Consider the following 56433-nt stretch of genomic DNA (forward strand, 5'->3'; position numbering starts at 1 on the left):
ATGCTGGAGGAGGCCAGTCGCGACGCCGCCCTCCGCCATATCCGGACCCTGTGGGGCTATGAGGTCAGCCTGGCGGCGATCGATGCGCAAACGGGCGGGACGCTCAACGAACGTTCGACCAGCCAAATCGGGGAATGACCAGAACCTGGGATGGCCGGCGACGGCGTCGTTCTACAGCCGGGTTTCAACTCTTGGGCCCGATGCTCTGGCCGTCGGACCCGGGAAGGTCGGTTTCGTCGGAATCTCGGATGGTGTCTCGGGAGGAATTTCGACGGGCTGCCTTTGCGGGCTGGGAACGGGATCGGGCGAAGGCGGAGGAACGCCCGGAGGCTCATCCGGCGGAGTTTCCGGCGGAGCAGGCGGCCGGACAGGCTCAGGATTCGGATTATCCGGCATCGGCACGGGATTGTTCGGATCAGGATCAGGATCGGTCATGGGATATTCTCCGAAGCTTGCTTCACATCTCCTGCGCGCCGCGACAATCATAAAATGCGCGCACCTCCCTGACCCGTGCCTCGTAACACGCAGCGACGCTACTTGTTCGTCCGCATCCTTTGCCTTGGATTGATCCCGCCAAGGGCGTTGGTGTCGTTCTCGACATCGCCTTCGATCGTGTTTTCGCCTTCGAGTAAGAGTTCGTCGCCTTCCTTGATCGTGCCCTTGGAGGTCCCGATACCGGGATTGCTCCTCAGATCGGCATCGCTCGGCTTTTTCCACTTTGGATGTTTGGTTCCGCTCATGGCACAACTCCTTCGAAAAGGGTCCTGTTGTAGAAAACAGCAGGGCGCGATGAATGTTCCGCCGAAACTCACTTTGATGCGGCGTTGTCCGAGAGGCGGCTAAAGCCCGAACGGATAGGTGTCGGGAACGCCCGTTCCCATATGCTCCGGCCCAAGCGGCGTCACCGCGACGGTTTCGTCAAACCAGGCGAAGGCGTCAAACTGCTGGGCAAGAGACGCATCCGCGTAATGGCTGCGCAGTTCGGTTTCCGGCCGATAAATCACGCCGATGAAGCGCTCCAGCCGGCGCTCCAGAAGCCGCTCGCGAAGATCGTCGTCGCGTTTGATGTCGAGCAGGAAACGCGAGACGCCGCAATCATGGCAAAGCCGCTCGTAGCTATCGTTGTGGGAAGGCCGCACCTGCTTTATTTCCATCTCGCTGTCCCAGTCGGAGGCCGCGGCCACTGTCCCGGAATGCGTACTGAGCCCGATCAAGGCCGCCTCGTCGCCGAAACGCTGGCGGCAGAGCTGGCCGATGTTTACTTCGTCCCTGACAATTCCCATTTCGGTATAGCGTGCATCTCCGATGTGGGAATTATGCGCCCACACGACCGCCTTGGCGTTCGGCCCGCGGGCTTCCAGCAGATGCTCGAGTGTCTCGAACATATGGGTGTCGCGCAGGTTCCAAGACTGCGCGCCGCCATAGTACATAATCCGATAGTAGCGTTCCGCGGAAGCGATCAGCCGGGCATTCTGGGTGGCATCCAGAAAATCAACGCCGTCCTGCTGCGCATAGTCGAGCTGCTTGGCAAGCAGTTCGCGGCATTGTTCAAGCACGGCCTGCTCGCATTTCTCGTAGCCCGATGTGAGCGCGACACGGCCGTAGGTGGATGGTTCATGTTGCCAAGGCGTCAGGCAGCCATAGCGTTCACGCGCGATCTTTGCTGCCTGCGGATCGACCCGATCGAGATATTGCAGAACCGCGCCGATCGATCCGCTCATATTGTAGATGTCGAGGCCATAGAAGCCCGCCAGCCGGGACGATATCCTGATCCGCTCATTGTGTTGTCGCATCCAGTCGACAAACGCGGCAACGTCGGTGTTGCGCCACATCCAGGTGGGAAACCGCTGGAACGGCGGACCGGCGTTGGCCCGCGGCGGCCGATGGCGGACGTAGCGGTCGATCGCCGCTGCGTCAGGCCAGTCGGCTTCGACCGCGACGATGGTGAAGCCGTGCTTCTCGATAAGCCTGCGGGTGATCGCCGCACGGGCCCGGTAGAACTCCGACGTACCGTGGCTCGCTTCACCGAGCAGGACGACGCGCCGGTCGCCAAACCGGTCGAACAATTCGCCGAACGCCGGATCGTCGAAATCCGGCAGCGGTTCGGCCGCTGCCGCGATCATTTCCGGCAGGCTGCGCGTGCGTGCGCGTCCGGACCGACGATCAGCAATACGGCTGCCGCTCTCGGGCCAGCCCTGTTCGCCGATGAGCGGGACAAACCGCACGCCGCCGAAATCCTCCTCGCTGTAAGTTGCAGCGCCGGTTCGGGTGACCTTGAGAAGGCGCTGATCATCCGGTTCGTCGCCGACCGGGATCACGAGCCTGCCGCCGACGTCGAGCTGTTGCTGAAGGGCAAGCGGCGCACCGGGTCCGCCGGCGGCGACCAGAATGGCGTCGAAGGGCGCTGCGTCGGGCCAGCCTTTAGTGCCATCGCCGGTGCGGACTTCGATATTGTCATAGCCAAGCTCTTCGAACCGCTGTCTCGCCGTTTCGGCCAACCCGGCGTGGCGTTCGATCGTGTAGACGCGTTCGACGATCCGGCTCATCACGGCAGCCGCGTACCCTGAGCCGGTGCCAACTTCCAGGACATGGTCGCCCGGTCCGATCTCTGCCATCTCGATCATCAAGGCGACGATGTAGGGCTGCGATATCGTCTGACCTTCGGCGATCGGCAGCGGCCCATCCTCGTAGGCGAATTCTTCAAAGCCAGGTGCGACGAAAGCCTCGCGTGGAACCTCACGCATCGCTTCCAGCACCTCGCGGTCATGGATGCCTCGGCGGCTGAGCTGGACTTCGACCATTCGGTCGCGTGCATCGGGAAGATCGAGCATCTTTTGCTCCTCTTTCGGGCTGGCGGTGCTCCGCACTGATTGTCCCCCAATCGTGCCTAACGGCTCCCCGGCGACAATCCCTCGATCGGCGTGCACTCTGCTCGCGCTTGATCTCATTTCGGCGGCTCGTCTCCTTAACCGTTGGCGAGCTTCCAGGTTCCTGCAAAAGAGCGATTGGCAGGCGCGGATGGCGGCTCCAGCCGAACTTATTTCCGTGAAAATCCTTTCTCCGAGGCAATCTCACTCCAGATATCGACGGGCGAACGCATTCTGGAGACGTTTCGATGAACGACGAGGCTCGGACCACTGCGCAGACAACAGGCCTTGATCAGGTCAATCTCATGGATCGCTATTGGCGCGCCGCGAACTACATTTCGGTCGGCCAGATCTACCTGCTCGACAATCCGCTGCTGCGCGAGCCCCTGAAAGCCGAGCACGTCAAGCCGCGGCTGCTCGGCCATTGGGGCACGACACCTGGCCTCAACTTCATCTACGCCCACCTGAACCGCGTTATCCGGGAACGCGGTCTCGACGTCCTGTTTATCTGCGGCCCAGGTCATGGCGGCCCGGCGATGGTGGCGAACACGTGGCTTGAGGGCACCTACAGCGAGATCTATCCTGAGATCGGCCAGGGCGAAGACGGCCTGAGGAGACTCTTCAGGCAATTCTCCTTCCCCGGTGGAGTGCCGAGCCACGCTGCTCCGGAAACGCCCGGCTCGATCCATGAAGGCGGAGAACTGGGATATGCGCTGGTCCATGCCTTCGGCGCAGCCTTCGACAATCCTGATCTGGTGGTCGCCTGCGTCGTCGGCGACGGTGAAGCGGAGACCGGTCCGCTCGCGGCGGCATGGCACTCCAACAAGTTCCTCAACCCGGCATCCGACGGCGCCGTGCTGCCGATCCTGCATCTCAACGGCTACAAGATCGCCAACCCGACGATCCTTGCCCGCATGGATGACGTGGAATTGCGGGGCCTGTTCGCCGGCTATGGCTACGAGCCACTTTTCGTCGAAGGACACGAGCCGATTCCCATGCATCGGTTGATGGCCACGAAGCTGGACACTGCGCTGGACAGAATCCGCTCCATCCAGAAGCGCGCCCGAGCGTCGGGCTGGCAGGGAGAGCGTCCGCTGTGGCCGATGATCGTGCTGCGCAGCCCGAAGGGGTGGACCGGACCGAAGGAGGTCGACGGCAAGAAGGTCGAGGATTTCTGGCGCTCGCATCAAGTTCCGGTGTCGAACGCGCGCGGCAACGAGGCGCACCGCAAGATCCTCGAAGACTGGATGCGGAGCTATGAGCCGGAAAAGCTGTTCGACAACAGTGGGCATCTGCGTCCAGAGTTGGCGGCGCTTGCGCCAACGGGGTCAAAGCGCATGGGCGCAACCCCCTATGCCAATGGCGGATTGCTGAAGCGCGACCTCGTGCTTCCCGATTGGAAAAGCCTGGCGCTCGACGTGGCGCGTCCGGGAGGTGCCACAGCCGAGGCGACGCGGATTCTCGGAAGCTATCTCCGCGACGTCATACGCCTGAATGCGGAGGCCAGGAATTTCCGGCTGATGGGGCCGGATGAGACGTCCTCCAACCGCCTTGACGACGTCTTCGAGGTTACGGACCGGGTCTGGATGCAGCGGATCGAGCCCTACGACGTCCAGCTCTCCCGTGACGGCCGTGTCATGGAAGTGCTCAGCGAGCATCTCTGCCAGGGTTGGCTGGAGGGCTATCTGCTGACCGGCCGGCATGGCATGTTTTCCTGTTACGAGGCGTTCATTCACATCGTCGATTCCATGGTCAACCAGCATGCGAAATGGCTGAAGACATCCCGCGAGCTTGCCTGGCGCAAGCCGATCGCTTCACTCAATTATCTGCTGACCTCTCATGTCTGGCGGCAGGATCACAACGGCTTCAGCCACCAGGATCCGGGCTTTGCCGATCTCGTCGCCAACAAGAAGGCCGATACCGTCAGGCTCTATTTCCCGCCGGATGCCAACACGCTGCTCTGGATCACCGACCATTGCATGAGAACCTACAACCGCATCAACGTTATCACCGCCGGCAAGCAGCCGGCGCCGCAATGGCTGTCTGTTGAAGATGCAGAAACGCACTGCAGCGCGGGGGCGGGGATCTGGGAATGGGCCGGAACGGTTGCGAAGGGCGAGGATCCGGATGTGGTGATGGCCTGCGCCGGCGACGTGCCGACACTGGAGACGCTCGCTGCCACCGACATTTTGCGTTCGGCGCTTCCGGACCTGAAGATTCGCGTCGTCAATGTGGTCGACCTGATGACGCTGCAGTCGAATTCAAAGCATCCGCATGGCCTTGCCGGTGAGGATTTCGACGCGCTGTTCACGAAAACCAGGCCGGTCATCTTCGCCTATCACGGCTATCCCTACCTTATCCACCGGCTGACCTACCGACGCGCCAACCATGACAACATGCATGTGCACGGTTTTCGCGAGGAAGGTACAACCACCACGCCGTTCGACATGGTTGTGCTCAATGAACTTGACCGTTTCAACCTGGCGCTCGCCGCGATCAAACACGTGCCAGGTCTCGCCGAACAGGCGAAAAATCTTGCCGCCGAACTTCACGGGAAGCTCGCGGAACACAAGGCTTACGTCCGCGAGTACGGCGAAGACATGCCCGAAATTCAGAAGTGGAACTGGCCTGATAACAGTGCGACGAAGGTTGCCGAGTGATGCGACACGCCATTCTTGCACTGAACGCCGGCTCCTCCAGCATCAAATTCGGACTATACGATGTTGAACCCTCCGCAGAACTGCAACTCGTCTCGCGTGGTACGCTGGACCTGGGCGATGCGCCGAGGCTCAGCGTGAAAGCGGCCGATGGAACAGTGCAGTGTGATCGGCCGCTTGCCGGAGACGCGTACGAGGCCAGCATCGGCGCATTGCTCGACTGGATCGAGAGCGAACTTGGCGGCAGAAAACTGGTCTCCGCCGGACACCGCATCGTGCATGGCGGGCGCGAGTTCGTCGAACCCGTCCGTCTGACGCCGGACGTAATCGAGGCCTTGGACAGGCTGACGCCGCTTGCTCCGCTGCATCAGCCTCGCAGTCTCGCGCCGATCCGCACACTTGCGGCGCTGCGGCCGGATCTGCCGCAGGTCGGATGTTTCGACACAGCCTTCCATCAGACGATCGATCCGATCGTGAGCCGCTTCGCGCTACCGCGTAGATTTGATGAGGACGGAATTCGCCGCTACGGGTTTCATGGTCTCTCCTACGAATACATCGCCGGGCGGCTCAAGGAGATAGCGCCCGCTCTTGCGGCGAAGCGGACAATCGTCGCCCATCTCGGCAACGGAGCGAGCCTGTGCGCCATGCGCGACGGAAGAAGCGTCGATACGACGATGGGCTTTTCCGCGCTCGACGGCCTGGTTATGGGCACGCGTTGCGGCGCCATCGATCCGGGCGTGCTTTTGTACTTCATCCTGGAGAGAGGTATTGCGGGGGAGGCTCTGCAGCACATGCTGTATGAGGAATCCGGGCTGCTCGGAATATCCCGCATCTCGGGCGACATGCGCACGCTGGAAGCGAGCGACGATCCCCACGCCCGCGAAGCGGTAGAACTTTTTGCTTTCCGGGCCGCAAGGGAAGTTGCCGCACTCGCCAACACGTTGGGCGGCCTCGAATGCCTCGTGTTCACCGCCGGCATTGGCGAGCGCTCAGCGCCGGTCCGCAAGGCAATATGCGAAAGGCTTCATTGGCTTGGCGTGGCGATCGACGAGCCATCCAATGGCTCTCATGCCGAGATCATAAGCCGACCGGACAGCAAGGTCGAAATACGCGTCGTCGCGACCGACGAGGAGAGGATCATCGCTCGCCACACGCGCGTGCAGGGGAATGCTTGATAACGCAATCAACGGCGCTGTTTTCCAAGACAAGGAACCCTGCGCGCCTGCGACCGTTCCCCTGTTTGATACCAAAGGGAGAGATCCAATGGCCGAAACCGCTAACAACGCAGGCGCCTCAAAGGCGGCAAACGAAGCCCAGGAGGCGATGAAGAAGCAGATCGCTGAGCTTCGCCGCGAGATCACGAAAATAAATCGGACCCTTTCCGACCGCGCCGAGGAGGCACAGGGCTGGTACGACGGCGCCGCCGAACGGGCCTCGCGCGCAGCCCGGCAATTGCGTAGCCAGGCGCACACCATGACTGAAACTGTCCAGCAGAACCCAGGCACAATATCTTCGGCGATGATGCTTGGCGGCGTGCTCGGTGTTGTCTTGGGAATTGTGATTGCAAAGAGTTCCGAACCTGAGCGGCGGTGGTTCTAAGGCAGATCACCACCCTTGCAGTGCCGAGCCTATCGGCATCAAGCATGGCTTTTGCGCTGTTGGTATCGGTTGCCATGAGCGTCGCCAACCTGCCTGCGCCACGCAGCTAGAAGAATGCGGCAATCCACTGAACCGTGCTACCGCGGCGTTGGGGCTGTGCTGCGCAAACTGCCAAACTCAAACCCGTGACGACTAATTTCGTACAGCTCTTGTTTCATCGATCATCTTGCTGACAGTCTTCATGCACCAACTGACGGAGAAGAATATGCGGCAAGCGCTGATCGTATGGGGCGGCTGGGATGGACACGAGCCGGAAGAAGGTGCGCGCGTCGTCAAGGCGATGCTCGAAGAGGAAGGGTTTGGCGTGCGCGTCGAAACCACGACCGAGATATTCGCCGACCCTTCGATCGCCGATCTGAGCCTGATCGTCCCGATCTACACGATGGCCAAGCTTGCGAAGAACGAGGAGCTCAACCTGACAAAGGCAGTCGAGGGCGGTGTCGGCCTTGGCGGCTATCACGGCGGCATGTGCGATGCCTTTCGTGAGGCCACGGAATACCAGTTCATGTGCGGCGGTCAGTGGGTGGCCCACCCAGGCAACATCATCGACTACCGGGTCGACATCACCAGGCGCGACGATCCGATCATGAACGGTATCGATGATTTCTCGTACCGTTCTGAGCAGTACTACATGCATGTGGATCCATCGAATGAGGTGCTGGCGACCACCACCTTCTCCGGCGAGCACGCGTCCTGGATTGAAGGCGTGGTCATGCCGGTCGTCTGGAAGCGCCGGCACGGCAAGGGAAGAGTGTTCTATTCCGCGCTCGGACATGCCGCCAAGGAGTTCGCGGTGCCGCAGATGCGAACGATATTTCGTCGCGGCCTGGTATGGGCGGCGCGTTGAGAGCGCCGACGATCGGCGGAAGGCCTGCGCAGATATAGACCGCGCCGGTGAGCAGCAACGCCGCCAGAGCAAATGCCGAGCGCGCCGCCATATCATCGGGCAATGCGGCGCAGGGCCAAGGCAGCGACAGTGGTGGCCGCTGCCAGAAGCGGCAGCCAGGCTTGCGGATCGCCCATGGCATGGAGCGTCAGGCCGCTGAGCAGAAGCCACAGCAGCGGGATCGCAAACAGCAGCGGCACAGGCCCGCCGCTCGCTGCAAGCAGCACGCCGAGCGTCGTGATCGCAGTCGGGTCCGGCGCGATGCCGAAGACCTCGGCGCTCGCCCATGGGCCCCCGAAGAGCAGCGGGAGGAGGGGATAGACGACGATGCCAGCGGCCAGGATCAGCAGCCCGAGCCTTGCTGCGATGTCACGGCGGTCGAAGGCGAGGCCGCCGCGCGCGGCTCCGCCGAACGCCATCAGCAGCGCCTGCAGGCCGAAGGCCGGCGCGACATAGGCGATCGCCCAGTTGATCACTGCATAGCGGCTCCACAGGAAGGACCAGCCGACGAAGGCAAAGAGCGCGGCGAGGACGAGCGCAATCCAGAGGCCGTGGCGACGCGGCCGCCGCAGCACGAGCAGGACAATGGCGAGGCCGGCGGCGAGCGTCAGGAGATGCAGCGGCCAGAAGGCGGCATTGGCCAACTCGAACATGCGCCAGTAGACGCGCGGCGAGAAGAGCAGGAAATCTTCCAGCCGGTAGGTCCACCATTCCGACATCTAGAGATCCCGGACGTAGGCCGCCATCTGATCGCGCATGGCCGCGTCGGGGAGGGGACCGGTCGCCGCCAGCAGATTCTCGCGCACGTGTTCGACGCTGGTGGTGGCGGGGATGGCAACGGTGACGGAGGGATGCGAAAGGATGAACTTCAAAATGAACTGCGCCCAGGTCCCGGCACCGATCTCGGCCGCCCAGTCCGGCAGCGTCTCGCCTTCGAGCTGGCGCGTCAGCGCGCCTTGGCGAAACGGCCGGTTGACGATGACGGCCATCCCGCGCTCGGCCGCCAGCGGCAGGAGCCGCTCCTCCGCCTCGCGGTCGACGATGTTATAGGTGAGCTGCACGAAATCGAGCGGATGCGCGTGCATGATTTGTTCGAACAGGTCGTGCCGTCGTCCTTCGGACGTCGTGATGCCGACATAACGGATCCGCCCGTCCGCCTTCTTGGCGAATAAGGTTTCGAGATGCGTTTCCCAGGCGACGAGATTGTGGACCTGCACGAGATCGAAGCGCGGCACACCCCACAAGCGGCGCGACTGCTCGATCTGCGCGGGTCCGTCGGCGGCGGAGGAGGTCCAGACCTTCTCGGCGGAAAACAGCGCTTCGCGCCGGCCGAGCTTCTCGAGGCCATAGCCGATCACAGGCTGCGAGGAGCCGTACATGGGCGAGGAATCGATCATGCGGCCGCCCGCCGCGAAGAAGGCCGCCATCACCTCGGCGCACTCGTCGCGCAGCACCGGATCGTCGCCGACATTGAAGGTGATCCAGGTGCCCAGGCCCACAGCGGGAAGCATCTCTCCCGAGGAGGGCACGGCCCGCACCATCGGCGCAGGCGGCGCGCCGGGCGCGGTTCCCGGCAACACCAGAGCCGCTCCGGAAGTGGCGGCAGCCTTCACGAATGTCCTGCGGGTGATGATCATCGTCTGCCGTCCCTGTACTCCCGACTCCCTGTGCTCCCGACTACTTGTACTCCCGACCACAAGAATGGTTCCGGGCGATCGGCCTTCGCAAGGCTGATCGGCGGGGAGGTCGGTCTCTGGCGGCTGTTCGGAATATAGAACGCCTGCCTGAAATAGGAACGAACGGTGCAGGGCCTGGGGTGCGCCAGCCGGCCCGATTACCTGGAAACGGCTCCTGTCCTGACCTGATGGCGCCGGCGGGCATATGCCACGCAGCCGTCTACCGTGCTGACGCAGAGCGCATCGCGGTGGTTCGGCGTGTTGTTGTCGCCGGCGTAGGCGACCTCGGCAACATGGCCATCGATCATTCGAATTTGCGTGTTGCAATAGCCGCCAGGATCGACATTGAGCGATCCTCCAACCGTCGGGACCGCACCCACGGCCAAAGTTGGAATCACGACGTTGAGATTGCCGCGTTGAACGGTACGCTGATACGTCCAGATCTGGCTTCCGCCCGCATCGGCGGTGGCAGTCGGAAAGCCAGCGCACATTCGAACGTCCGCCTCGCTGAGACCGACCATCTCTTTGCGGGCTGCCGCCGTTGTGGCGTCTTCCTTTGGGAGGTTCGACGTGTCGTCAGGGGCGACGCAGGAGGACACGATCGAACTGCCGGTCAGGAGAACAACAACAAGGACAAGCGTTCGGATGCGGGAAGATATCATACCGACTGCAGTGATTGCGCTGAGCCCCGAGAACCTAATTAGGCAAGCAGAGAATCGAGTCAACCTGCACAACTTCACGATGTCGTTGTCATGCCGCTCGGCCGACCTTGAGCCGACGGCGCCGATGCGATCGTCGCCGTGATCGAAGCCCAGATGGGCCATGCGCACGCGCCGCTATCGTGCGCGACGTAAGCGAGGCGCGATGCACCTTTTGCAGCACGTCAGTTTCCGGAACCCGGAACTGAGGCGCGACGGGCCGGACACCTGCTCATGCCTGCTCCGGAAGCTTCGGCGTTATGCGACGTAAAATACGTACTTTCCTGACATCAGGGATAAACAAATGCTTTTCAGTCACACAAAATGATGAAAGAATGAGATTGAGATTAGGGAAAATTCGATGCGCAACGTCAGCGGACATGGCAGGCGCCTGTCCTATTACGACTTCGGGCACACCACGGTGTACGCCTCCCGCTTCGACCAGCGCTTCCCCTATTGTGCCTATGTGCCCGAGGACTATGACGAAGACGGCGGCAAGACCTATCCGCTGGCGGTGATCGTGCATGGCACCGAACGCGGCATGCTCGCCTACAGGGACGCCTTTGCCGACTTCGCCGAACAGAACGGCGTGATCGTGCTTGCTCCGCTCTTCCCGGCGAATATCTGTTTTCCGGGCGATCTTTCCTCTTACAAGATGCTGCGCCAGGGCGACCTCCACTACGATGCCGTGCTGCTGGACATGGTCGAGGAGATGCGCGAGCGCTACCGCATCAGAGGGGACCGCGTGCTGATGTACGGCTTCTCCGGCGGTGGCCATTTCACCCATCGTTTCCTGTTCCTCCATCCCGAACGTCTGCTGGCTGCATCGATCGGTGCACCGGGCGTCGTGACCCTGCTTGACTTCGATCACGATTTCTGGGTCGGGGTACGCGACTTCGAGAAAGTGTTCGGCAAGAAGATCGACCTCGACGCCATGCGCAAGGTCGCCGTGCAGATGGTGATCGGGGGTGACGATCTCCAAACCTGGGAGATCACCATCAAGCCGGAGGATGACTGGTGGATGCCCGGCGCCGATCTCGCCGGCGCGACCCGCAACGACCGGATCAGATCGTTGAAGGGCAGCCTGGAGAGACACAGCGTCGAGGTGCACCTGGATGTCGTGCCTGGCATCGCTCACAACGACCGCGAGCTCATCGCCAAGGTCAAGGAGTTCTTTGCGCGGACATTGAATGCCGCCCGCCTGAAAAACTGCAGTCAACAAACTGGAGATAAAAAATGGGAACAGGATTGAGAATGGGAAGGCAATTGATCCAGGTGCTGGCGGCAATCGCCGTGATGGCGTGTGCATTGCCGGCGACGGCGCAGGAGCAGCCGAAAACCGGCGGCACGCTCAAGGTTCGCATCAACGCCGATATCCGCGCCACCGACGGTCTCAGCCGAGACGCGAATACCGACACGGTGCTGCACCATATCTTTGAGACAATGGTGGCCTATCGCGCCGATCTCACAGTAGGGCCGGCACTGGCCGAATCCTGGAAAGTGTCGGACGACGGCAAGACCTATGCCTTTACGCTGCGCGACGGCGCCGCTTTCCACAATGGCGACGCCGTGACCTCATCCGACGTCAAATGGAACTGGGACCGCCGCATGGACCCAGCCAACCAGTGGTTCTGCATTCCGTTCTTCGATGGCAGCCAGGGCCTCAAGGTCGAGCAAGTGGCGACGCCTGATCCACGCACCGTCGTCTTCACGCTCAACGCGCCGAATGCGCTCTTTTTGGCGCAGCTCGCTAGTGTCCAGTGCAATGGCTGGGTGGCCAGCCCGAAGAATGTCGGCGCTGACGGCAAATGGATCGCCGATTCCGCCATCGGCAGCGGTCCCTTCACGCTGAAGGAATGGGTCAAGGGCCAGTATTTGGCGCTCGAACGCTTTGCCGACTACAAGCCGGTGAAGGAGGCGCCAAGTGGCTTTGCCGGCAGCCGTGAGGCCTATGTCGACGAGGTGCGCTTTATCGTCATCCCTGACACGGCGGCGGCGGAGACCGCGCTGTTTGCCGGCGAGTTCGACGTGCTTCCCGACCTTGAATCATCGCGTGTCGAGGAAGCCAAGTCGCGGGGCATGACGGTGCTGTCGACGCAAGGCCTTTCATGGACGGCGATCCTGCTGCAAACCAAGGACCCGCTGCTGTCGAACGCCAAGATACGCACGGCGCTGGCGCATGCCGCCGACATCAACCAGATCGCCGCCGCCCGCACCAACGGCGTCGCCACCGGAGATCCCTCGGCCGTCGCCCAGGCGAGCTCGTTCTTCGACGACGAATTCCTCAAATGGCCGCAATACGACCCGGTCAAGGCCAAGGCACTGCTGGACGAAGCCGGCTACAAAGGCGAGCCGATCAAGATCCAGACCAATACCCGCTACCAGGGCATGTATGAGAACGCGGTGCTGCTGCAGGCGATGCTGACGGCCGCGGGCTTCAATGCCCAGCTCGAAGTGCTGGATTGGGCGGCACAGCTCGACAATTACCTTGCCGGCAAATTCCAGATCCAGTCCTTCGGCTACTCGGCTCGTCTCGATCCGTCGCTAATGTATGGCGTCATCCTCGGCGACAAGGCGACCGACCCGACGGCGCAGTGGGACAGCAAGGAAGCCCTCGACCTCTACACGAAGTCGATGGCCACGACCGACCCCGGACAACGCAAGGCGCTGTTCAAGCAGCTCCATGCCCTCATGGCAAAGGATGTGCCGATCCTTGGCCTCTACTACGAGCCATCCGTCGACGCGGTGTCATCGAAGGTGAAGGGCTATTCGGTATGGCCCGCGGCAAACCCCCGCGTATGGGGTGTTTGGAAAAGCGAATAGACTGGCGGTTGTCTGTCGCTCGAGAGATCGAAGGCGTGTTGCCTCCGATCTTTCGTTTGAGGTCCCTTGTGGTCAAAATCTGGGCTATCGCCCGAATCCTGCGCTTGTCGGCAGCCACAGCGACAGTTGCGGGAAGGCCCAGATCAGCACGAGCCCGCCGATCAGCAGCACCACATAAGGCGAGGACCCACGGATGATCTGTGACAGCGGTGCGTTGGTGATGCCCTTGATGACGAACAAATTTATCCCGACCGGCGGCGTGATCAGCGCCAGTTCCAGATTGATCATCAGCATGACGCCGTACCAGATCAGATTGACGTCCAGCGCCACCATGGCCGGCAGGATGATCGGCGTGGTGATCAGGATAATGGCGATGGTTTCGAGGAACATGCCGAGCACGAAGATCGCCAGCATGACCACCAGGATAAATCCAGTTTGCGACAGGCCGAGCGCGGTCACACCCTCCATAATCTCGGCCGGCAGGCGGATGATCGTCACCGCATGGCCGAACAGTCCCGCGCCGGCGATGATCATGAACAGCATGGCGCTGGTGCGCATGGTCTGCCAGGTGCAGTCCCAGAGATCTGCCGCCGATAGGTTGCGGTAAACCAGAAGCGCGACGAGAAGCGCGTAGACCGCGCCGACAGCCGCCGCTTCCGCTGCGGTGAAAATGCCGAGATAGATGCCCCCGAGAATTATGGGCGGCATCATCACGGCCCAGATCGACTTCAGGAAGGCGGCAAGCACCGCCTTCGTTCCGGGCCAGGCCTTTGTCTTTGTCTCGCCATGTGCGTTTGCCTGGAACCACGAGAACACGGCGAAGATGGCGGCCATGATCAGCCCGGGGATCATGCCCGCCAGGAAGAGCGCGCCTATCGAGGCGTCGGTGACAATCGCATAGAGGATCATCGGCCCTGACGGCGGGATGAGGATGCCGAGCGTGCCGCCGGCTGCGATAATGCCGTAAGTGTCGCGCGGGCGATAACCAAAGCGCTGCATCTGCGGGATGGCGGTCGAGCCGATCGTCAGCGCGGTCGCGACAGACGAGCCCGAAATCGTGGAGAAGATCGTGCACGACAGAATGGTCGCGAAGCCCAGCCCGCCCTTGATGTGTCCGACCAGCCTGTTGGCCATGTCGTAGAGATCGTCGACCACCTTCGCCTTGATCATGACATGCGCCATGAAGGCGAACATCGGGATCGTAGCCAGCAGCGGGTTGTTGAGGCTGGCGAACACCGTGTCGGCGATGGAGTCGATCCTGCCCTCGTAGATCATCAGGATCGCCGCGGAGGACAGGCTCAGCGCCGCGAAGATCGGCATGCCCGTCATGAGTAAGAGGACAAGAAAGCCAAGGATCAGAAATATCGTCATGGCCGCTTCTCGCCAAACAGCCTGAGCATCGCAGCCAGGGCGGCGAGCCCGATCAGGACCGCGCCGACGACCATTGTCAATTGCGGGATCCACATTGGCAGGCTGAGATAGCCGGACGAATAAGCGCCGAACTGGCGCGAGAACACGACCGTATGCCAGGAGGCGACGAGCAGCAGCGCCGCGAAAACAAGCACGCTGGCGAGCGACCACAATTGCAGCCACCAGCGCCCCCTGGGTCCGAGATGATCGAACAGCAGATCGATCCGGATATGGTCGCCGCGCCTCAAGGCCTCGGCCGCCCCGAACATGACGATGGCGACCACCAGGAAGCCGGTCGCTTCGTCGACGCCCATCAGCGGCCTGCCGAGAAAGTAGCGGTTGAAGACGCTGACGGCGGTGATTGCCAGAACTACGAGGATCAGCAGCGCGCTCAACGCTCCGCCAAGGCGCGAAATCGCCGCAGTGGCGCGTTCTGGAAATGAGGAGGCGCGCGGCGCCTCCTCATCGGTCGAGATGTCCTCCAACATGGCAGCTACTGGATCTTCTCGATCAGGCCGAGCAGCGTCTTGCCATCCTCGCCGGTCTCTTCAGCGAATCCCTCCGCAAAGGCCGGCTGCATGGCCGCCTTCAATGCCTCGTTCTCGGCATACGTGGCGATATGGATTTTGACGCCCTTCTCCTCCAACTGCTTCGGCGCGTCGGCCGCGGCCTGGATAGAGGCGTCGAGCGCCCATTGCGAGGCGGCTTCGCCTGCCTGCTTGAGCGCCGCTTTGGACTTGTCGCTCAGCCCTTCATACCAGGCGGGATTGACATAGCCGTGCAGATAGGCGGCCAGCACAGGCACCACCGTCATGTGATCCTGCACTTCGAAATATTTGCGCGAATAGGCAGCGGCGACATCGGTTATGGCGGCGTCGATGACACCGGTCGCCAGCGCCTGATAGACTTCACTGCCGGGCATGGCAGCCGTGGTCGCGCCCATGGCCGTCAGGCCTCGGTCGAAAGCGGGACCGATTCCGCGCATCTTGATTCCCTTGAAGTCATCAGGTGTAACCAGTGCCTTGCCCTTGGAGGTGAACACGCTGGTATTGGTCTGGAACATCCACGCGATGTTCTTGACGCCCTTTTCGGTCAGCTTCGCCTCCAGGAAGGCCGCAGCTTCGGACGAAGGCCATTTCTTCCACGCCTCGATAGAGGACATTGTGTAGGGGCCGACCGTGACGTTCATGATCGGCAGCGTCTTGCCCCACTGGAAGTTGAGCGAGAACGCGCATTCGATGTCGCCCTTGGCGACAGAAAGGATGTTGTCGTTGGCCTTGACCAGACTGTCGGCGCCGAACACCTGAACGTCGATTTCGCCCTCGGATAGCTTTTCGACCTCCGCAGCCCATTTGTCGACGACGATGGCGATATGATGCGCAGGCGGCAATTGATGGCTGCAGCGCATTGGCGTTGCTGCCTGCGATACGGTGACGGCCGAGGCCGAGAGCAGCAACGTGGCTGCGAGCATCGCTGTGTAGCGGTTCATGATATTCCTCCCTTGGTTTCTTGAATAACGTTCCGGGCCTCCACTCCCGGTCAGGCGCGCCAGTCGAGCGTGCGGGGGGGTCCCGCGCGCGCGATGGCACCATAGAACTTCTCCTTTGGCAGGGCGTGTTCCGGCACGGACCGGACGGCGGCCAGCGCGTTGAGGTCGATGCCGGTCGCGAAGCCTTTGGTCTCACAGAGGAAGACCAAATCCTCGAAGACGACGTTGCCGGTCGCGCCTGGTGCGAACGGGCAGCCGCCAAGTCCGCCCAGCGATCCGTCGAGCACGCGGCAGCCGGCGTCGAGCGCGGCCGAGGCGTTGGCGATCCCCATGCCGCGCGTGTCGTGGAGATGGACGACGAAGGCCCCGCCGCCGGAAAGACGCGCCATGGCTGCCGAGAGCTCCGCCACCTGTCGCGGTCCCGCGAAGCCGACCGTATCGGCGATGCCGACGATGTCGGCGCCCGCCTTCATACAGGCCGAGGCCAGCCGCAGCACTTCGGCTTGGTCGACCCTACCGGCGATGGAGCAGCCGAACGCCATGGCGATGCCGGCGTTCACGATCGCCTTGTGGCCGCGCTCGTCGCGCATCCGTGCCACCGTGCGCACCAGATCGATCGCCTCGGAGCGCGAGCGGCGCATATTGGCTTGGCTGTGCTCCTCGGTCGCCGAGATCACGCAAACGACCTCGTCGACCTCGGTCTCGAACGCGTCGGCCGCGCCGCGCTCGTTGAGCACGAGGGCCGCCGAGCGCGCGTCTTGAAGCCGCGAGGCGGCGTCGATCATATCGCGGAGGTCGGCGAATTGCGGCATGCGGCTCGCCGGCAGGAACGAGCCCACCTCGAAATGGCGCACGCCGGCGGCGTGTTCGCGCGCCAGCCATTCGCGCTTGTCATCGGTCGACGGCCAGGTCTTCACCAGTTGCAGCCCGTCGCGCAGGCCGACCTCGCGCAGGCTCACCCGGTCGGCGGGATAGGCTGCGGCGACCCGGCTCATGCCGCTTTCCTCACGGAGCCCTGCGCCTTGCCGATCGCCTCGGCGTCGAGACCGAGCGATCCCAACACCGCGCCCGTATCCTGTCCCAGTGCCGGCACGTCGCCGCCGCCCGTCAGCACGACCCCGTCGACGTCGAATGGCAGCGAGGGAGCGCGGAAGCTCTGGCCGTCCGGCAGCCTCGATTTCGCCAGCCCTCCCGGCCGCATCACATGCGGGTCCGAGTACATGTCGGACGGCTTGGCGATCGGCGAATAGGGGATGCCGAGCTTTTCGAACGCCTCGGCAAGCTGTTCCGACTGACGCGATGCGATGGCCCTTGCCACAATGGGAATCGTGCGGTCGCGCGCCTCGATCTGATCCATGCGCTCCTGCAGGCCGGGGTCGGCAAGCAACTCGTCGAGCCCAAGCAGCCGGCACAGCGCCGTCCATTGTCCCTCGGTAACGGCGCCGACGAACATCTGGCGGCGGTCGGCCGTGTCGAAGATGTCGTAAACCGGCCATGAGAAAGTGCGCTCGGGCATCGGCGGCGGGTTGGTGCCCTCGAGCTCGAACTGCACCATGTGCTGAGCCACCAAAAGCAGGCAGTTCTCGAACAAGCCGACGCGCAGGCTCCGGCCCTTGCCGGTCTCCTTGCGCTCCATCAGCGCTGCGAGCACGGAGAATGCCCCAAACAACCCGCCCATGATATCGTTGGCCGAGGAGCCTACCCGCAGCGGCCGTCCGGTCGGCCCGGTCATGTAGGCGAGGCCTGTCATCATCTGGACCACTTCATCGAGCGCCGTGCGGTCCTGGTAAGGGCCGCTCAGGAATCCCTTGTGCGAAGCGACGATCAGGCGCGGATGGCGGGAACGCAGTTCGTCGAGATCCGCGCCCATTTTCGACAGCGAGGCGTCCCGGAAGTTTTCGACAAAGACATCGGCGGTGGCCAGCAGCGCGTCAAGCGCGCGGCGTCCGTCGTCCGATTTGAGATCGAGCTGGACCGACTTCTTGCCGCGGTTGAACAGCGGGAAAAACGGTCTTCCCATCCCCGTGAGATTTCGCGTCTTGTCGCCTTCCGGCGGCTCGACCTTGACCACCTCCGCTCCCAGCATGCCGAGGAACATGCCGCAGGACGGACCCATGATCATGTGGCTCATCTCGACTACCCTGATCCCCTCCAGGGGTCGGAAGTTCTGGTCCATCTAATCCTCCTCGAACGTCCGTACGCTAGCGTTGCCGACGCCGTCGGAAAATCATAATGTTTCTAAGCCACCTTTCGAAAATCCAGAAATCGCCGATGGACTCGCGCCAACTCCGCTACTTCGCCGCCATGTACGAGCAGGGCACGCTGTCCAATGCGGCCGAGACCTGCCGCGTCGCCGTGTCAGCGCTCAGTCACCACCTCGCCAATCTCGAGGCGGAGTTCGGCGCGCCGCTTTTCGTGCGCAAGCCGCGCGGCCTGCAGCCCACCGCGGCCGGCGAGCGGCTCTATGTTCACGCCAAATCGATCCTCAAAGCGATGTCGGCGGCCGAGAAGGACATACGCGAGGCCGGCACCGAGATCTCGGGCGAGGTTTCGGTGGGCATGGCCTATTCGGCAGTCAAGGCGATCGGCGTCGATCTCGCGCGACGCGTCGTGTCCGACTATCCCAAGGTCCGGCTGTCCCTGTCGGAGAGCCTGTCTGGTTCGACGCTGATGCATTTGATGGCGTCGGAGGTCGACATCGCACTGGTCTACAATCCGCCTGCCGACCCGCGCCTGAAGACGCAAGCCGTGCTGGAGGAGCAGATGGTGCTGGTCGGCACCCGCGCCATCATCGGCGACAGCGATGCGCCGGTCCGGTTCGCCGACATTCTCGATCTGCCGATGATCTTGCTCAGGCAGGGCATCTCGGCCCGTGCCCTGATGGACGACACCAACCTTCTCAAGAAGCTCGAAGGCCGTGCCAAGCTGCAGATGAACTCTGTCCACGCCATCGGCGCGTCGCTAGCCGCCGGCCTCGGCTGCGCCATCGGCACCAAACTATTCATGTACGAGCACATCGAGAGCGGCCTGCTGCATTATCGTCCGATCGTCGAGCCGGAATTGTCGCGCACGCTCTATGTCTGCGAGATGGCCGACCGCCCGGCGACCTATGCGCTCGAGGCTGTTCGCAGCCTGATACTTGACCTCGTTCGCCACTCGGTCATGGAGGGGCGCTGGGAGGCGCGCATAGTCAAGCCCTAGTCATCTGAAAAGCGAATACACTGACGGTTGTCTGTCAATCGAAAGATCGGAGGCGTGTTGCCTCCGATCTTTCGATTGAGGTGCCGGTTGACCGTGAAGGTCTGTGACCTAGCTTAAATCCCAGGAGGACCGTCCTAAGCCGGAAATGGCGGAATGGTTCGCACCGTGAGAGGAACTCCCGGGACGTTGTGATGCAGAGGTGCAAGTCGGCTTTTCAGAGCCTGTGCTCCCTTGGTGGCCGACAATCGGCGGCCACGGCATCTTCAAGTTTCGTTTCAAAAAAGTCATCTGCGCCGGCATGTCTATCAGCGCGCGACCGGCGCTCCGAACACCGGAGGGACCTCGAAGCAGTGACAGCTTCGAAAGCGATCGAAGGCGTTAGCCAGCACCAAGGCGAGGGGCCAAACACCGCTTCACGTACTTGAGAATACACCCAAAACCGCACAGGCACGGCAATGCCAAATTATCTTGCCGAAATTTATGCAAACGATGCAGATTTCGCCGTCCTGGGCGGGATAGCAATACTTGCATTGGTGGGCCTCTATCTTGTGCTCCGGCGTATCCTTATCGCGGTGCAACGGCGTCGCCTCAAATCAGATGTGAGCGAAGGCGGATCTGATCCCCCCGAGGAGGCATCTTGGGATTGGGAAAGCCCGGTCGACCTTGCAACCGAGCCTGCTTCTTCTCAGGTTGTCGTGCCCTCAGACACGGCAGACCTGGATGATCGGCGTCAGGATGCCAATTACCTTCGCTTCGGGGTGCGAATCGAGTATTTCGACGTAATCTCCGAAGATTGCGAGAGTTCGTCTGTGGCCCAGACCAACGCTTTCGCTTCCGCAACGAACATACCCCAATCCGGCCGCCTTGCGACATCGGTCAGAGAAATCGCTGGCTATGTTCGTAGGCAGGTGGCGGCTAATCTTGCCGCCGTAACTAGTCCAGTATTGAGGGCTCTGAGCCGTATGCCGACACAACTCGCCCCCGCGGAACGTGGGGAGTGCGGGTCAGCATGGGACCAATTGGGTCATAAGGCTTCCCCGCGCAAAATTGCTCAGTTGGCCAATCCGGCGCATCGCGGTTTGAATGTCACAGCTCAAAGGGGAGGGTTCAGCCTGAATCCCGAGCCGACCATCGTAACGGCCTCCCCTCCTCGCGTTCGCAAGCCGATCGGTCTTGTGCCCCGCTTGGGCGTCGCCGCAATCTGTCTGGCCGTGCCGCTTAGCTATGCGATGACGAGACAAAACTGGGTCGAAAGCGCCCCCGCCATTTCGCGGGCCCAAGGCACGCGTGTCGACTTGCTCAGCCCGGATCTTAAGGCTGCCCGGGCGCAACTCGGGGCGGCCGGTGGTCAGGCAGTCGCCGCAGGGGAATTGGGCGGCCAGGAGTACCGGGTGGCGGAAGGCGAAGGCGCCAGGAGCGCTGCTCTGCAGGGAGCACTCCTCGAGTCGCGCAAGCAGATCGATGCGCTGAGGACAAGCATGGCAGCCTCCGACAACGCACGCGAGGAGCGATTGCGCAACGAGCTCGCGGTAGCCCGCACACTTGACGCATTGCGGCGCATAGCGGGAGATGCCCGCACAATGCTGAGCGAGGCCACCAATTATGTCTTTACGGAGATGCCCGCTGCTCATCTGGAGCGTCAGCGAGCCGAATGGCGGGCGCGCGATTTGTCGCGAGCGAGGGCGAAAATTGAACAGCTTGAGGCCGAGGCCGCCGAGGATCGCGCCAAGGCCAAGGCTTCGCTGGCGCAAGCGAGCGGAATGCTCGGCGACGAACGCCGGAAGTCCGAGAACCTTCGTGGCGACCTCGCCGAAGTGAAACTGTCGAATGCCGCGCTCATGGAGCGCGCGGAAGCGGCTGAGCAGGAACGGACCGGTGCAGTCACAGCGAGAGAACGAGTGAAGCAGACCGCAGCCGAGACGGAGGGCGCGCTGGCTCGAGAACGCGCTGCAGCAGCGTCGATTCGTGAGGAGCTAAAAAAAGCTCGCCTCGAGCGCGACGCGGCTGAACAGGAACGAGCCAGAGCGGTGTCAGCGAGAGATCGTGCCGAGCAGACTGCAACCGAGGCGGCACAGGCTCTGGCACGAGAACGTGCTGCAACTGCGTCGACGCGTGACGAGCTGGAAAAAGCTCGCCTCGAGCGCGTCGCAGCTGAACAGGAACGAGCCAGAGCAGTCGCAGCGAGAGAGCGTGCCGAGCAGACTGCAACCGAGACGGCGCAAGCGCTGGCACGAGAACGCGCTGCAGCAGTCTCGACCCATGAGGATCTCGATAAGGTTCGCCTCGAACGCGCCGCCGCCCGAGCACTTTTGGTACGGGTCACCAGGCTGAAGGAGGCTCTGGACCAGCAACGTGAAGCCAATGTTTCACTTGCCCGCGACCTGGCTGCGGCGCGCGCGGACAATGACAGGCTCAGGGCTGAGCGTCGCAGCGCGCAGGTTGAGCGGCCGCTGAAGCCGCGCTCTGGCCGCGCAGCAGCCGCTACCAGCCCGGTGAAGGCTGTCAGCCAGAAGACTGCACGCAGCAAGGTTCGCAACCCGTCGCGGATTACCCGGGTGCGTTCTCTCACGCTTCCCTATTCCCTCAGGCCAAGACACGCGACATTGGAGTGATTTCCAAAACGACAGCGCGGTCCTCCTATCGAAGGCCTTCGGAAGGCATTGCCTCGCACCCTCTCACGACGCCGCAGCCACTTCGGGCAAAACAAGAAGTTATGCCAGGATGAGATCACCCGTTCGAATCATCCTGCTCTCGTCGGCGAGGAGTCTGCGCGATGCCCTATGTCAGCCCGATCACGCCGCCAGTCGCGTTCAATTCGCATTTGATCGGCGCCTGCCGCGTCTCCACCTTGCCTTGCCGTACATAGTCGATGCTGACCTCAATGGGAGCCAAGATCGTATCCGGGCTCAACTGATGTATGGACCCTGCGCTGCTGACGCGCACACTGGTCGCGCTAAACGGGGCGGCGGCCGACTCGATTGCATCATGGCAGGCGCGAACGACTTCATCCGGGACGCCCGGCAGCGCTTTGATTGGACTGACAATTGATGGGCTGGCGATGTCGCTGGGAGGCTGGAGGCTGGGCGGAAGGCCGACCGACTGTCCGGCCTCTATGGACGGGACGACACTGACGGCAGTGGCGGTCGTAGTTGCCGCCACTGCCGCCGTTGCAGCGGTGCTGGTTCCATCGTCGTCCACCGGTGAACTACTGCTGGTGCCGCTGGGCTTGCCGCCAGGTCCTTTGTGCGGGCCGCCTTTGCGGCCTTCACCGTGATGGCTGCCAGCGCTATTGCCTCCGCCATGGCTGCCAGCGCTATTGCCTCCGCCACCATGGTTGCCAGCGCTATTGCCTCCGCCGCGCTGGCCGCCGGCTGCAGCTCCTGCGCAAGCTACCGCGATCGAGCAAACGAATGCGAAATATGCCCAGCTGGATTCAGGGGATTGACGCACGACCACCTCCATAAAGTGCGTCGGTCCAACCGTCTTTCCGCGGCATGCAGTCAGGACGGCGCAACCGCCGCCGCCCCCAGGCAAACTCGCGACTAAGGCGCCCACCGAGGTAAACTAGGGGATGAATCCGGTGTATCAAGGACGCGGTGCGTAGTGGCCGGCATCAGCAGCGAGTTCGGCAACAACGCATACTCCGCATAGCCGCCATCGAACTTACGGCCCATCTCACCCGTCAGCCGCCACGACGTGCCGCCGCCCGGCACCGAAAGCTGGAAGAAGGTCAGAATTCGTTCAGGGTGACCCTGTCGCCCAGCCTGACCTTGCCCGGCTGCACGACCTGGCAGAGCGCGCCGAAGCCGCCTTCGCCATGGCGCGCTATGGTTTGCAGCACTGCCGGTTCGAAGGCGAGATCGCCTTGCGCCAGCGCCGTGAAGGTGCAGCGCGCGCACGGTTCTGAGATCATGATCCGCGCCTCGCCGATCGAAAACACTTTGCCGATGATCTGCTGTTCGACCAAACCGTCCCACGATGCGTCGGTTTCGATCACGATGTTGGGCCGGAACCGCCTCGAATCCACTTGCGAGGAATCCGCAAGCAGACCGGCAAGCCGGTTCATCGAGGCTGTCGTGACGATGTGGATGTCGGCGCGCTGATAGCGTGGCGCGATATGATCCTGGGCTTCCGAGCCGAAGGGGACGTGTGGGTGCAGCACCGCCGGGAAATCGAGGAAGGCCGAAACCAGCTCGCCTGCGAGGCTGGAGCCGGCATCGATCCAGAAGCCATCGTCCAATGCGATTTCCGGCCTGTCGCCCCGCAGCCTTGCAAGCAGGTTCGGCAGCGGCCGCCAATGTTTTAGCTTCTCCGGCGCGGCAACAATTCCGTCGCGCCGGTCGACGACGCCCCAGATCCGGTCGCCCGGAATCCCGCCTTCCGCAAGCTCTGTCCAGTCCAGCCGTTCGCCGCCCATCGAACTGACGGGATATCGCCAGATTTCCTTGATGTGGCCGAACGGTGTCATGGCGCCGAGACGAGCCGTGTCGCCGTCATTGCGCCACTGCCTTGCGTGCGCCAGCGCCGTCGGCGAAACGGCGATCGATCAGCATCGCCGCATCGAGAAGGGCGCGCGTATAGGCGTGGCGCGGCCGGTCGAAGACGTCGTCGCGGTCGCCGATCTCGACGATCCTTCCGTCCTGCATGACGGCAACCCGGTCGGCAACCTGCTCCACTGCACCCAGATCATGCGAGACGAACAGGCAGGCGAAACCGTAGCGTTCCTGCAACGACCGGATCAGAAGCAGGATTTGTTTCTGCACCGTCATGTCCAGCGCCGAGACCGGCTCGTCGGCGACGACGAAGGCCGGTCGCCTGACGATCGCCCGCGCGATTGCGACGCGCTGGCGTTGCCCGCCCGACAGCTGATGCGGGAAACGCTCGAGAACGTCGCGCGTCAGTCCCACTTCCTCGATGACTTCATCCATGCGCGCGGTCCGCCGCTTGCGATCCAATTCGGTGTCGAGCTTCAACGGCTCGGTGACAATCTCGGCAATGGACTGGCGAGGGTCGAGCGACGAATAGGGGTCCTGGAAGACGATCTGCATGTCGGGACGCTGCGCACGCGCGTCAGCCGATCGTTTATTCGCAATCGCCTTGCCAAGAAACGAGATCGTTCCGCTGGACGGCCTGACGAGGCCGACAATGGCGCGCCCGAGCGTCGTCTTGCCGGAGCCCGACGCGCCGACCAACGCCAGGGTTTCGCCGCGCCGGATGGCCAGGTCGACGCCGTCGACGGCGCGCTTCGGCTCCGCGCGCGCAAACAGCCTGGGACGGCCCGGATAGTCGATCACGACATTGCTGATCTCGACCAGGGGCGGGCCGTTGACGGCTCTTCTCGATCCGCCGGCGCTGCGCTTGGGAAGCGCATCCACCAACCGCCTGGTATAGTCATGCTGCGGTGTGTGAAGGACGTGGGTACTGCTTCCTTGTTCGACCGCCTTGCCTTCGCACATCACCGTCACGTTGTTCACATAGTGGGACACCATGCCGAGGTCGTGGCTGATCAGCAGGACGGCGGTTCCATTCTCCCGCGTCAGCTCGACCATGAGGTCGAGTACGTCGCGCTGCACCAGCGTGTCGAGCGCCGTGGTCGGCTCGTCGGCGATCAGCAGGCGCGGTTTGAGCAGCATGACCGATGCGAGCATGATGCGTTGGCGCATGCCGCCCGAGAATTCGTGCGGATAGGCTGCAAGGCATTTCCCGGGATCCTTGATCTGGATCCTCTCCAGCATCGCCAGCGAGCGGTCCTTTATCTCGGCGCGCGATATGTCGCGATGCAGGCGAAGCCCTTCGGCCATCTGCTCGCCGATGGTGACGGCGGGATTGAGCGAGACCATCGGCTCCTGGAAAACCATGCCGATCTGTGCACCGCGTACCTGGCGCAGCGCCTTTGCGGCTAGGCCGGTGAGCTCCCGTCCTTCGAAGCGGATGCTGCTATCCGGCGTCGTGACCAGCGGGGCAGGGAGCAGGCTCAGGATCGAGCGGGCCGCCATCGTCTTGCCCGAACCGGATTCGCCGACCAGCGCCTGCATGTCACCGGGGGCGAGATCGAAATTCAGCTCGTCGACGATCCGCTTTCCCGATGGTCCGACCGAGATCGACAGGTTGCGCACTGAAAGCATCGTGTTGTTGTCCCCGGCTGGCACGAGCATGTTTCCAGCACCTACATCTTCGGGTCGAGCCAGTCGCGCACCGCGTCGCCCAGCATGTTGATGCCGAGCAGCGTGATCGAGATGCAGAGACCCGGCAGGATAATCAGATGCGGCGCCTGGCCGATATAGGGCCGCGCCGTCGACAGCATGTTGCCCCAGCTGGGGGCCGGAGGCGGGACGCCCAGTCCCAGAAAGCTCAGTGCGCTTTCCGACAGGATAATCCAGCCGAACATGGTGGTGGCGAGCACGATGATCGGGGCAACGCAATTGGGCAGCACATGCCGCGCCATGGTGATGATCTCGCTGTTGCCCATCACCCGCGAGGCCTCGACATATTCCCGCTCGCGAATGGACATCACGGAGGCCCGCACCACGCGCACCACGATCGGCATGTAGGCAAGGCCGAGCGCAACGATGATGCCCTCGCGGCTGGCGCCGATCACCGCCATCAGGCCGAGCGCCAGAAGCAGGCCAGGGAAGGCGAGGAAGGCGTCGTTGACCATCATGATGGCGCGATCGACCCAGCCCCGCAGGAAACCTGCGAGAACGCCGAAGAGGGTGCCGGTGATCAATGCGAAGGCGACCGTCGCAAAAGCGATCCAGGCGCTGGTCCGCGCGCCGCTGGCGAGGCGGCTGAGCACGTCGCGGCCGAATTCGTCGGCGCCGAGCAGGTGCACAGGCGAGGGCCCGCTGAGGCGCGACGGCAAATCGAGCTTGAGCGGATCGTAGGGCGCGATCCACGGACCGAACACGGCCAGAAGGATCAATGCCCCGGTGACTGCGATCCCGAAAATCGCGTTGAATTTCAGACCGGACCGGCCGAGCGCACGGGCGATCATGCGGTAACTCTCGGATCGAGCAGCGGGTAGATCAGGTCGACGAGAAGATTGACCGCGACATAGATGAAGGCGACGAACAGCATCGATCCCTGAATCACGGGATAGTCGCGGGCATAGATCGCGTCGACCAGCAGCCGGCCGAGGCCGGGAATGGTGAAGACGGTCTCGATGACGACGATGCTGGAAAGCAGGCTGCCAAGCACCAAGCCGATCAGGGTCAAGGTGGGCGCGAAGGCATTCTTGAAAGCGTGGCGCCACATCACCGCGCTTTCCGAAAGCCCCTTTGCCCGCGCATGGGTGATGTATTCCAGGCGCGCCACCTCGATCGTGCTGGCCCTGGCCATGCGCGCAATCGGGCCGGACTCGACGAGCACCAGGGTGACCACGGGCAGGATCACATACAGAGCGGCTTGCGCGAAGTCGCGGCTGAAGGGCACATAGCCGACGACCGGCAGCCAGCCGAGATAGAGGCCGAAGATCAGCATCAGCATCAGCCCCAGCCAGAAACTGGGGATCGAGAGCAGGATGGTCGAGGTGGCGACGACAGTGACGTCGCGGAGACTGTCCTGCTTCCAGGCGGCCAGCATGCCGGCAGGCACGGCGATCGCCGAGGCGACAAACACGGCGAGAAAGACGATGGTCGAGGAGACGGCGAAACGGTCGAGGATCAGCGGCAGCACCTCTTGCCCGCTGCCGATCGAGCGTCCGAAATCGCCTGAAAGGACGCTGCCGGCCCAGATCAGATATTGCACCACCACGGGCTGGTCGAGCCCCATCTGATGCCGCATCGCATCGACCTGTCCGGGCTGCGCGAGGTCGCCCAGCATCAGCGTCGCGGGATCGCCGGGGACAAAGCGCATCATCACAAACACCGCAACCGATACCAGGATGAGGGTCGGTACGGCGCTGGCGATCCGGGTCAGGACAAAGCGGACCATCGTTTCTCCTGTGATATCGAAGATCTCTCCCGCGCCGGCACTGCCTTCTCCGCGCGCTCAAGGATCTCGTCTTCGATGGTGAGTTCGTAGCGGGTGAATTCGCGGTTCCTGGCCGGCAACGGCGCGATCTCCATGACGCCGGCGGCTGGTTCGAAGACGATCATCGCCACCGTCGCCGAGAGATTGCCGCCTTCCTTCCTGATCTGCGGGCGGCACACGCTGAACGGCGAAGCGAAGCCGTCGAACAGGGCTTCCTTCAGGTCGTCGATGGTGATGTCTCCATGCCGCGCCGACAGATGCCGGCGCACGCGGTAGTCGCGATAGAGACTGTCCGGAACGTCGCGAAGCCCGGTTTCGCGCAGCTTAGACAACGCCACCGGGCTCTGCCAGTGATTGGCGTGGACGATCATCTCTTTGTCAGGATAGATGGCAAAGTTCTCGTCCGGGGCGCATTCGAAATCGACCGTGAACCCTTCGGCGGTGCTCAGGATCATGTTGTTGGAGCCGGATTTCGGCGTCGTCGCCACCACCTTGATGGCATGGGCGAAATGCTGCGCCTCGAGAGCCCGGCGCCGGATGAAGGGAAGCGGAATTCCGATCCCGCGATAGTCGCGGTCCGATTCGAGATAGTTCGCGGTGATGCCGATGCCGACCGAGTTGAAGCCGCTGCGCGCCAGTCCGCCGGCTTCGGTGAAGGTGAGGAGGTCCGGCCCGTCCGTTCGCCGGATGCGCAACACCACCGAGGTCTCGGCGCATTCGGCCTTCCAGTCCCAGTTCTGGCCATGGATGAGCCTCCCGTTCCGGGTTGCCTCCGGCAGGATCGCCGCGCCCGTGCAGCCGTCGGGCTCGTCGTCGGAAATGCCTTTCTCGCGCCGGGCGAGCTGCAGGATTTCGGTACGCGCATTGACCAGGACGATCGAGGGCAGGTCGACATTCGCGCCTGACGCAATTCCTTCCATTTCCTCGACGAGATCGGGCGCCCATTGCCGCAAGCGGGGCAGGAAGATGCCGGAGAACCGCCCGACATCGTCCCGCCTGAAGCCGAAACGGTCGAGCTGCGCGGCATAGAGGGCTACCGAAGCGCCGATGCGCCCGCGCGCCTGTTCGCCATAGGCCATGCCGCGCGCTCTCGGCGCTCCATCGATCTCGACAAGCGGAAATGGTGCGACTGTTGTCATCAAGTGGACGCCTCAAACTGGTGTGAGTCCGGATACTAATGCATTTTGATTGAATGAAAAGCAGGAAAATTCGCTAGATTGCCAGTTCGAACTGCGTGGCGCATATCTATAATGCGAACGCTTGAGGAAGTGGATATGAACGAAACGATGATCGACCGGCCGGCACGCAGCGAGGCGGCCAGTCCGCTGCAGATCGATCTGGCGCGGCGGATCCTGGAGCGGATCAGGGATTCGGGCTGGACGGTCGGAACCCGCGTCTCGGTGCCGGACCTTGCCCGCACGTTCGGCGTTTCGCGTTCCCCCGTCAGCGCGGCGCTGGAACTGCTGGTCGCCCAGGGCATCTTAAGTCCCTTCGAGACGAGGGGGCTGCAATTGGCGCGCGATGTCGCCGACCTTGACCCGGAGGATATCCTGCCCAGCTCTCCGCTTGAGGAGCTTTACCGCAGGATGATGCGGGAGCGCGCGCTCGGCCAACTGCCCCAGGAGGTGTCCGAGGCGGAATTGATGCCGCGCTATCAGGTGTCGCGCGGCGTCGTGCGCAAGCTCTTGCTCCGCTTTGCCGCCGAAGGGCTGGTGCAGCGTCTGCCGGGGCATGGCTGGCGTTTCGCCGACACACTTGTAGGCGAGGACGCCTACCGGGAAAGCTATGAATTCCGGATGGCCGTCGAATGCGCGGCGCTGCGGTCGCCCATATTCAATGCGGCTCCTCAGCAGCTGGCGCCGGTCCGGCGCGCTCACGAGCGCATCCTGGCGATCGTGTCGACAGGCAAGACACTGATCGGCGGCGACGAATGGTTCCGGATCAATGCATCCTTTCACGAAGGGCTCGCGGCCTGCTCCGGCAACCGGTTCCTGGCCGATGCGGTGCGCCAGCAGAACAATCTGCGCCGCTTGCAGGAATCCGCGGGTTTCGAGGAACTGCCGGCGGAACGCATCGAGCAGTCCTGCCGGGAACATCTGGCCATTCTCGATGCCGTCGAAGCGGGCGAGATCGAATGGGCCGAGGCGCTGCTCCGCCAGCATCTACGGCAGGCCTCCGAGTTCGCTTCGCCGCAGCGCTCGATCTGATGCCTGCCGGCGACGGCACCGCGCGCTGGCCACTCGGCCGCGCAATGCCCCGACATACGGCACTGAGCGATCTGGAACGAGCGTCTCCCCGATCGCTTCACGTCAATCCGCTCCGTCAAATGTCGGAATCGAACGCTTTAGGACCGATTTTCAGCGGCGCATCATTTTCATCCGGATTGGGGACGGGAGCTTCGTCGGGAAGTCTGTCCGGATCCGGCTCACGCACAGGCTTCGGTTCAGGAAACGGCGGTGGCGTGGGCGCCGGAGTGGGCGTTGGTTCCGGAGTGGGAAGAATGGCCATGGTGTGATTTCCTTCCGCTCGCTGCACTCTGCCTTGACGGGTCGCTGACGTCGGCCGGATTTTGACGCCACCCGTTTCGACGGTTTCGCTCTAGAGGCCGATGCACGCAAAACGACCACTCTTGCCTATGGTTCCGATGGGAGCCTCCGATGACCCCGCAGGCATCGAGCGCTCATGACAGGACGGCGCCGTCAGAAAAGTGATCGAATGGTCCGCGCATAAGGGCCTTGTCGGCGTCGTGGAGCGCCATAATTTCCATTTCAGGGTGGGACGAACTCACCTACTGAATAGGAGGCGGCCGTGAAGCACCAGACACTTGACCAACTGCATACCGTTGCCGACGTTCACGCTGAAGCAACAGACCTCGTAGCGACCCGAAGCCAGCGTCTCGAACGTTGGGCGAAACTGCTGGAGAAAAATCCCGATCGGCGTCTCGAAGCGCTGACGGGCACCGAATATAAGTCCCCTGAGATACGCGAAAAAATGCGTTACAACGACTCGCCTCTCACGGTTGCCTTCGAGGACCCGATCTTTCGTGCGCAAGGCTTGAGAGACGACACGTACGGTGAAGCCAGGCGCTTCTTCGAACTGACTGACTGGCAGTTGCACGAAATTGTCTGCCACTGCCATGTCGGCGCCACGATACGAGCGCGATGGGCTGCCTCTCGCGTCCGTGCGGCAATGTCCGAGAAGTTCGGTTTCTTCGCCTGGCTGCGAGGAACATTCATGCATTGACGCTACGGGCATTCACGCTGCCGGCATTCACGCTAGGGGCCGGCATGTCGGGTGATGGAGGCGGCGAAGCGATTTCCACGCCTCACATCAGTGGTCGTTGATGTGCGGATATGCCGTTCGGCGGCGATCCGCCATCGGCGAAGGTCGATACAATGAGCCTCGATACCACAGCCATGGGCTGATTTCAGTCGGCGGGCGCCGTGTAGCGGCGGTGGACCGCTTCCGCGATGGCGGTGCGGCTTCTATGCGGATCGAGACTATCGTCATCCTCGATGACAGCCGCTTCCTGCGCAAGTCCCTGGTCTTTGACCTGGTCGCGGAACCAGGCCGAATAGTCGCCCGCGCGCAAGTGATGCTCCCAGGTGCGGTCGTCGATCCCCTCGGCGATATGGAGGAACATCATGAGATTTTGCGCTTTCAGGTTGAGCTTGCCGTCCGCGCCGCGGAAATAGAAACTATTGTCGCCAAGATCGCCCTCGGCATACTTGCGGATATGGCGCTTGCGTTCCTGCCGGGGACGCTCGATGGAGATCGGTCTTGCGGGACCGCCTGTCGACCGGTTCCAATACAAGACCTTGTTTTCCGGCGGCGGCACGACGCCCTGCGGCACGTCCTCGCCAATTGCGGCACAGAAGCTTTCGACGACCTTGTCGGCTTCCGGGCCAAGAGCCAGCACCGTGTCGACACCTGCCAGCACGTCCCGCGAAACCAGATCGGGATGAACGGTGACCAGAATGGTCGCCGAAAGGCTTTTTGGAAGCGCAAAGGATGTGCCATCCCGCGCATGCGGCAACAGGTGGTGTGCCTCGTCGATGATCAGCCAGTGCGGGCGTCCGGTGCGGGCGCGAAGCGCGGCAAGCTCCGGCAGCAGCTTGGCGAAGGCGTTTGGCCGCTCCGCGGTCTTGATCCCGAGCATGTTGACGGCGACATTGTTGGACGGCTTGGACAAGAGGTCGAAGATTTCGCGCGAGCTCGGCGGGCTTTTGGCGTCGCCAACCACCAGCACGTCCTCCAGTTCCTCGTAGTCGCCCTCCGGGTCGAGCACGCAAAACTGGAAGCCTTGCTCGACGAAGCGTTCGGTCAGGGCGGTGGCGAGGGTGGATTTTCCGATCCCCGACGTGCCGGCCAGCAGCACGCCGCCGCCGCGCGGTGAAAGGTGCATCACCGCGCCCGATCCGTCGTCCGCGCCAATCTCAATGCGTTGCCGCGCCGTGTCCAGCAAGGCGGCGTCATGCGAGATGAGGCCCTCGATCAACTCCCTCACGCCCGCGCCGCGGGCACCATTCGTCACGTGGCCTGCCGTCTCCCTTACCTTCGGCAGTGCATTGGCGACTGCAACTCCGAAGCCGACGGCGCGCAGAAAGGCATGGTCGTTCTCCGCATCGCCGATGCCGACGACGTTGTGGGCGGACAATCCCAGATCCTCGAGGGCAGCCGCAAGACCGGTCGCCTTGTTGACCCCGCTCGGCAGCACCATGACGGCACCCTTGTTGAAGATGATCTCCAGCTCCAGGCCAAGGTCCTTGATCACTTCCAGCACGATGGTCTCGTTGGGCTCCCTGGTGGCGACGACGGAACGTCCCATCGACAGGGGCGCGATCTTGCGCATCATCAGCCTGTCGACGAATTCCGCCGGAGGCGCAGGCGCCAGGATACGCTCCTCCTTCGAAGCCGGCGTGTAGACGAGCGCGCCATTTTCGGCGACGACCTTGTCGAAAATGCCAAGCTCCGGGAAAACGCTTTCGAGGTCGGCAAGCTCGCGACCGGTGACCATTATCAACTTGCGGCCGGTTTCCTTCAGCCGCCCGAGCGCGGCACGGGTTTCATCGGAAACGATCCCGTTTTCCGCGAGCGTTCCGTCGTAGTCAGTGGCTAGTGCAAGAGCATACATTGAACTGTCCGTCGGTAGTCCGAAGCTGACCCGAGAAGCTTTCTCGCCGAACTGAGCGGAAAGCCATCTGCTCCAGTGACTTTGTCTTGGCTGATCGGTTCAAACGGCGCTGGCTGCCGATTGTTCCCGGCGGCGGAAGGCAAGAGTTGCTGAGGCCTGGCTTTTGCTAAAGCATTTCCAAACCCGGTACCCGCTTGCTAGCCGACAATCCTGAATCCGTTCGGCTGCTGGCCGGGATCGACCTCTTGGGATTTCACGCTGGAGACCGACGCCCCGGTCGGCCCTTCCCACAACCGGCTCATCATCGTCGAAACCGCGCCCTCGGCTCCGACGATCAGTGCCGTTACGGATCCGTCATCCTCGTTGCGAACCCATCCGGACAGACCGAGCTTCTCGGCTTCGATCCGTGTCCACACGCGAAAAGAGACGCCTTGCACCCTTCCACTCAGCCTGACGCGTACCGCTTTGCGCCCGTCCTCCATGGTCACCTCCTTGCAGCTGGTTTGTCCACACCTTCAACTCACTAGCGGCGAAAAAGGCTCCGCCTTGTCGGCAACGGAACCATGGGGCGGCGGCTTTGTTTAAAGACGGACAGTTGCAGGTTGCGGGTGCCTCGGAGCCACGATTTCATGACCAACGATTCTCCAACGGGAGGCGCCATCCCGGCATCCGTTCCCACGATCGATCCAAAAGCCGCTCCGACGCTTCAGCACGTCGAGGCCGAGGTATTCTACACCGAGGCGATCCGCGAGCTTGCCGCGACGGATATTCCCTTTCTTATCGCTGGCACCTATGCGGTGAGCGCCTACACGGGCGTTACGCGCCAGACGAAGGACCTCGATATCTTCTGCAAGGCAGGCGACTACGCGCGCATTCTCGCCCATTTCAAGCAGGCCGGTTATGCGGTCGAGATCGTGGACGATCGATGGCTTGGAAAGGTCTTCAAAAGCACGCATTTTTTTGACGTCATATTCGCATCGGCTAACGGCACCATGCCGGTCGGCGACCAATGGCTGGAGCATGCACGGCAAATCGAGCTGCTGGGCAGTAAGGTGCGGATCGTCGGTCCGACCGAGCTTATCTGGTCCAAGTGCTTCATCCAGGACAGAGGCCGCCACGACGGCGCCGACGTCGCTCATACAATCCTCAAGGCGCAGGATCAGATCGATTGGCACCGGCTGCTTTCCTATCTGGAGGTTCATTGGGAGGTGCTGTTGATGCAGCTTCTGAATTTCCGATGGATCTATCCGAGCGAGCGCGATCATGTACCGGGCTGGCTGCTCGACGAATTGCTTGACCGTCTCGCCAAGCAGAGGGAACTGCCTACTCCCCGAATGAAGATCTGCCGCGGACGCCTGCTTTCGCCGACCGACTACGAGATCGACGTCAAGGAGTGGGGCTTTGCCGGCGTCGGTGGAACAGGAGAATTTCGTGATGGCTGAGAACGGCATAACCGCCAAGGCAAGGGTTGGGAACGGCGACACCGTGAGGATTGCGGCTGTCGGCGACCTGCACGTGAGGGAAGACGCCGAAACCTCTTGTCGTGATCTCTTCGGCGAGGTCTCGCGCGAAGCGGACGTCCTCGTCCTCACTGGCGACCTTACCAATCTCGGCAAGCCCCGAGAGGCCGAAATCCTTGCGGAGGATTTGCGCGCCTGCGCAATCCCGGTCGTCGCCGTGCTCGGAAACCATGACTATGAATCCGGTGCGGTCGAGGACGTCGCCCACATCCTTCGGCAGGCAGGCGTCCATCTTCTTGACGGTCAGACGACAGAAATCAAGGAGGTCGGCTTTGTCGGCGTGAAGGGTTTCATTGGCGGTTTTGGATCACGCATGCTCGGCTCGTTCGGCGAGCCGGCGATCAAAGCGATGGTCGCTGAAAGCGTCAGCGAGTCGATGCGGCTCGAAAACGCAATGCGGCAGGTTCGCACCAATCGTACGCTCGTCGTCCTGCACTACGCTCCGGTCGTCGAGACAGTCGCTGGCGAGCCATTGGAGATTTTTCCGTTCCTGGGCTCGTCGCGCCTGGCGGAGACGATCGATCGGTTCAAGGTCAGCGCCGTGGTGCATGGCCACGCGCATCGCGGCGTCTATGAAGGTCGCACGCCCGGCGGTGCCCCGGTATATAACGTCGCCATGCACGTGGCGAAGCCAACCGGCCGTCCTTACGCCTTGCTCGAAATCTGAAACACCCTGTGGGTGGTCAGCGGTCGATCTCGCCGAACACGATATCGAGCGACCCGATGATCGCGGCGACATCGGCGATCATGTGTCCCCGCGACAGAAAATCCATCGCTTGCAGGTGGGCAAAGGACGGCGCCCGGATCTTGCATCGATACGGAGTATTGCTGCCGTTCGAAACCAGATAGACGCCGAACTCGCCCTTCGGTGCCTCCACCGCGGCGTAGACCTCGCCGGCGGGCACACGAATACCCTCCGTGTAGAGTTTGAAATGGTGAATGGTCGCTTCCATCGAGCGTTTCATCGTCGCCCGCGGCGGCGGCGTGATCTTGTGGTTCGCAATTGCCACCGGTCCGCGGCCTTCCGGCGACCGCAGTTTTTCCACGCACTGTTTCATGATCCGGACCGACTGGCGCATTTCCTCCATGCGGACGAGATAGCGGTCATAGCAGTCCCCGTTCTTGCCGACGGGAATGTCGAAATCCATCTCGGGGTAGCACTCATATGGCTGCGCCTTGCGTAAATCCCACGCCGCTCCCGATCCGCGCACCATCACACCAGAGAAGCCCTAGGCCCAGGCGTCGTCCTGCCCGATCACACCGACATCGACATTGCGCTGCTTGAAGATGCGGTTGCCGGTGAGCAATTCGTCGAGGTTGTCGCAGACCTTGAGGAACGGGTCGCAGAAATCCCAGATGTCGTCCAGAAGCTTCGGAGGCAGGTCCTGATGCACGCCGCCGACCCTGAAATAATTGGCATGCATGCGGGCGCCGGAGGCGCGCTCGTAGAAAACCATCAGCTTCTCGCGCTCGGCGAAACCCCAGAGCGGCGGGGTCAGCGCGCCGATATCCATCGCCTGTGTCGTGACGTTGAGGAGATGCGACAAGAGCCGGCCGATTTCGCAAAAGAGGACACGGATGAGCTGTCCGCGCCTGGGAACTGATATTTCGAGCAGCTTCTCGGCGGCGAGGCAGAACGCATGCTCCTGGTTCATCGGCGCCACGTAATCGAGCCGGTCGAAATAGGGCAGGGCCTGCAGATAGTTCTTGTACTCGATGAGTTTTTCCGTGCCGCGGTGGAGCAGGCCGATATGGGGATCGGCGCGGTCGACGATCTCGCCGTCCAGTTCCAGCACCAGCCGCAGGACGCCGTGAGCAGAGGGATGCTGCGGCCCGAAGTTGAGGGTGAAGTTGCGAACTGCGGCCTCGACCATGACGGTGCTCCGCTGTACCGAGTTTACTGCCGAAGCCGCGTGCTCCGGTCCGCCGATCAGGTCGTTGTCTGGATGATCAGCGTCAGCGTGCCATCGCCATCGATGTTGGCAGCGACAACCTGAGAGGAATCAAGCCCGCTGGCCGCCAGCGCCGTTGCTGCCTGCGGCGACGCATCGATCGAACTCTGCAGGGCCAGCAGATCTTCAACGCTGGTCTGAGTGATCACGGCTTCGGCTTGTGTCTTGAGTTCCGGAGGCAAATCCTCGAGGGCGACGATCGCAATGCCAGTAAAGTTCTGGTCGGTGAAACCTTGATCCGGCACGGCTTGGTCGGGCAGCGCCTGGTCAGGCGGCGTCTGGTCGGGCAGGGTTGGATCGGGCAGGGCTTCCGGGGCAGGGGGGGCGATTTGGGGAAGTTGCGGGTCGGTGGATTGCGCGTGGATCGGCTGCGCCAAGGCCAATCCTGAAAGGGCGGCAATTGTCGTCAACATGCGCATGATCGTTCCTTCCGTTTCCGTTTTGCTTGAGGAGGATCACCTGGTGACCACACAACCATCGTGCCGGATTATGGTTCCCGGTCCGTCACGGATATCGCTATGGTCGAGCCTATCCCGTCGTGCGTGGTCGAGTGCATGACACAGAATGTTCAGGTCGCCAGTCCGGACCAGTCATTGGGTTCACTCCTTGCGCAGCTCCGTGCGCTCGTTCGGACGCGGAAGGACGCTGTAGCATTTGGTTTGCGCATGATCCCTAGCGAAACTCATGCATCGGGCCGACGCTACGCAACGGAGAATCGATCGATGACCCATAGCCATGTTCCGTCGTCTTGGCGGCGGGCGACCTCGGCGGTTACGGTGCCGTCAGGAAGACGGGTTGACGTGAGCGCCAAATCTCCGCTGACAACAGCCGGGGCTTGATTTCCGGCAGCAAATTTTCGGCCCGTTGCGGTGATGTCCGCGAAGAGTGCCCGGATCGCTTCGCGGCCCAGCGTCAGTCGCCCCTCACCGCTGTCGACGACGGCGTTGGGTTCAAAAAGCGCGGCCATGCCGTTGATGTCTCCCACCCACTGCCGAGAGATCAGCAGGCGCTCCAAATCCTGGGGATCGCGGGCTGGCTCACGGCTTGGTTCATCGGTCATGGCGAGGACTCCTCCGACGCTCGGTACCAAGCGTTCGATCCTCCGTCAAATTTCGTTGGACGGGTATCCGGCCAAGCTCCGCCATAAGCCGATCGCGAGGTTGAGCAGCTTGGCGGTCATTCTTCCCAGTCGACATCGCGGTCCGCAACGCGCCATTCGGCGGCACCGGCGCGGCACCGGTGGCTGCGGCTGTGGTTGAGGAAGTCGGCGATCCTTGCCGCTGACTTCGCCGAGGGGAAGGTGAGCAACCGATCGCGATGGACGACGGGCTCGCCGGTCTCATTGTCCCAGATCTCGAACCGGCAGCTTGGGTTTGGTATGGCTTCGAAACGGTTCTTCATATCGATGGTCCCGGTAATCGAGGGACCCAGGTTCTGCGACCCCGGCTTACAGATGGCTTACGAGCGTTTTGGATTATGCTTTTGGCAGCGGGCACGCTCGCGCAGGTCGCCTCGATTAGCTTGCCTTTGGCGCGAGGCGCTGCGCGACATGGTCGGCGATCGCCAGGCTTGAGGTCAGGCCGGGGCTCTCGATGCCGAACAAATTGACGAGGCTCTCCACGCCGTGCACCGCCGCGTCCTGGATGACGAAGTCGGCATTGACTTCGCCGGGACCGGAGAGCTTCGGCCGGATGCCGCTATAGGCCGGCTTCAGGCTGCCATCGGCGAGCTCCGGCCAGTATTTGCGGACCTCGTCGTAAAAGCGCTCGCCACGCGCTGGATCGACGCGATAGTCGAGTTGATCCGTCCATTCGACGTCAGGCCCGAAGCGGGCGACGCCGTCGAGGTCGAGCGTCAGATGCACGCCGAGCCCGCCGGGTTCGGGTATGGGATAGACCAGTCGCGCGAACGGCGCCCGGCCGGCGACTGAAAAATAATTGCCCTTGGCGTAGCGTAGTTCTGGCACGAATTGCCGGTCGAGCCCGACAAGCGAGCCGGCAAGTGCCGTGGCGCCAAGCCCGGCGGCGTTGATGAAGCGCGCGGTGGCGATTTCAAAGCGCTCGCCGCTGGTGCTGTCGACCGTGTCGAGCACGATGCGCCCACTCTCGATGCGGCCGGCGACGATGCGGGTGTTGAGACTGAGTGTCGCCCCGTGCTCCTCGGCGTCGCCCAGCAGCGCCAGCATCAGGGCGTGGCTGCCGATGATGCCGGTCGCGGGAGACAAAAGGGCCGCCGTGCATCGCAGCTTCGGCTCCAGCCTGCGCGCCTCGGCGGCGGTTAAGGGCGTCAGGTTGCCCGCGCCGCAAGCAGAGGCGTTGGCCAGGATGGAAGCGAGCACCGGCTCCTGTCCGGCATTCGTGGCGACGATGAGCTTGCCGCAGCGCGCATGCGGCACCGCCCGCTCCTGGCAATAACGGTAGAGCCTTTCCCGGCCTGCCACGCAGAGCCGGGCCTTCAGCGATCCGGCCGGATAGTGGATGCCGGCATGGATAACCTCGGAATTGCGCGAGCTAATCCCGGTGCCGATGGCGTTCTCGGCTTCGAGGATCAGGGTGTCCATGCCGCGCTGCGCCATCTCGCGCGCGATCGCGAGGCCGACGACCCCGGCGCCTGCAACGATGCAGTCGACATGGTCCACGATCAGGCCACCTCAGCCTCGATGTTGTGCCTGGTGAGCCGTTTAGGAATGACGGCTCGGCGATGCGCACAGCCGGCTTGTCGCAGGTTCTCGCGTTTTGCGGCCTCGAAGTTGAAATTCTGCATGTCTTCCGTCCATCCGCCAGCGCTTTCGAAAGGGCTTGACACCCTTACAAGAAACAGATGCAGCAAACAGCATTAATGCCAGAGGGACCTGCCGATGCGCGCCGAACGGCGGCAAGGACGCACGTCCCGGCATGCAGGACAGGAACCATCATGGACGCTCGACCGAATTCTCCCGAGGCTCGCGACATCAGCTACCACATGCACGGCTACACCAATGCCCGCAAGCATGAGGAAGCAGGGCCGCTCGTCATCGAGAAAGGCGACGGCATCTATGTCGAGGATCTCGCCGGCAACCGCTATATCGAAGCAATGGCCGGGCTTTGGAGCGTCGCGGTCGGCTTCTCCGAGAAGCGGCTGGTCGACGCGGCGGTGCGCCAGATGTCCAAGCTGCCTTACTATCACGACTTCGGTTCCAAATCGCATTCGCCGCTGATCGATCTCGCCGAGAAGCTTGTGCAGATGGCGCCAGTGTCGATGAGCAAGGCGTATTTCACCAATTCCGGCTCCGAGGCCAACGATACGGCCATGAAGATGATCTGGTACCGGTCCAATGCGCTCGGCCAGCCGGCACGCAAGAAGATCATCAGCCGCAATCGAGGCTATCACGGCGTCACCATTGCCGCGGCAAGCCTGACCGGACTGCCCAACAACCACATTTCCTTCGACCTGCCGATCGCCAATGTGCTGCACACGTCGACGCCGCACCACTGGCGCGAGGCGCTGCCAGGCGAGAGCGAAGAGCAGTTTTCGAGCCGGCTTGCCGACGACTTGGAAAAGCTGATCCTGGCCGAGGGCCCGGAAACCATCGCCGCCTTCTTCGGCGAACCGATTATGGGCGCCGGCGGCGTCATCGTTCCGCCGGCCGGCTACTGGGACAAGATCCAGGCGGTGCTGTCGAAATACGACATCCTGCTCGTTGCCGACGAAGTCATCTGCGGCTTTGGCCGAACCGGCGAAATGTTCGGCTCGCAGACCTTCGGCATCAGGCCCGACATCATGGTGCTGTCGAAACAGATCTCTTCATCCTACCTGCCGATCTCGGCCCTGCTGATCAACGAAAAAGTCTTCGAGCCGATTGCCGACGAAAGCAATCGCATCGGCACCTTCGGCCACGGCTTCACCGGCGGCGGCCATCCCGTTGCGGCCGCGGTCGCGTTGGAGAACCTGAAGCTGATCGAGGAGCGCGATCTCGTCGGCAATGCGCGCACGGTCGGCGCGCATATGCAGAATCGGCTGCGCAAGTTCGCTTCGCACCCGCTTGTCGACGAAGTGCGCGGCGTCGGCCTGATCGCGGCGGTCGAACTGGTCGGCGACAAGGCGGACAAGACGCCGTGGGAGACGGCCGGCGCGCTGGGCAGGCTCGTCAACGGTTTCATGCAGCAGAACGGCGTCATCTCGCGCAACATGGGCGACGCGCTGGCCTTCTGCCCGCCGCTGATCATCACCGAACCCCAGGTCGATCAGGTGGTCGATGCGTTTGAAAGATCGCTCGAAGGCGCGGTCAAGCAGGTCGGGTCACTGAACTGATCAGGTCGTCCGAAGGCAGAGGCTGAATGGGGGTCGGTGATTGGCGAAAGTCGGCAGCTTCGCTGGCGGCGCCACGCTCGGCAATTGGTCTGAAGCGATTGCCCTGGACCGTACTTGAACATCGTTCGCGCAGCTGCTACGTCGCCCATATCGACAGGGGCGCTCCGTATTGCCGGGGCTGAGATGGAAGGTGCAAGCCTTCGGTCCCTCAAGCTGATCTGGGTAATGCCAGCGGAGCGAGGCGACTATGTTTTCAGGTGCACAGATTTCCCTGTATCCGATGTGCGACGATTTCGTCGGCGTCATCCTCAAAGCAATTTCGGCGATGGATTTCTATCGGCCGAATTTCCGCATTGAGACCGACGACATCTCGACGCTGATCGTCGGCCCGCCGGAACAGCTTTTTCCGGCCATACGCGATCTGTTCGCCTCGGCGGCGGCAAGTGGTGTGCATTGCGTCTTGTCGGCGACGGTGTCGCGCGGCTGCCCCGGCGAGCCCGACGATCCAATCTGCACACCGATTTCCGGCAGCAGCCACGAACTCTCCCTGGCCGAGCGCATCGGCGCGGCGCGGGCGCATGTCGACGGTGCGAAAAAGCTCGAACAAGAGGTCACCGCGCAGTTCTCGCTCTATCCGCTCGGCGAAGGCCATCACATGGACGAGATCTACGGCTGCATCGACTTCCTCAAGACTTCGGGCGTCTTCGACAAGTCGAAGAACTTCTGCACCAAGCTGAGAGGCGACGCTGGGCCGGTGTTCGCGACGCTGTCGGAAGCCTTCCTTCGCTTCGGCGCGCCGCAAGGCCATGTCGCGCTCGACCTCACAGTGTCGGCGAACAGCCCGAGCTAAGGTGTGTCGATATTCAGGTGATGCCGGCCTGCGAACGGCGGTTCCCTGCGCTTCCGGTGCTCACGTACTTTAGTACGCTCCGCTCCGGTTCTCGGAAACCATCATTCTCGGCGCGGCCTGACCTGAATCTCAACACACCGGGTTGCTCTATCATTGGCGGCCGAAACGGCATCCGGAACGACCACCAGCTTGCCGACAAAGTCCTTGGCGATGAAATCCGCCTGGGCGCGGTGGAAATTGGAGAGCTTGTAGACACCGCCGACCAGCGGCCGGATCTTCTTCTCTTCGATGTAGCGGACGATACGGCGAAAGTCCGCACGCGTGCCCTGGCTGGAACCGTGCAGCTGCAACTGCTTGAGATACATGGTGCGCAGGTCGAGTTGCACGACCGGGCCGGCAATCGCGCCGGCCGTTGTGTAGCGGCCTTCGGGCCGAAGAATGCGCAAAAGGTCGTTGAAGATGGCGCCGCCGACCAGGTCGGCAACCACGTCGATCGGCTGGCCTCCGGTCGCCGCGTTCACGGCGGCGGGCAGGTCAGCCACGCCGCGGGTGATCACCGCCTCGGCGCCGATGTCGAGCACGGCCTGTTCCTTGCCCTTGCCGACGACGGCAAAGGGGATGGCGCCGCGCGCCCGCGCCAATTGCACGACGCCGGAGCCGACGCCGCCCGACGCGCCGGTGACCAGCACGCGCTCGCCAGCCCTTAGTGCGGCGCGTTCCAGCATCTGTTCGCCGGTGAGATAAGCGCAGCAGAAGGTGGCGAGTTCGACATCGGCCAGCTCGGTGGCGACGACATGGGCGTTCTCGGCCGGCACGGCCTGGTATTCGGCATAGCCGCCGTCGCGGCCGTGGCCCATATAGTCGATGTCGGCGAGGGAATCGTCGTCGCGGTTGTAGATCGAGAAATCGACCATCACCCGCTCGCCGATGCGGGCCGAAGAAACACCGTCGCCGACCGCGACGATGTGCCCGACGGTGTCGGTGCCCTGGATGCGCGGGAAGGTCAGTGTGTTGCCTTGCCGCCGCCAGGTCGACACGGCGGCAGCATCTTCTTCCGTGCCATAGGCACCCTGGCGCACCCAGACATCGGTGTTGTTCATGCCGCAAGCGGTCACCTTGACCAGCACTTCGTCAGGCGCGGGCGAAGGCACTTTCACGTCGGTGCGGTAGACGAGCTTTTCCGGCCCGCCGTGGCCGACCAGCTGCACGGCGGCCATGGTGGCGGGGAGGGTCTTGGTCATCGCGCTCATATCAGCCTTCAGACGTTGGCAAACACGCTTTTCACCGCATCAGCCGTTTTTGACACTACGATGTCGGCCTCTTCGCGCGTCAGGCAGAGCGGCGGCGCGAAGCCCAGAATGTCCCCCTGCGGCATGGCGCGGCCGATGACGCCGCGCTCGCCAAGGGCTGTCGCGACCTGCGGCCCGATCTTTTGCGAGGCATCGAAGAACACGCGGTCGTCCCGGTCGGCGACGAATTCGATTGCCGCCAGCATGCCGTCGCCGCGCACCTCGCCGACATTTTTGTGGCCGCCGACGGCTTTCGCTAGTTCGGCGCGGAAATAGGCGCCGGTCTCGCCGGCGTTGGTCACCAGGTCCATCTCGTCGATCAGTTCCAGGTTGGCGACGCCGGCGGCGACGCAGATCGGATGCGCCGAATAGGTCCAGCCATGACCGAGCGAGCCGAGCTTGTCGGAACCCTGCACCAGCACCTGCCAGACCTTGTCCGAGACGATGACGCCCGACAGCGGCGCATAGGCCGAAGTCAGGCCCTTGGCGATGGTGATCAGGTCGGGCTTGATACCGTAATGGTCGGAGCCGAACATCGTGCCCAGCCGGCCGAAGCCGGTGACCACTTCGTCGGCGACGAGCAGTACGTCGTACTTCTTCAACACTGCCTGGATTTTTTCCCAATAAAGAGCGGGCGGCGGCACTATGCCGCCGGTGCCGAGGATCGGCTCGCCGATGAAGGCGGCGACCGTGTCCGGGCCCTCAGCCAGTATCATTTCCTCCAGCTTGTCGGCGCAGTATTGGGAAAACTGCTCCTCGCTTATCGAGCGGTCGGCGCGGCGGAAGTAGTAGGGCGCCTCGGTGTGGAGGATCGGCGCGCGCGGCAGGTCGAAAGCGTTGTGGAACAGGTCGAGCCCGGTCAGCGACCCCGTCATGACGCCGGAGCCGTGATAGCCGCGCCAGCGCGAGATGATCTTCTTCTTCTCCGGCCGGCCGAGCACGTTGTTGTAGTACCAGATCAGCTTGATATTGGTTTCGTTGGCGTCGGAGCCGGAGAGGCCGAAATAGACCCTCGACATGCCTTGCGGGGCGCGGTCGATGATCATCTTGGAAAGCGTGATCGAGGCCTCGGTGCCGTGGCCGACATAGGCGTGGTAATAGGCCAGGTTCTTGGCCTGCGCGGCGATGGCATCGGCGATCTTCTGCCGGCCATAGCCGACATTGACGCAATAGAGCCCGGCGAAGGCATCGATGCTCTTGCGGCCATTATTGTCCCAGATGGTGACGCCTTCGCCGCCGGCGATCACGCGGGTCGGGCTCTCGCCGCGCGCGTGGGTACCCATATGGGTCGAGGGATGGAAGAAGTGGTCGCGGTCCCAGGCGGCGAGTTCGTTGGACTGGTCGAGCATCTTTTTTACTCCTGAGGAAAAGTGTCGGGCGCGGCTTACGCGACGTCAAGGCAGAGATATTTGAGATCGGTAAAGGCTTCGAGCCCGTGGCGCGAGCCCTCGCGGCCGATGCCGGACTGTTTGACGCCGCCGAAGGGGATCGGCGCCCCGGTGATCTTCACGCGGTTGATGGCGACCATGCCATAGTCGAGCGCGCGGCCCATGCGCAATTGGCGGCCGCCGTTCTCGGTGACCACGTAGGCGACAAGCCCGTATTCGGTGGCGTTGGCGCGAGCGATGACCTCGTCTTCACCGTCGAAGGGCGTGGCGGCGGCGACCGGACCAAACGTTTCCTCGCGCATGATCAGCGCGTCGTCGCTGACATCGGCGAGCAGGGTCGGGCGGTAGAACAGCGGTCCTGCAGAATCGCGTTTGCCGCCGGTGAGGCAGCGTGCGCCATGGGCGAGCGCATCGGCGACCTGCTCCTCGACCTTCTTGACCGCGCGCTCATGCATCAAGGGCCCGATGTCAGTGTCATCAGCCAGGCCATTGCCGGTCCGCAGCATCTCGATGCGCCTGGCGAAGGCGGCGCAGAAACGATCGTAGATCGGGCGCTGGACATAGATGCGGTTGGCGGCGAGGCAATCCTGGCCGGAAGTGGCGAATTTGGCATCGACGGCTATGGTCACAGCCTTGTCGAGATCGGCGTCGGCGAAGACGATCAGCGGCGCGTGGCCGCCAAGCTCCATCACCAGCCGCTTCATCGTCGGCGCACTTTGCGCGGCGATCAGCCTGCCGATCTCGGTCGAGCCGGTGAAGCTCATGGCCCGGACGCGAGCGTCTTCGCACATCCGCCCAACGATGGTCGAAGCCTTGCCGGTGAGAACGTTGAAGACGCCTGCCGGCAGGCCGGCGCGTTCGCCGAGCTCGGCCAGCGCCAGTGCCGACAGCGGCGTTTCCGACGAAGGGTGCGCGACGATGGTGCAGCCGGCGGCAAGGGCGGCCGCCGCCTTGCGGGTCAGCATGGCCGCGGGAAAATTCCACGGGGTGACAACGCCGACGACGCCGAGCGGTTCGCGCCGCACCATCATCTCGGCGTTTGGCAAGTGGCTGCTGACGCTTTCGGCGTTGAGCCGTTTTGCCTCCTCGGCATACCACTCGACGAAGGAGGCGGCGTAGTCGATCTCGCCAAGCGCTTCCCTAAGCGGCTTGCCCTGTTCGAGCGTCATCAACAGCGCCAGATCATCCTTGGCAGCGATGATCAGGTCGAACCATTTTCGCAGAATTCTCGCGCGTTCCTGTGGGAGAGCCGCGCGCCAGGAGGGAAAGGCGCGGGAGGCCGCGTCGATCGCCTTGCTCGTCTGCCTGCTATCGAGCGCGGCAACAAAGGCGACGGTGGCGCCGGTGGCAGGATCGGTCACCTCAAAACTCTCGGCGGCTTCACTCGCAGTCCAGTGGCCGTCGACATAGGCGAGTTCGCGCAGCAGCCGGCGGTCGGCGAGGCGGTCAAGCGCTTCATGGCGCTGTGGGCGGGCAAAATGCGCGGACATTTCGATGTCTCCCGTTCGAAGTGATACAGGAAGATTATTCGCGCGACCCAGACAGAGAGGCTGTTTCGGCGCCCGCGCGTAGAAAGATTGTCTCTATTGCATCGCTCGGGCGGACGATCTCTCTAGGGTCAGGACGCCGGCAACAGATCCGCCACCGGCAAGGCGACTTCCTCCTTCACTGTCTTGGTGACGATATAGGTAAAATAGCGGTCGATGCCGATCTCGCGTTCGAGCAGGACGTCGACCAGCCGCTGGTAGGCGTCGATGTCGCGCGCCATCACTTTCAGCAGATAGTCGACGCCGCCGCCCACCGACCAGCAGGCGACGATTTCGGGGACGTCGCGGATGACGCGCTCGAAGCGGTCGAAATCGGCCTGGCGGTGGTTGGCCAGCGTCACCTCCATCAGTACGGTTGCGACCGGCGCGACGGCGCGCATCGCAACCTTGGCGTGATAGCCGGCGACGATGCCGGCCTTTTCCAGCTTGCGCAGCCGCATCCAGCACGGCGTCGGCGACAGGCCAACCTTGTCGGCGAGCGCCAGCTTTGTGATGCGCCCGTCGCGCTGGACCGCGTCAAGGATTTTGAGGTCGATCTGATCGAGTTTCGGTGCGGCCATGAGCGTCCACTTTTTCGTCCCCGACACCATGACGGCGCATTATTTCGATTGTCAATTGCACTGATTTCGATCTCTAATATGTCATGACATTGTGGCGTCCAGATCCCGCGCTCATCCGGCGGCCGGCCTATCAGTCGCTCGCCGACCAGTTCGCGCGCGCCATTCATGATGGACGGCTAGCCAACGGCGCGCGGCTGCCAACGCATCGCCGGCTGGCCGACGAATTGAAGCTTTCGGTGCAGACAGTCAGTCGCGCCTATGAGGAACTGATCCGCCGGGGCCTGGTCTCCGGCGAGATCGGCCGCGGCAGCTTCGTGCAGACGCTGCGCCGCGAGCCCGAGCCGCCGTACCTGCCGGAGCGTCTTGGCGAGGTCATCGACCTCTCCATCCTGAAGCCGGTTTGCGAGCCGATGCATCTGGAGCGGCTGAAACAGGCGCTTGGCTGGCTTGCCGAGAACCTGCCGTCGAGCTCGGCGCTGTCGTTCCGGCCGAACATGGTGTTCCCGCGCCACCGCGCGGTGGCGGTCGAATGGCTGCGGCTGTGCGGTCTCGATGTGTCCGCGCAGAATGTCAGCCTGACCAACGGCGCCACGGTCGGCATGACGGTGGCACTGATGAGCGTGGCGCCGCCCGGTTCGACCGTCGCCACCGAGGCGATCGGCCACCACACTCTGATCCCGCTGGCGCGCTATCTCGGCTTCAACCTCGAGGGCCTGCCGATCGACGATAATGGCCTGATCCCGGAGGCGCTCGACGAGGCGTGCCAGCTTTCCGACATCCGCGCCGTATTCGTGCAGCCCTCGGTGATCAATCCGACCGCAACGCTTATTGGCGCCGCGCGGCGCGAGCAGATCGCCGCGGTGGCGCGCCGGCACGACATCGCCATCATCGAGAACGACGTGCTCGGCCCGCTGGTCGAGGGTCGTCCGCCGCCGGTCGCCGCCTTCGCGCCCGAGCGCACGCTCTACGTCACCTCCTTCACCAAGATCGTCGTGCCAGGCCTGCGCATCGGCTATCTCGCGGCGCCCGACCGCTATGTCGCCGCCGTCGCCAACCGGCATCTCGTCTCCAACTGGATGGCGACGCCGCTGGTGGCGGAGATCGCGACAAAATGGGTGACCGACGGCACGGCGATGGAGCTTGTCCGCTGGCAACGTTCGGCACTGCGGCGGCGGCAGGAGATTGCCGCTCAGGTGCTTGCCGGGGTCGACTATCGTGTCCATCGCGACGGATTGCATCTGTGGCTGCAGCTGCCCGGCGACCGCGCCGAGGAGAGTTTCGTCTCGCAGGCCCGTTTGCAGGGCGTGGCGATCGCGCCAGGCACATCCTTCCGTATTTCGCAGGGGCCCTGGCAGCCGGCAGTGCGCATCTCGCTGGGCTCGACTACCGAGGAGGAACTGCGCGCCGGCCTGAGCGTTGTCACCAAACTTCTGCTCGGCGATCCGGAGCATCTCCTGCTGGCGATCTAGGCGAAGATCGCCGCGGAATTGTGCGGAGCCAGAAACATTGTCATGAGTTTATTTTCCTGATTGACATGATTTGGCACGTTCCGCATCGTTGAAGGCACCAAGCTTCTCCAGCACGGGGAATTCATTGTCCGCGCCCATCATCAAGATCGACGGCATTTCGAAAAGCTTCGGCACCTTCAAGGTGTTGGACGGCCTGTCGATGCAGGTCATGCCGCGCGAGAAGCTGGCGCTGATCGGCCCATCCGGCTCAGGCAAGACGACGATCCTGCGCATCCTGATGACGCTGGAGAGGATCGACAGCGGCCACATCCAGATCGACGGCGAGCAGCTCTACCACATGGAGCGCAACGGCCAGTTGCTGCCCGCCGACGAACGGCATCTGGCAAGAATGCGCCAGAAGATCGGCATGGTCTTCCAGCTGTTCAACCTGTTTCCGCACAAGAGTGTCATCGACAACGTCACGCTGGCTCCGATCTTGACCAAGGGCATGTCGCGCGCCGCCGCCGAAAAACGGGCGATGGAACTGCTCGACATGGTCGGCATGGCCGACAAGGCCAGAGCGATGCCGGCGCAGCTCTCCGGTGGGCAGAAGCAGCGCGTTGCCATCGCTCGCGCCTTGGCGCTGCAGCCCAGGATCATGCTATTCGACGAGGTGACATCGGCGCTCGATCCGGAACTGGTCGAGGAGGTGCTGAACGTGTTGTGGCGGCTCTGCTCCGAGACAGACATGACCATGCTGCTCGTCACCCATGAAATGGGTTTTGCCCATGATTTCGCCGACCGGGTGCTGTTTTTCGACCGCGGGAAAATCGTCGAAGAAGGCAAGCCCGACGAGATTTTCCGCAATCCCAAGCAGGAGCGCACGCAAGGCTTCCTGAAGAAGATCATCGCGGCCGGACATCGCGTCTGACCGCCATGCCAAGGCGGCGAAGCCGTCCTCAAGGGGCGGCGAAGCCTCCTTTAGAACGACCAAACCAAGAAGAGAAGCAAGGAGTTGGGAACAATGAAGAAACTTGGCATTCTGGCCGGCGTGGCCGGTGTTGCACTAACCGCAATTCTGGCCGCCTCGACCGCGGGATCGGCCGACGACAGCAAGCTCGAAGAGCTCAAGGCACAGGGCTTCGCCCGCGTCGCCATTGCCAATGAGCCGCCCTACACGGCGGTTGCGGCCGACGGCAAGGTTTCGGGCGCGGCGCCCGATGTGGCGCGTGAAATCTTTAAGCGCCTCGGCGTCAACGACATCGTCGCCTCGATCTCGGAATATGGCGCCATGATTCCCGGCCTGCAGGCCGGCCGTTTCGACGTCGTTACCGCCGGCCTGTTTATGAAGCCGGAGCGTTGCGCGGCCGTTGTCTATTCGGAGCCGGTGCTGTGCGACGCCGAGGCGATGCTGGTGAAGAAGGGCAACCCCAAGGGCTTCAAGAGCTACGAGGATGTCGCCAAGGATGCCACCGCGACGATCGGGGCGCCGGGCGGCGGCACCGAGGAAAAGCTGGCGCTCACCGCTGGTGTGCCACGTGACCGCGTCATCGTCGTGCCGGACGGCCAGAGCGGCCTGAAGATGCTGCAGGACGGCCGCATCGACGCCTATTCGCTGCCAGTGCTGTCGATCAATGATCTGGTCAAGAAGGCCAACGATCCGAACCTCGAAGTTGTCGCTCCGGTGGTCGGCGCGCCGGTCTATTGCGACGGCGCAGCCTTCAAGAAGGGCGACGAAGCGCTGCGCGACGCCTATGACGTCGAGTTGGCCAAGCTGAAGGAGTCCGGTGAATTCGCCAAGATTATCGAGCCTTACGGCTTCTCGGCAGCGGCAGCGATGTCGACAAGCCGCGACAAGCTCTGTTCGGCAAAGTAGGCGCGTTTTACCTTCTCCCCGTTGACGGAGAGAAGGTGGCCCGAAGGGTCGGATGACGGGTAGCGCCATACTTTAATTGTTTCGCGCTGCCCCTCATCTGCCTGCCGGCATCTTCTCCCCCGTGAACGGGAGAAGGACGCTGAAACCAAAGTCTCGCTAGACGTTCAACGCGGAAACTCTCGACCCAATGACCCAATGGTCCGGCTATTTCGGCCTGATTTTGCAGGGAGCGCTTGTTACCATCGAGCTGACGCTGATGGGGTCGGTGCTTGCCCTGATCATGGCGTTTCTCGCCGGGCTGGGGCGGCTGTCGCGTTTTTTCGCCATTCGGGCGCTGGCCACCGCCTATATCGAATTCTTCCGCGGCACCTCGATCTTCGTGCAGTTGTTCTGGGCCTATTTCGTGCTGCCCTTCATCGGCATTTCACTGACGCCGCTGCAGGCGGGCGTGCTGGCGCTCGGCCTCAATGTCGGCGCCTACGCGGCGGAGGTGGTGCGCGGCGCCATCCAGTCGATCGGCCGCGAACAGTACGAGGCCTGCACCGCGCTCAATCTCGGCCGCTGGCAAGGCATGCGCCATGTCATCCTGCCGCAGGCGCTGCTGGTCATGCTGCCGACCTTCGGCAACAACGCCATCGAATTGCTCAAGGCCACCGCCGTCGTTTCGCTGATCTCGCTGGCCGATCTGACCTTCCAGGCGCAGGTGGTGCGCTCGCAGACCGGCAACACGCTGGTGCCGTTCACCACAATTCTCATCATCTATTTCGTCCTTGCGCTGATCATTTCCTGGGGCGTGAGATCGCTGGAACGCCGGATGGCGCGCGGCCTCGACGGGGTGCGCGTATGATGGATCGGGCCTCATAATGGAGTGGGATTGGAATTTCGTCTGGGAGATCATGCCGACGCTGATCCAAGGCGTGAAGATCACCATCCTGGCGACGCTGCTCGGCTCGGTTCTGGCCGCGATCGTGGGGCTGGCCATCGCGCTGGCGCGGCGCTCGCCGAACAAGGGCTTGTCGCGCACCGTCGGCTTCCTCGCCGAATTCATCCGCGGCACGCCGCTTTTGGTGCAGCTCTATTTCATCTTCTACGTGCTGCCGGATATCGGTATCCTGCTGCCACCGCTGGTGGCGGGCGTCATCGGCCTCGGCCTGCATTACGGCACCTACACGGCCGAAGTCTATCGCGCCGGTATCGAGAATGTGCCGCGCGGCCAATGGGAAGCCGCCAAGGCCTGCAATCTGAACGCCAGGCAGACCTGGACCCACATTATCATGCCTCAGGCGATTCCGCCGATGATCCCGGCGCTTGCCAACTACTTCATCGCGATGTTCAAGGAGACGCCGCTGCTGTCGGCGATCACCGTGCTGGAACTGATGAACCAGGCCAAGAGCGTCGCCAACACCTACTACCGCTATGTCGAGCCGATGACCTTGGTCGGCGCCTTCTTCCTCGTCATCAGTCTTTTCTCGGTCGTGCTGCTACGCTGGCTGGAACGCCGTTACGGCAAGATCGAGAGGTAGTCTTTCATGAAAAACTTGCCCGAAATCAGACTGACGCCGACACGGCCGGCGCTCGACGCGCGTCCCCTGGAAAAGCGCGTCGGGTTGATCATCCTTGCGACCGACCATACGACCGAACCGGATTTTCGCCGCATGGTGGCGAGCGACCGGATCGGCGTTTATGTCGCGCGCATTCCCTACGCCAATCCGACGACGCCGGACAATTTGCGCAAGATGCAGCCGTCGCTTACGGCGGGCGCGGCGCTCATCCTGCCCGATGAGCCGCTCGACGCGATCTGCTATTCCTGCACCTCGGCCTCCGTGGTCATCGGCGATGCCGAGATCGAGGCGGCGGTGCAGGCGGCCAAGCCCGGCGTGCCGGTGGTCACGCCGCCGATGGCAGGCGTGCGCGGCTTGAAGGCGCTGGGCGCCAGGACGATCAGCATCCTTACTCCCTATACGGTCGAAACCAGCCGGCCGATGGCGGCCTATTTCGCGGCGCATGGTTTCGAGATCGCCGGCTTCACCTGTCTGGGCTTCGAGGACGACCGAGCGATGGCGCGGATTGCGCCTGCGTCGCTGGTCGATCTGTCGCTCGATGCGATGGACGAAAGAGCCGACGCGCTGTTCGTCTCCTGCACGGCGCTGCGGGCAGCACTTGCCGTGGTCGGCATGGAAGAGGCGATCGGCCGTCCGGTCGTCACCAGCAACCAGGCGACGGCCTGGAACTGTCTGCGGCTTTGCGGCGACGACGAACCGCGTGCCGAATTCGGCCGTCTGATGACGCTGCCTTTGAATTGATTGCAGAGCAAAGGTCATGACCGCGAACGACGTCACCCTGTCCGATATCCGCGCGGCGCGCGAGTGCATCGCAGCTAAGGTCGAATGCACGCCGACCGCGCTTTCTCCGAGTCTTTCCGGGCACTTGGGCGCGCCTGTTTATCTCAAGCTCGAACATCGGCAGACCACCGGCAGCTTCAAGCTGCGCGGTGCCTCGAACGCCATCGCGTCGCTGAACGCCGAGGAGAAGGCGCGTGGCGTGGTCGCCGCCTCGACCGGCAATCACGGCCGGGCGCTGGCTCATGCGGCGAAGCTCGAAGGCATGCGGGCGACGATCTGCATGTCGCGACGGGTGCCGCAGAATAAGCTCGATGAAATCCGTCGGCTTGGCGCTGAGATCCGCATCGTCGGCAACAGCCAGGACGATGCGCAGCAGGAGGTCGACCGGCTGGTCGCGGAAGAGGGGCTGGTCATGCTGCCGCCCTTCGACCATCCTGATATCATCGCCGGTCAAGGCACGCTCGGGCTGGAGATCATCGAGCAGGTTGCGGACGCCGCTTTGGTGCTGGTGCCGCTGTCCGGCGGCGGACTGGCAGCGGGTGTCGCCGCGGCCGTGAAGGGCGTCAGTCCGAGCACGAAGGTCATCGGCGTTTCGATGGCGCGGGGTGCGGCAATGAAGGCGAGCCTCGATGCCGGACATCCAGTTTTGGTCGAGGAACTGCCGACACTGGCGGATTCGCTTGGCGGTGGCATCGGCCTCGACAACCGGCTGACCTTCTCGATGTGCCGCGACCTGCTCGACGACGTGATCCTGCTCGACGAGGGCGAGATCGCCGCCGGCATCCGCCATGCCTATGAACAGGAGCGCGAGATCGTCGAAGGCGCCGGCGCGGTCGGCATCGCCGCCGTACTGTCCGGCAAAGTCAGGGCGAGCGGCCCCACGGTGCTCATTCTGTCGGGCCGCAACATCGACATGACGCTGCACAGGAAAGTCGTTTGCGGCGCAGCAATTGAGGAGAACGCTGCATGAGCCGAATGACGATACTCACCGAAGCCGAATTGCGCGCGATCGTGAAGCTCGATCTCGATGCCGTCGCCTGCGTCGAGAATGCGTTCCGCGCGCTTGCCACCTTGCCGGTGGCGATGCCGCCGATCCTGCGGCTCGACATTCCCGAGCATCGCGGCGAGGTCGACGTCAAGACCGCCTATGTGCCTGGGATAGACGGTTTTGCCATCAAGATCAGTCCCGGCTTCTTCGACAATCCGAAGCTCGGCCTGCCCAGCGTCAACGGCATGATGGTGCTGCTGTCGTCAAAAACCGGGCTGGTCGAGGCGCTGCTGCTCGACAATGGTTATCTCACTGACATCCGCACAGCGGCGGCCGGAGCGGTCGCGGCTAAACACCTTTCGCGGCCGGACTCCTCGATCGCCGCGATCTTCGGCGCCGGTGTCCAGGCTGGACTGCAGCTCGAGGCGCTTATGCTGGTGCGGCCGATCGCCGAGGCCCGCATCTGGGCCAGGGACGCCGCCAAGGCCGAGGCTGCGGCGGATGCATTGCGCGAAAGATTAGGCATCGCCGTGCGCGCCGAGCCCGACGCGGCAAATGCGGCCGCCGATGCCGACATCATCGTCACCACGACGCCGTCGACCGAGCCGCTGATCAAAGCCGGCTTCGTCTTGGCCGGCCAGCACATCACCGCTATGGGCTCGGACGCCGAGCACAAGAACGAGATCGCTCCGGCGATCCTGCGCATGGCCGATCTCTACGTCGCCGACAGCGCGAAACAGACGCGGCTGCTGGGCGAACTGCACCATGCCATCGCGGCGGGCGTGATGGCGGCCGATGCCGAAGTGACCGAACTCGGCCAGATCATCGCCGGCGAAAAGCACGGCCGGCGCTCAGCCAGCGACATCACCATCGCCGACCTGACCGGCACCGGCGTCCAGGACACGGCGATCGCCACGCTCGCCCGCGACCGTGCGCGGGCGGGGAATGCCGGGACAATTTTCGAAAGCTGATGCTGGCCGGAAGGCCCAACAAACGAGGACCAAGAACAATGCAGCCCAATCTCAAATTCTCGCGCGGCGAATATGCGGATCGCCTCGCCAAGACACGGACGGCCATGGAGGCCAAGGGTGTCGATCTCCTTATCGTCAGCGATCCGTCCAATATGGCCTGGCTGACCGGCTATGACGGCTGGTCGTTCTACGTGCATCAGGCCGTCATCGTGCCGCCGTCGGGCGAACCGGTGTGGTACGGGCGCGGTCAGGACGCCAACGGCGCCAAGCGCACCGCGTATCTCGCGCACGACAATATCGTCGGCTATGCCGACCACTATGTGCAGTCGACCGAACGCCACCCGATGGATTTTCTCTCGCAGGTGCTGGCCGATCGCGGCTGGGGCAAGCTCAGCATCGGCGTCGAGATGGACAATTACTGGTTCTCGGCCGCCGCCTTTGCTTCGCTGCAAAAGCATCTGCCCAACGCCCGCTTCGTCGATGCCACGGCACTCGTCAATTGGCAGCGTGCGGTGAAGAGCCCGACCGAAATCGACTATATGCGCAAGGCCGCCCGGATCGTCGAAGCGATGCACCAGCGTATCGTCGACAAGATCGAAGTCGGCATGCGCAAATGCGATCTGGTCGCCGAGATCTATGATGCCGGCACGCGCGGCGTCGACGGGATCGGTGGTGACTACCCAGCGATCGTACCGCTGCTGCCATCGGGCCCCGATGCGTCGGCGCCACATCTGACCTGGGACGACCGGCCGATGAAGTCGGGCGAGGGTACCTTCTTCGAGATTGCCGGCTGCTATAACCGCTATCACTGTCCGCTTTCCCGGACTGTGTTCCTTGGTAAACCCACACAGGAATTCCTCGATGCCGAAAAGGCGACGCTGGAAGGCATGGAGGCCGGGCTTGCCGCGGCAAAGCCTGGCAACAGCTGCGAGGACATCGCCAACGCCTTCTTCGCGGTGCTGAAGAAATACGGCATCGTCAAGGACAACCGCACCGGCTATCCGATCGGGCTTTCCTATCCGCCGGACTGGGGCGAGCGCACCATGAGCCTGCGCCCCGGCGACCGCACCGAGCTGAAGCCGGGCATGACCTTCCATTTCATGACCGGCCTGTGGCTGGAGACGATGGGGCTCGAGATCACCGAATCCATCCTGATCACCGAGACAGGGGTCGAGTGCCTGGCCAATGTGCCGCGCAAGCTGGTGGTGAAGAATTGAGCCCGATGTCCAGCCTTCGCCCCTCACCGATCACGCCGACCGTCGATTTCGACCGCGACGGCGTGCAGCACGGATTCCTGCGGCTGCCTTACAGCCGTGACGATTCGGCCTGGGGATCGGTGATGATCCCGATCTGCGTGATCCGCAACGGCAGCGGGCCGAGCGCATTGCTCACCGGCGGCAATCATGGCGACGAATATGAGGGGCCGCTGGCGCTCTACGATCTCGCCCGTACGCTCGATCCGAAGCACGTCAGCGGCACGGTGATCATCGTGCCGGCGATGAACTATCCGGCGTTCCGTGCCGGCACCCGCACCTCGCCGATCGATAAGGGCAATCTGAACCGCAGCTTTCCCGGCCGGCCCGACGGCACGGTGACCGAGAAGATCGCCGATTACTTCCAGCGCGAACTTTTGCCGCGCACCAATATCGCGCTCGACTTCCATTCCGGCGGCAAAACGCTCGACTTCGTGCCGTTCTGTGCCGCCCATGTCCGGCCCGACAAAGTGCTGGAAGCGAAGGGGTTCGCGGCGGTCGAAGCGTTCTCGGCGCCGTGGTCGATGAAGATGCTGGAGATCGATGCGGTCGGCATGTTCGACACTGCCGCCGAAGAGATGGGCAAGCTGTTCATCACCACGGAGCTTGGCGGCGGTGGCACCTCCCGCGCGGAAACGGTGCGAATCGCTCGTCGCGGCGTGCTCAATGTGCTGCGCCATGGCGGCATTGTCGCCGGTGCGGTCGAGATGCAGCCGACCCGCTGGCTAGACATGCCGTCGGGCGATTGCTTCTCGTTCGCCGAGGACGATGGGATGATCGAAACGATGATCGATCTGAGCGAACCTGTCGAAGAGGGCCAGGTCCTGGCGCGCATCCACTCCATCGGCCGCACGGGTGCCGCACCTCAAGAGATCAGGGCAAGAATGGGCGGCATGCTGGCCGCGCGGCATTTCCCCGGATTGGTCAAGGCGGGCGACTGCACCGCAGTGGTCGCCGTGCTGGTCGATTGAAAGCAGCCGCAGGGGCTCGGCTCATGGATTAAGGCAGCTTAATTTAATAGCGCGCGGCGTCGAGGGCGCGCGAAACTCCTCGAGCTCCGCTTTGGCAATGCCGGCGACTTCGGCGTCGCTGAGATAGCTACCGCCGGCGACTTCCTTGAGGAAGCCCGACAACGCCTCGACCAGCGCATCCCTGACCGCCTTTTTGCAGCACGGCGAGATTGCCCCACCCCGGCGCCCGAGCCGGGGGCACTACGCTCGTTGGCGGTCTGCGAACTGCTTGCGACCGTGCTACTCGATAAGCAGCAAGCCGCGCTTTTTGTCGCCATCGCTGTCGATTGTGTTCATGGCTGAGAACAGGCGCTCACGCTCGATCAGCCAGGGCTTGTAGTCCTCGTTTACGTCGAGGACGAAGACCAGGTCCTCGGCCTCCAGATATCCTCCGATCGGGGAAAAATGGCCAGCGCCGGCGCCGAAAATCTTCTCACGGGTGAAGTTGACGATGTAACGGCGGCCGGGATCGTTGGCCCGCTTCATGTGCTCGCGAAACGCATCAGCGCTCAAATTCCGAAGCACGGAAACCTTCCGCCTGGTGTTCGTTCGAGCGACCTCGGCAAGCTCGTCCAGCGTGAGCCCGATGATGCAAAAGCCTGTCCAGCACTTTCCGGTTCCGGCGAGGACTTCGGCTTCGGTTGTCTCCTCCTCGCCGATGGAGCGGAATGTGTTTGC

At 63.0% G+C, this 56433-nt stretch carries 52 protein-coding genes, 1 pseudogene and 1 riboswitch (2 of these 54 running past the window's edge); of the genes and pseudogenes, 25 read left to right on the plus strand and 28 right to left on the minus strand.

Translation table 11 applies throughout. From position 1 onward, the window contains the following. Nucleotides 1–138, plus strand: partial view of a SpoVR family protein gene (locus EN807_RS13690; RefSeq protein WP_135935289.1) — the end only. Its footprint begins 1449 nt before the window's first position; 138 of the gene's 1587 nt are visible here — the last part of the coding sequence; its start codon lies beyond the left edge, outside the window; its stop codon occupies nucleotides 136–138. A 395-nt stretch (nucleotides 139–533) separates the two neighbouring features. Here EN807_RS13690 and EN807_RS13695 read toward each other — a convergent pair whose 3' ends face one another. Both EN807_RS13695 and EN807_RS13700 read right to left on the minus strand, forming a co-directional pair. Continuing rightward, nucleotides 534–740 carry a hypothetical protein gene (locus EN807_RS13695; RefSeq protein ID WP_127313819.1) on the minus strand — a complete coding sequence of 69 codons (207 nt, stop codon included), beginning with the start codon at nucleotides 738–740 and terminating at the stop codon, nucleotides 534–536. A gap of 99 nt (nucleotides 741–839) precedes the next feature. Next, the gene (locus EN807_RS13700) at nucleotides 840–2831 is read right to left on the minus strand and encodes a protein-L-isoaspartate(D-aspartate) O-methyltransferase (RefSeq protein WP_135935290.1); all 1992 of its coding nucleotides are present in this window, start codon (nucleotides 2829–2831) and stop codon (nucleotides 840–842) included. Nucleotides 2832–3115: 284 nt separating this feature from the next. Here EN807_RS13700 and EN807_RS13705 point away from each other — a divergent pair, with 284 nt between their 5' ends. The 4 genes from EN807_RS13705 to EN807_RS13720 all read left to right on the plus strand — a co-directional run bounded on the left by EN807_RS13705 (nucleotide 3116) and on the right by EN807_RS13720 (nucleotide 8030). Further along, nucleotides 3116–5527 (plus strand): phosphoketolase family protein, encoded by a 2412-nt coding sequence (locus tag EN807_RS13705; protein ID WP_135935291.1) that lies wholly within the window; start codon nucleotides 3116–3118, stop codon nucleotides 5525–5527. Then, on the plus strand, nucleotides 5527–6699 hold the full coding sequence (locus tag EN807_RS13710; RefSeq protein ID WP_164783619.1) for an acetate/propionate family kinase: 1173 nt from the start codon (nucleotides 5527–5529) through the stop codon (nucleotides 6697–6699). The genes EN807_RS13705 and EN807_RS13710 overlap by 1 nt, the downstream gene beginning before the upstream one ends. Further along, nucleotides 6692–7123, plus strand: coding sequence for a hypothetical protein (locus tag EN807_RS13715; RefSeq protein ID WP_135935292.1), 432 nt, complete (start codon nucleotides 6692–6694; stop codon nucleotides 7121–7123). The genes EN807_RS13710 and EN807_RS13715 overlap by 8 nt, the downstream gene beginning before the upstream one ends. 265 nt (nucleotides 7124–7388) lie before the next feature. Beyond that, complete coding sequence (locus tag EN807_RS13720) at nucleotides 7389–8030, plus strand: ThuA domain-containing protein (RefSeq protein WP_127313814.1); 642 nt, start codon at nucleotides 7389–7391, stop codon at nucleotides 8028–8030. A 92-nt stretch (nucleotides 8031–8122) separates the two neighbouring features. Here the strand turns inward: EN807_RS13720 and EN807_RS13725 are convergent, their stop codons facing one another. The 3 genes from EN807_RS13725 to EN807_RS13735 all read right to left on the minus strand — a co-directional run bounded on the left by EN807_RS13725 (nucleotide 8123) and on the right by EN807_RS13735 (nucleotide 10569). Then, entirely contained in the window at nucleotides 8123–8788 is a 666-nt protein-coding gene (locus EN807_RS13725; RefSeq protein ID WP_135935293.1) for a DUF6064 family protein, read from the minus strand. Then, nucleotides 8789–9706: an aldo/keto reductase gene (locus EN807_RS13730; protein ID WP_135935294.1), complete on the minus strand. Its 918-nt coding sequence runs from the start codon at nucleotides 9704–9706 to the stop codon at nucleotides 8789–8791. It lies immediately after the preceding gene. A 197-nt stretch (nucleotides 9707–9903) separates the two neighbouring features. After that, on the minus strand, nucleotides 9904–10569 hold the full coding sequence (locus EN807_RS13735) for a hypothetical protein (protein WP_246684085.1): 666 nt from the start codon (nucleotides 10567–10569) through the stop codon (nucleotides 9904–9906). 235 nt (nucleotides 10570–10804) lie between these two features. On the opposite strand from EN807_RS13735, the gene EN807_RS13740 reads away from it, so the two are divergent. Together EN807_RS13740 and EN807_RS13745 are read left to right on the plus strand one after the other, a co-directional pair. Next, complete coding sequence (locus EN807_RS13740; RefSeq protein ID WP_135935295.1) at nucleotides 10805–11695, plus strand: alpha/beta hydrolase; 891 nt, start codon at nucleotides 10805–10807, stop codon at nucleotides 11693–11695. 2 nt (nucleotides 11696–11697) lie between these two features. Beyond that, entirely contained in the window at nucleotides 11698–13266 is a 1569-nt protein-coding gene (locus EN807_RS13745; RefSeq protein ID WP_246684086.1) for an ABC transporter substrate-binding protein, read from the plus strand. An 84-nt stretch (nucleotides 13267–13350) separates the two neighbouring features. Here EN807_RS13745 and EN807_RS13750 read toward each other — a convergent pair whose 3' ends face one another. From EN807_RS13750 to EN807_RS13770, 5 genes are read right to left on the minus strand one after another with little or no spacing between them, the layout of a single operon-like run. Then, nucleotides 13351–14637 carry a TRAP transporter large permease gene (locus EN807_RS13750; RefSeq protein ID WP_135935297.1) on the minus strand — a complete coding sequence of 429 codons (1287 nt, stop codon included), beginning with the start codon at nucleotides 14635–14637 and terminating at the stop codon, nucleotides 13351–13353. Continuing rightward, entirely contained in the window at nucleotides 14634–15164 is a 531-nt protein-coding gene (locus EN807_RS13755; RefSeq protein WP_065006974.1) for a TRAP transporter small permease, read from the minus strand. Before EN807_RS13755 ends, EN807_RS13750 begins: the two co-directional genes overlap by 4 nt. Before the next feature lie 5 nt (nucleotides 15165–15169). After that, nucleotides 15170–16165, minus strand: coding sequence for a TRAP transporter substrate-binding protein DctP (dctP, locus tag EN807_RS13760; protein WP_065006973.1), 996 nt, complete (start codon nucleotides 16163–16165; stop codon nucleotides 15170–15172). A 50-nt stretch (nucleotides 16166–16215) separates the two neighbouring features. Further along, nucleotides 16216–17160, minus strand: a complete 945-nt coding sequence (locus EN807_RS13765; protein ID WP_065006972.1) for a hydroxymethylglutaryl-CoA lyase — start codon at nucleotides 17158–17160, stop codon at nucleotides 16216–16218. Beyond that, nucleotides 17157–18341, minus strand: a complete 1185-nt coding sequence (locus EN807_RS13770) for a CoA transferase (protein WP_065006971.1) — start codon at nucleotides 18339–18341, stop codon at nucleotides 17157–17159. The genes EN807_RS13765 and EN807_RS13770 overlap by 4 nt, the downstream gene beginning before the upstream one ends. A 56-nt stretch (nucleotides 18342–18397) precedes the next feature. Between EN807_RS13770 and EN807_RS13775 the strand changes: the two genes are divergently transcribed. Together EN807_RS13775 and EN807_RS36515 are read left to right on the plus strand one after the other, a co-directional pair. Next, complete coding sequence (locus EN807_RS13775; RefSeq protein ID WP_135935298.1) at nucleotides 18398–19366, plus strand: LysR substrate-binding domain-containing protein; 969 nt, start codon at nucleotides 18398–18400, stop codon at nucleotides 19364–19366. Nucleotides 19367–19821: 455 nt separating this feature from the next. Further along, a complete protein-coding gene (locus EN807_RS36515) occupies nucleotides 19822–21978 on the plus strand; it encodes a hypothetical protein (RefSeq protein WP_246684087.1) in 2157 nt (718 codons plus the stop codon). Nucleotides 21979–23096: 1118 nt separating this feature from the next. On the opposite strand, the gene EN807_RS13790 is transcribed toward EN807_RS36515, so the two are convergent. From EN807_RS13790 to EN807_RS13810, 5 genes are read right to left on the minus strand one after another with little or no spacing between them, the layout of a single operon-like run. Then, nucleotides 23097–23834 carry an MOSC domain-containing protein gene (locus EN807_RS13790; RefSeq protein ID WP_135935300.1) on the minus strand — a complete coding sequence of 246 codons (738 nt, stop codon included), beginning with the start codon at nucleotides 23832–23834 and terminating at the stop codon, nucleotides 23097–23099. Between the two features lie 25 nt (nucleotides 23835–23859). After that, complete coding sequence (locus EN807_RS13795; protein ID WP_246684154.1) at nucleotides 23860–25491, minus strand: dipeptide ABC transporter ATP-binding protein; 1632 nt, start codon at nucleotides 25489–25491, stop codon at nucleotides 23860–23862. Nucleotides 25492–25532: 41 nt separating this feature from the next. Continuing rightward, nucleotides 25533–26360 (minus strand): ABC transporter permease, encoded by an 828-nt coding sequence (locus EN807_RS13800; RefSeq protein WP_135935302.1) that lies wholly within the window; start codon nucleotides 26358–26360, stop codon nucleotides 25533–25535. After that, entirely contained in the window at nucleotides 26357–27298 is a 942-nt protein-coding gene (locus EN807_RS13805; RefSeq protein ID WP_135935303.1) for an ABC transporter permease, read from the minus strand. The genes EN807_RS13800 and EN807_RS13805 overlap by 4 nt, the downstream gene beginning before the upstream one ends. Continuing rightward, complete coding sequence (locus tag EN807_RS13810; protein WP_135935304.1) at nucleotides 27280–28476, minus strand: C45 family peptidase; 1197 nt, start codon at nucleotides 28474–28476, stop codon at nucleotides 27280–27282. Before EN807_RS13810 ends, EN807_RS13805 begins: the two co-directional genes overlap by 19 nt. Nucleotides 28477–28611: 135 nt before the next feature. Here EN807_RS13810 and EN807_RS13815 point away from each other — a divergent pair, with 135 nt between their 5' ends. After that, nucleotides 28612–29544, plus strand: coding sequence for a GntR family transcriptional regulator (locus EN807_RS13815; protein ID WP_189522408.1), 933 nt, complete (start codon nucleotides 28612–28614; stop codon nucleotides 29542–29544). 115 nt (nucleotides 29545–29659) lie between these two features. On the opposite strand, the gene EN807_RS13820 is transcribed toward EN807_RS13815, so the two are convergent. Next, the gene (locus EN807_RS13820; RefSeq protein WP_135935306.1) at nucleotides 29660–29845 is read right to left on the minus strand and encodes a hypothetical protein; all 186 of its coding nucleotides are present in this window, start codon (nucleotides 29843–29845) and stop codon (nucleotides 29660–29662) included. A gap of 300 nt (nucleotides 29846–30145) precedes the next feature. Between EN807_RS13820 and EN807_RS13825 the strand changes: the two genes are divergently transcribed. Further along, on the plus strand, nucleotides 30146–30580 hold the full coding sequence (locus EN807_RS13825; RefSeq protein WP_127313801.1) for a hypothetical protein: 435 nt from the start codon (nucleotides 30146–30148) through the stop codon (nucleotides 30578–30580). A 184-nt stretch (nucleotides 30581–30764) separates the two neighbouring features. On the opposite strand, the gene EN807_RS13830 is transcribed toward EN807_RS13825, so the two are convergent. Further along, a complete protein-coding gene (locus EN807_RS13830) occupies nucleotides 30765–32471 on the minus strand; it encodes an HAD family hydrolase (protein ID WP_135935307.1) in 1707 nt (568 codons plus the stop codon). 197 nt (nucleotides 32472–32668) lie between these two features. Then, nucleotides 32669–32953: an acylphosphatase gene (locus tag EN807_RS13835; RefSeq protein ID WP_135935308.1), complete on the minus strand. Its 285-nt coding sequence runs from the start codon at nucleotides 32951–32953 to the stop codon at nucleotides 32669–32671. Between the two features lie 147 nt (nucleotides 32954–33100). On the opposite strand from EN807_RS13835, the gene EN807_RS13840 reads away from it, so the two are divergent. Next, the gene (locus tag EN807_RS13840; RefSeq protein WP_135935309.1) at nucleotides 33101–33913 is read left to right on the plus strand and encodes a hypothetical protein; all 813 of its coding nucleotides are present in this window, start codon (nucleotides 33101–33103) and stop codon (nucleotides 33911–33913) included. Then, entirely contained in the window at nucleotides 33906–34658 is a 753-nt protein-coding gene (locus EN807_RS13845; RefSeq protein WP_135935310.1) for a metallophosphoesterase, read from the plus strand. The genes EN807_RS13840 and EN807_RS13845 overlap by 8 nt, the downstream gene beginning before the upstream one ends. 16 nt (nucleotides 34659–34674) lie before the next feature. On the opposite strand, the pseudogene EN807_RS13850 reads toward EN807_RS13845, so the two are convergent. The 5 genes and pseudogenes from EN807_RS13850 to EN807_RS13870 all read right to left on the minus strand — a co-directional run bounded on the left by EN807_RS13850 (nucleotide 34675) and on the right by EN807_RS13870 (nucleotide 38581). Beyond that, nucleotides 34675–35865, minus strand: a pseudogene (locus EN807_RS13850) (NADH-quinone oxidoreductase subunit D). 56 nt (nucleotides 35866–35921) lie between these two features. Continuing rightward, nucleotides 35922–36362, minus strand: coding sequence for a hypothetical protein (locus EN807_RS13855; RefSeq protein ID WP_127313795.1), 441 nt, complete (start codon nucleotides 36360–36362; stop codon nucleotides 35922–35924). A gap of 281 nt (nucleotides 36363–36643) precedes the next feature. Beyond that, on the minus strand, nucleotides 36644–37003 hold the full coding sequence (locus tag EN807_RS13860; protein WP_135935311.1) for a nuclear transport factor 2 family protein: 360 nt from the start codon (nucleotides 37001–37003) through the stop codon (nucleotides 36644–36646). A 116-nt stretch (nucleotides 37004–37119) separates the two neighbouring features. Next, a complete protein-coding gene (locus EN807_RS13865) occupies nucleotides 37120–37344 on the minus strand; it encodes a hypothetical protein (RefSeq protein ID WP_135935312.1) in 225 nt (74 codons plus the stop codon). 115 nt (nucleotides 37345–37459) lie between these two features. Next, on the minus strand, nucleotides 37460–38581 hold the full coding sequence (locus EN807_RS13870) for an NAD(P)/FAD-dependent oxidoreductase (protein WP_135935313.1): 1122 nt from the start codon (nucleotides 38579–38581) through the stop codon (nucleotides 37460–37462). Between the two features lie 275 nt (nucleotides 38582–38856). Between EN807_RS13870 and EN807_RS13875 the strand changes: the two genes are divergently transcribed. Both EN807_RS13875 and EN807_RS13880 read left to right on the plus strand, forming a co-directional pair. Beyond that, a complete protein-coding gene (locus EN807_RS13875) occupies nucleotides 38857–40233 on the plus strand; it encodes an aspartate aminotransferase family protein (RefSeq protein WP_135935314.1) in 1377 nt (458 codons plus the stop codon). A 145-nt stretch (nucleotides 40234–40378) separates the two neighbouring features. Continuing rightward, nucleotides 40379–40490: riboswitch (TPP riboswitch) on the plus strand. Next, nucleotides 40481–41083: a YkoF family thiamine/hydroxymethylpyrimidine-binding protein gene (locus EN807_RS13880; RefSeq protein WP_135935315.1), complete on the plus strand. Its 603-nt coding sequence runs from the start codon at nucleotides 40481–40483 to the stop codon at nucleotides 41081–41083. (Overlaps the previous riboswitch by 10 nt.) A 101-nt stretch (nucleotides 41084–41184) precedes the next feature. Here the strand turns inward: EN807_RS13880 and EN807_RS13885 are convergent, their stop codons facing one another. The 4 genes from EN807_RS13885 to EN807_RS13900 form a co-directional block, all read right to left on the minus strand. Next, complete coding sequence (locus EN807_RS13885; protein WP_135935316.1) at nucleotides 41185–42333, minus strand: alcohol dehydrogenase family protein; 1149 nt, start codon at nucleotides 42331–42333, stop codon at nucleotides 41185–41187. Nucleotides 42334–42341: 8 nt separating this feature from the next. Next, complete coding sequence (locus tag EN807_RS13890) at nucleotides 42342–43721, minus strand: aspartate aminotransferase family protein (RefSeq protein ID WP_135935317.1); 1380 nt, start codon at nucleotides 43719–43721, stop codon at nucleotides 42342–42344. A gap of 35 nt (nucleotides 43722–43756) precedes the next feature. Beyond that, entirely contained in the window at nucleotides 43757–45250 is a 1494-nt protein-coding gene (locus tag EN807_RS13895; RefSeq protein WP_135935318.1) for an NAD-dependent succinate-semialdehyde dehydrogenase, read from the minus strand. 128 nt (nucleotides 45251–45378) lie between these two features. Continuing rightward, complete coding sequence (locus EN807_RS13900; protein ID WP_127313787.1) at nucleotides 45379–45867, minus strand: Lrp/AsnC family transcriptional regulator; 489 nt, start codon at nucleotides 45865–45867, stop codon at nucleotides 45379–45381. An 83-nt stretch (nucleotides 45868–45950) separates the two neighbouring features. On the opposite strand from EN807_RS13900, the gene EN807_RS13905 reads away from it, so the two are divergent. The 10 genes from EN807_RS13905 (at nucleotide 45951) to doeB (ending at nucleotide 55716) form a co-directional block, all read left to right on the plus strand. After that, entirely contained in the window at nucleotides 45951–47336 is a 1386-nt protein-coding gene (locus EN807_RS13905; RefSeq protein WP_135935319.1) for a PLP-dependent aminotransferase family protein, read from the plus strand. Between the two features lie 124 nt (nucleotides 47337–47460). Then, the gene (gene ehuA, locus EN807_RS13910; protein WP_127313785.1) at nucleotides 47461–48246 is read left to right on the plus strand and encodes an ectoine/hydroxyectoine ABC transporter ATP-binding protein EhuA; all 786 of its coding nucleotides are present in this window, start codon (nucleotides 47461–47463) and stop codon (nucleotides 48244–48246) included. 93 nt (nucleotides 48247–48339) lie between these two features. Continuing rightward, nucleotides 48340–49191 carry an ectoine/hydroxyectoine ABC transporter substrate-binding protein EhuB gene (gene ehuB, locus EN807_RS13915; protein ID WP_029350588.1) on the plus strand — a complete coding sequence of 284 codons (852 nt, stop codon included), beginning with the start codon at nucleotides 48340–48342 and terminating at the stop codon, nucleotides 49189–49191. Nucleotides 49192–49378: 187 nt separating this feature from the next. Further along, the gene (gene ehuC / locus EN807_RS13920) at nucleotides 49379–50038 is read left to right on the plus strand and encodes an ectoine/hydroxyectoine ABC transporter permease subunit EhuC (RefSeq protein WP_135935320.1); all 660 of its coding nucleotides are present in this window, start codon (nucleotides 49379–49381) and stop codon (nucleotides 50036–50038) included. A gap of 16 nt (nucleotides 50039–50054) precedes the next feature. After that, nucleotides 50055–50714 carry an ectoine/hydroxyectoine ABC transporter permease subunit EhuD gene (gene ehuD, locus EN807_RS13925; protein ID WP_029350592.1) on the plus strand — a complete coding sequence of 220 codons (660 nt, stop codon included), beginning with the start codon at nucleotides 50055–50057 and terminating at the stop codon, nucleotides 50712–50714. Nucleotides 50715–50720: 6 nt separating this feature from the next. Beyond that, a complete protein-coding gene (gene eutA / locus EN807_RS13930; RefSeq protein ID WP_135935321.1) occupies nucleotides 50721–51494 on the plus strand; it encodes an ectoine utilization protein EutA in 774 nt (257 codons plus the stop codon). Nucleotides 51495–51510: 16 nt separating this feature from the next. After that, nucleotides 51511–52503, plus strand: coding sequence for a hydroxyectoine utilization dehydratase EutB (gene eutB / locus EN807_RS13935; RefSeq protein ID WP_135935322.1), 993 nt, complete (start codon nucleotides 51511–51513; stop codon nucleotides 52501–52503). After that, entirely contained in the window at nucleotides 52500–53492 is a 993-nt protein-coding gene (gene eutC / locus EN807_RS13940; protein WP_135935323.1) for an ectoine utilization protein EutC, read from the plus strand. Before eutB ends, eutC begins: the two co-directional genes overlap by 4 nt. Nucleotides 53493–53530: 38 nt before the next feature. After that, on the plus strand, nucleotides 53531–54709 hold the full coding sequence (doeA, locus tag EN807_RS13945) for an ectoine hydrolase DoeA (RefSeq protein WP_135935324.1): 1179 nt from the start codon (nucleotides 53531–53533) through the stop codon (nucleotides 54707–54709). Between the two features lie 5 nt (nucleotides 54710–54714). Next, nucleotides 54715–55716, plus strand: coding sequence for a N(2)-acetyl-L-2,4-diaminobutanoate deacetylase DoeB (gene doeB, locus EN807_RS13950; protein ID WP_135935325.1), 1002 nt, complete (start codon nucleotides 54715–54717; stop codon nucleotides 55714–55716). Between the two features lie 279 nt (nucleotides 55717–55995). Here doeB and EN807_RS13960 read toward each other — a convergent pair whose 3' ends face one another. Then, nucleotides 55996–56433, minus strand: partial view of a phytochelatin synthase family protein gene (locus EN807_RS13960; RefSeq protein WP_135935326.1) — the 3' portion only. 231 nt of this gene lie beyond the right edge of the window; the window shows 438 of its 669 coding nt (coding positions 232–669); the start codon falls outside the window, past its right edge; its stop codon occupies nucleotides 55996–55998.

Source organism: Mesorhizobium sp. M5C.F.Ca.ET.164.01.1.1, assembly GCF_004792125.1.
Classification (GTDB): Bacteria; Pseudomonadota; Alphaproteobacteria; order Rhizobiales; family Rhizobiaceae; genus Mesorhizobium; species Mesorhizobium wenxiniae.

Excerpts from the sequence above, each read along its gene's own strand:
- EN807_RS13890 (WP_135935317.1), bottom strand. The coding sequence starts at position 43,721 with ATGCTCGACCAGTCCAACGAACTCGCCGCCTGGGACCGCGACCACTTC.
- EN807_RS13840 (WP_135935309.1), top strand. The coding sequence starts at position 33,101 with ATGACCAACGATTCTCCAACGGGAGGCGCCATCCCGGCATCCGTTCCC.
- doeA (WP_135935324.1), top strand. The coding sequence starts at position 53,531 with ATGCAGCCCAATCTCAAATTCTCGCGCGGCGAATATGCGGATCGCCTC.
- EN807_RS13860 (WP_135935311.1), bottom strand. The coding sequence starts at position 37,003 with ATGACCGATGAACCAAGCCGTGAGCCAGCCCGCGATCCCCAGGATTTG.
- EN807_RS13745 (WP_246684086.1), top strand. The coding sequence starts at position 11,698 with ATGGGAAGGCAATTGATCCAGGTGCTGGCGGCAATCGCCGTGATGGCG.
- EN807_RS13905 (WP_135935319.1), top strand. The coding sequence starts at position 45,951 with ATGACATTGTGGCGTCCAGATCCCGCGCTCATCCGGCGGCCGGCCTAT.
- EN807_RS13700 (WP_135935290.1), bottom strand. The coding sequence starts at position 2,831 with ATGCTCGATCTTCCCGATGCACGCGACCGAATGGTCGAAGTCCAGCTC.
- EN807_RS13715 (WP_135935292.1), top strand. The coding sequence starts at position 6,692 with ATGCTTGATAACGCAATCAACGGCGCTGTTTTCCAAGACAAGGAACCC.
- EN807_RS13875 (WP_135935314.1), top strand. The coding sequence starts at position 38,857 with ATGGACGCTCGACCGAATTCTCCCGAGGCTCGCGACATCAGCTACCAC.
- EN807_RS13710 (WP_164783619.1), top strand. The coding sequence starts at position 5,527 with ATGCGACACGCCATTCTTGCACTGAACGCCGGCTCCTCCAGCATCAAA.
- EN807_RS13810 (WP_135935304.1), bottom strand. The coding sequence starts at position 28,476 with ATGACAACAGTCGCACCATTTCCGCTTGTCGAGATCGATGGAGCGCCG.
- EN807_RS13740 (WP_135935295.1), top strand. The coding sequence starts at position 10,805 with ATGCGCAACGTCAGCGGACATGGCAGGCGCCTGTCCTATTACGACTTC.
- eutC (WP_135935323.1), top strand. The coding sequence starts at position 52,500 with ATGAGCCGAATGACGATACTCACCGAAGCCGAATTGCGCGCGATCGTG.
- EN807_RS13695 (WP_127313819.1), bottom strand. The coding sequence starts at position 740 with ATGAGCGGAACCAAACATCCAAAGTGGAAAAAGCCGAGCGATGCCGAT.
- EN807_RS13705 (WP_135935291.1), top strand. The coding sequence starts at position 3,116 with ATGAACGACGAGGCTCGGACCACTGCGCAGACAACAGGCCTTGATCAG.
- EN807_RS13735 (WP_246684085.1), bottom strand. The coding sequence starts at position 10,569 with ATGGCCCATCTGGGCTTCGATCACGGCGACGATCGCATCGGCGCCGTC.
- EN807_RS13865 (WP_135935312.1), bottom strand. The coding sequence starts at position 37,344 with ATGAAGAACCGTTTCGAAGCCATACCAAACCCAAGCTGCCGGTTCGAG.
- EN807_RS13720 (WP_127313814.1), top strand. The coding sequence starts at position 7,389 with ATGCGGCAAGCGCTGATCGTATGGGGCGGCTGGGATGGACACGAGCCG.
- dctP (WP_065006973.1), bottom strand. The coding sequence starts at position 16,165 with ATGAACCGCTACACAGCGATGCTCGCAGCCACGTTGCTGCTCTCGGCC.
- EN807_RS13895 (WP_135935318.1), bottom strand. The coding sequence starts at position 45,250 with ATGTCCGCGCATTTTGCCCGCCCACAGCGCCATGAAGCGCTTGACCGC.
- EN807_RS13855 (WP_127313795.1), bottom strand. The coding sequence starts at position 36,362 with ATGCGCATGTTGACGACAATTGCCGCCCTTTCAGGATTGGCCTTGGCG.
- EN807_RS13880 (WP_135935315.1), top strand. The coding sequence starts at position 40,481 with ATGTTTTCAGGTGCACAGATTTCCCTGTATCCGATGTGCGACGATTTC.
- EN807_RS13765 (WP_065006972.1), bottom strand. The coding sequence starts at position 17,160 with ATGAGCCGGGTCGCCGCAGCCTATCCCGCCGACCGGGTGAGCCTGCGC.
- EN807_RS13775 (WP_135935298.1), top strand. The coding sequence starts at position 18,398 with ATGTTTCTAAGCCACCTTTCGAAAATCCAGAAATCGCCGATGGACTCG.
- EN807_RS36515 (WP_246684087.1), top strand. The coding sequence starts at position 19,822 with ATGCCAAATTATCTTGCCGAAATTTATGCAAACGATGCAGATTTCGCC.
- EN807_RS13790 (WP_135935300.1), bottom strand. The coding sequence starts at position 23,834 with ATGACACCGTTCGGCCACATCAAGGAAATCTGGCGATATCCCGTCAGT.
- EN807_RS13755 (WP_065006974.1), bottom strand. The coding sequence starts at position 15,164 with ATGTTGGAGGACATCTCGACCGATGAGGAGGCGCCGCGCGCCTCCTCA.
- EN807_RS13830 (WP_135935307.1), bottom strand. The coding sequence starts at position 32,471 with ATGTATGCTCTTGCACTAGCCACTGACTACGACGGAACGCTCGCGGAA.
- EN807_RS13885 (WP_135935316.1), bottom strand. The coding sequence starts at position 42,333 with ATGAGCGCGATGACCAAGACCCTCCCCGCCACCATGGCCGCCGTGCAG.
- EN807_RS13815 (WP_189522408.1), top strand. The coding sequence starts at position 28,612 with ATGAACGAAACGATGATCGACCGGCCGGCACGCAGCGAGGCGGCCAGT.
- eutB (WP_135935322.1), top strand. The coding sequence starts at position 51,511 with ATGACCGCGAACGACGTCACCCTGTCCGATATCCGCGCGGCGCGCGAG.
- EN807_RS13820 (WP_135935306.1), bottom strand. The coding sequence starts at position 29,845 with ATGGCCATTCTTCCCACTCCGGAACCAACGCCCACTCCGGCGCCCACG.
- EN807_RS13835 (WP_135935308.1), bottom strand. The coding sequence starts at position 32,953 with ATGGAGGACGGGCGCAAAGCGGTACGCGTCAGGCTGAGTGGAAGGGTG.
- ehuB (WP_029350588.1), top strand. The coding sequence starts at position 48,340 with ATGAAGAAACTTGGCATTCTGGCCGGCGTGGCCGGTGTTGCACTAACC.
- EN807_RS13770 (WP_065006971.1), bottom strand. The coding sequence starts at position 18,341 with ATGGACCAGAACTTCCGACCCCTGGAGGGGATCAGGGTAGTCGAGATG.
- eutA (WP_135935321.1), top strand. The coding sequence starts at position 50,721 with ATGAAAAACTTGCCCGAAATCAGACTGACGCCGACACGGCCGGCGCTC.
- EN807_RS13900 (WP_127313787.1), bottom strand. The coding sequence starts at position 45,867 with ATGGCCGCACCGAAACTCGATCAGATCGACCTCAAAATCCTTGACGCG.
- doeB (WP_135935325.1), top strand. The coding sequence starts at position 54,715 with ATGTCCAGCCTTCGCCCCTCACCGATCACGCCGACCGTCGATTTCGAC.
- ehuD (WP_029350592.1), top strand. The coding sequence starts at position 50,055 with ATGGAGTGGGATTGGAATTTCGTCTGGGAGATCATGCCGACGCTGATC.
- EN807_RS13800 (WP_135935302.1), bottom strand. The coding sequence starts at position 26,360 with ATGATCGCCCGTGCGCTCGGCCGGTCCGGTCTGAAATTCAACGCGATT.
- EN807_RS13845 (WP_135935310.1), top strand. The coding sequence starts at position 33,906 with ATGGCTGAGAACGGCATAACCGCCAAGGCAAGGGTTGGGAACGGCGAC.
- EN807_RS13725 (WP_135935293.1), bottom strand. The coding sequence starts at position 8,788 with ATGTCGGAATGGTGGACCTACCGGCTGGAAGATTTCCTGCTCTTCTCG.
- ehuC (WP_135935320.1), top strand. The coding sequence starts at position 49,379 with ATGACCCAATGGTCCGGCTATTTCGGCCTGATTTTGCAGGGAGCGCTT.
- EN807_RS13730 (WP_135935294.1), bottom strand. The coding sequence starts at position 9,706 with ATGATCATCACCCGCAGGACATTCGTGAAGGCTGCCGCCACTTCCGGA.
- EN807_RS13805 (WP_135935303.1), bottom strand. The coding sequence starts at position 27,298 with ATGGTCCGCTTTGTCCTGACCCGGATCGCCAGCGCCGTACCGACCCTC.
- EN807_RS13750 (WP_135935297.1), bottom strand. The coding sequence starts at position 14,637 with ATGACGATATTTCTGATCCTTGGCTTTCTTGTCCTCTTACTCATGACG.
- EN807_RS13795 (WP_246684154.1), bottom strand. The coding sequence starts at position 25,491 with ATGCTTTCAGTGCGCAACCTGTCGATCTCGGTCGGACCATCGGGAAAG.